We start from the raw sequence: 41,216 nt of genomic DNA, 5'->3' as shown, positions 1-41,216 counted from the left end.
TCGGTATCCGGGCATCTGCTGCCGCCATCCCAATAAGCAGGAGTGCATTAGTGTAGGGAACCTCTAAAAACCTGTGGATAACCATGTTAAGTTATTGATTATTCGTTGTCGAATTTGACAATAATGTGGGTTTTTAGAGGTTCCCTGTAATCTCCATTCTGGTAAGCAGTATAGGCTTCCGGTATCAGCATAATATCAGGCAGCATGAAATCAGCTATTGCCTGATAGTCATCCATTTTCCCTGTGATATTGTTGTCGTTATAGCCATCGCCCCATTCGCCAATCAGGTTCTGGCGGTTGAGGGTGGCGGCACGCTCAGGGCTAATGCCGACGGCATCAGCATAAAACCCTGCATTCTGGCTGACAACTTCGCGGTTGATCCCGCTGTCAAAGTAGCCGGACACGGCTGTTTTTGTCCCCCACAACCAGCGCCGTTCTTCTTGAAGTTTCCCGTCCTTTGCGCCTTGGGCTTTCAGCCATTCCCGCACTTCTGCATTATCTGGCAAGACTTGCTCGTAAGTGTAGTCCGCCAACTGCACCGCTTCAGGCATCAGGAGCTTGAGCGCTTCTGCTTCCGTGATGCCTTTTTCTTTGGCAAACTGCTTGGCTTGTGCTTTGACCCAATCAATTTCGCTTTGGTGCAACTGCCGGTTGAAACGATCTGGCGTGCCTGCGATATTGGCGGCAAGTTGCGCATCCTTGCCCAGCAATGCAGCCGCTGCTGCTGATGAGAACACCGCTGCGTTTTCCGACTGAAAATATTCACCTGCAACACTACCAGCCAACCCGCCCAATGCGCCACTGATGCCATCACCATTAGCGGCTAACCCCGCCGTAAAACCCAATGCAGTATGGGCGAGTTTGTGGGTGGTGTAGTCCAGCTTGCCGTCGCTGTACCAGTCCCCAATCGTGTTTGCCCCGATCTGGCTGATGATGGTGGCAGCCGAAGCTTTAAGGCTGGACTTAAGTTGGTCGTCGAAATCCCCACCTTCGACCACCGTGCTGACCGTGGCGCGGGTCAGCCCATCCAGTGCATGTATTTGGAGTTGTTGAGCCACGCTGATGTTGGCTGCATCACTCGCCAGATTGAGGCTATTGCTGAGTTTGCCCGATAGTCCCGCGCCGATAACCGCGCTGGCAAGGGATTTGACATTGCCCTCATCCACCGCCTTGACAACATCCCGCGCGGTGATAACCGTATTGACCACAGCAGCGGCAGGCGCTAAAAGCCCATTGGGTAGTGGTTCTTGGATGGTGAGCGTGCTATTGCCTGTCGTCGCTAAAATACGTTCATTCTTGTTATGGTAGGCATCACGGTAAGGCTGTAACGCCTGATTAATTTGATCGAGACGTGCTTTTACCGCTGGTATTTGATGCTGGGGTTGCCACAGGGCGTATTCGTCGAACAATACCTGCATATCTGAGATTTTGAGCGTCTTTGTGTCGGGGGGCAGGTTGTTGCTGTGGCTGGGTTGGTATTATTGCTGTATTGAACAGCATTGCCGCTTGTTGGCTCGCTGTCGTGGATGCCTTGAGTCCGCCCGTATTGGCGGACAATGAACGGGTGGTAATGTTTTTTATCATGGCAAGTTCATTCCCTGAACACCTAATGCTGCAATCGCGTTTTAGGAGAACGTAGCCGGAATTATTACAAGCCGTGACTAAGCAGGGGATGAGCGGAAGCTTTTCCGGTGTGGGCGGTATACGCACAGAACAGTGACACCCAACAACAAAAAGGGCAGGTTTTCACCTGCCCTCCACTATAAGCTTGATGGCTTTAGTGCTTTTTCTTCGGCGGAATGAGATCGGTGATGGAACCTTCGAACATTTCCGCCGCCATCGCCACCGTTTCGGACAGCGTTGGATGCGGATGCACGGTCAAACCAATATCAGCCGCGTTCGCGCCCATTTCGATGGCCAGGGCGACTTCGGCGATCAGGTCACCGGCATTCGGGCCGACGATACCTGCACCGATCACCCGGTCGGTTTCCTCATCGAAAATCAGCTTGGTCAGACCTTCGTCACGGCCCAGCGACAGCGAACGGCCACTGGCAGCCCACGGGAACACGCCTTTGCCGATTTTGAGGCCCTGCGCCTTGGCTTCGTCTTCGGTCACGCCTACCCAGGCAATTTCCGGGTCAGTGTAAGCCACGGACGGAATCACCCGCGCATCGAAGTGGCTGGCCATGCCAGCAGCAACCTCGGCAGCCGTCTTGCCTTCGTGCACCGCCTTGTGCGCCAGCATTGGTTGGCCAATGATGTCACCGATGGCGAAGATGTGCGGCTGGGTAGTGCGCATCTGCGTATCCACCACCTGGACGAAACCGCGCTCATCCACCGCCACACCGGCCTTTTCCGCGCCGATGCGCTTGCCGTTGGGCGTGCGGCCAACCGCGACCAGGATGCGGTCATACAGTTGCGGCTCGGCGGGTGCATTTTTGCCTTCGAACGTCACTTTCATGCCCGCAGGGGTGGCTTCCACACCAGTCACGCGGGTTTCCAGCCAGATATTGGCGTAACGTTTTTTGATGCGGGTGAAATACGGTTTCACCACATCTTTGTCGGCACCGGCAATAATGTTTGGCAGCATCTCGACCACGGTGATTTTGGAACCCAGCGCAGCGTAAACCGTCGCCATTTCCAAACCGATAATGCCGCCGCCGATCACCAGCATGTGTTCCGGCACACCTTCCAGCGCCAGTGCGCCGGTGGAGTCGATCACTCGCGGATCATCTGGAATGAACGGCAGTTTGACCGCTTCGGAACCGGCGGCAATCACCGCTTTCTCGAAACGCACCACGGTTTTCTTGCCATCATTGCCGACCACTTCGACATGGTTCGGGTCGAGGAAAGTGCCCACGCCATTGACCACCTGCACCTTGCGGCCTTTGGCAAGACCGGTCAGGCCGCCGGTCAGGCGCCCAACCACCTTTTCTTTCCAGCCGCGCAGCTTGTCGATGTCGATTTTGGGCTTGCTGAACTCGATGCCGTATTCCGCCACTTCGTGCGCTTCTTCCAGCACTTTGGCCGCGTGCAACAAAGCTTTGGACGGAATACAACCCACGTTCAGGCAGACGCCGCCCAGTGTGCTCCAGCGCTCGACCAGCACGGTTTGCAGGCCGAGGTCAGCAGCGCGGAAAGCGGCGGTGTAACCACCAGGGCCCGCACCCAGCACCAGCATCTGGCAGGAAACATCCGCGCCACCCGCATGGCTGGCCGCTGCCGGAGCAGCCACCGGCGCTGTAGGGGCAGCAGCGGCAGGTGCCGCCGCCGGAGCACTGGCGGCCGCCGCGCCTGCCACTTCCATCAAACAAATCAGCGTGCCTTCGGAAGCCTTGTCGCCAGTGGCGATTTTCAGCTCCTTGATGGTCCCGGCAACTGGGGATGGAATGTCCATCGACGCCTTGTCGGATTCCAGCGTAATCAGCGCGTCTTCCACCGCCACGGTGTCGCCCGCCGCCACCAGCACGTCAATCACATCCACATCGGAAAAGTTGCCAATATCCGGCACCTTGATTTCAATAACACTCATTTTACTTCCCCCCTCACAGGATCAAATTGCGCACGTCAGACAGGACAAATGCGATATGGCTGACGAAACGCGCCGCATACGCGCCATCGATCACACGATGGTCGTAGGAAACCGCCAGCGGCTGGATCAGCCGGTCAACGATTTCGCCATTCACGCGCTTGAGGCGATCCTGCGAACGGGTCAGGCCAAGGATGCCGACTTCCGGCGCATTCACGATCGGGGTGAAGTTGGTGCCGCCGATGCCGCCGAGGCTGGAAATCGAGAAGCAGCCGCCTTGCATGTCAGCCGCCTTGAGCTTGCCGTCACGCGCTTTCTTGGACACTTCACCGAGTTCACGCGCCAGCTCGAACAAGCCTTTGCGGTCGACATCCTTGATGACCGGCACGACCAGGCCATCTGGCGTGTCGACAGCGATGCCGATGTTGTAGAACTTGCGCTGGATCAGGTTTTCCCCGGCATCGTCCATTGCGGAGTTGAATTTGGGGTATTCCTTCAGCGCGGCGACCACGGCCTTCATCATGAACACCAGCGGGGTGAAGTTGAAGCCCAATTCCTTGGCCTTGTTCTTCATGCTGCTGCGGTAGGCTTCCAGCTCGGTGATGTCGGCTTCGTCGAAGTGCGTCACCTGCGGCACATTCAGCCATGCGCGGTGCAAGTGCTTGGCTGACAGCTTGTTGATGCGCGACATCGGGATGGTTTCCACCGCGCCAAACTGGCTCCAGTCTGGTTGGGTGATGAGCGGGATGCCCATTTCGCCACCGGCTGCCGGTTTGGCAGGGGTGGCTGGGGTACTGGCCGCCGGGCTTGATGAAACCGGCGCAGCAGAAGCTGCCACCGGCTGTCCTCCAGTGCCGTGGTAATTGCGCACATCGTTTTCAGTTATGCGCCCGTCACGGCCAGTACCGGCCACTTGGCTTAAATCCACACCCAGTTCGCGGGCAATCCGGCGCACCGATGGGCTGGCATGCGCACGGCGGAATTCCGCCGCATTGACATTGCTTGCCGCCGGGGCCGCTGCTGCCGGTGCCGCCGCAGGGGCGCTGGCGGCAGGCGCTTCAGCCGGGGCTGAGGCTGCAACCGCACCGGCCACTTCCAGCACGATGATCAGGCTGCCTTCGGAAACCTTGTCGCCCACGGCCACCTTGATTTCCTTGACCTTGCCCGCTTTGGGTGAGGGTATTTCCATGGAAGCCTTGTCAGACTCCAGGGTAATCAGTGAATCTTCCGCCTGGATGTTGTCGCCGACATGCACCAGCACCTCGATGACATCCACATCCTTGAAGTTGCCGATGTCCGGCACATGGATTTCCTCCAGCCCGGTCGGTGCGGTCACTGGCCGGGCACCTGCTGCGCCGCTGGACAGTTTCGGCTGGGCGGAAGACCCCGACACGTTGAGGCTGGCTTCACCGGCGTCAACCAACAGCAGGATCAGCGAACCTTCGGATGCCTTGTCGCCGACCGCGATCTTGACCTCCTGCACCACGCCGCCGACTGGGGCGGGAATATCCATCGACGCCTTGTCGGACTCCAGGGTGATCAACGCATCGTCAATCGCTACGGTGTCACCGGCTTTCACCAACACATCAATGACATCGACATCGGAAAAATTGCCAATGTCGGGAACTCGAATTTCAATACTCATAAGGGCGACTCCAGATCAGGCGTACAGTGGGTTTGGCTTTTCAGGGTCGATGCCGTATTTCGCCATCGCTTCCAGCACAGTCTTGGCCGTCACCTTGTGTTTGGCCTTGCTGTCCTTCTGCTCATCGGCCAGCGCTTTCAGCGCGGCGACGGTGACGTAATGGCGGTCAACCTCGAAATGCGCGCGCAACGCTTCGCGGCTGTCGGAACGCCCGAACCCGTCCGTGCCCAGCACATGGAAATGCTGCGGCACATAGGCGCGGATTTGCTCGGCGAAGTTGCGGATGTAGTCGGTGGAGGCGATCACCGGCCCTTCCGCGCCTTCCAGGCACTGCGTCACCCACGGCTTGCGCGCTTCCTGATCCGGATGCAACAGGTTCCAGCGCGCACAGGCGGCGCCGTCGCGCGCCAGTTCGTTCAGGCTCGGGGTCGCCCAGATGTCGGCGGCCACGTCCCAATCGCTTTCCAGCAATTCCGCCGCTGCAATCACTTCACGCAGGATGGAGCCGCAACCCAGCAGTTGCACACGGTGCTTGGCCTTGCTTGCGGATTTGCGGAACGGGTACATGCCCTTGATGATGCCTTCCTCAGCGCCTTCCGGCATGGCGGGCATGGAGTAGTTTTCGTTCAGCGTGGTGATGTAATAGAACACGTTTTCACCATTCTGATACATGCGCTTCATACCGTCATGCACCACCACCGCCACTTCATAGGCAAAGGTCGGGTCATAAGCCATGCAGTTGGGGATGAACCCGGCAAACAACTGGCTGTGGCCGTCCTGGTGCTGCAAGCCTTCGCCGTTGAGCGTGGTGCGCCCGGAGGTGCCGCCGATCAGGAAGCCGCGCGCCAGCATGTCGCCCGCCGCCCACGCCAAGTCGCCAACCCGCTGGAAACCAAACATGGAGTAGAAAATATAAAACGGGATCATCATCTTGTGGTTGTTGGCATACGAAGTGGAAGCCGCAATCCAGGAGGACATCGCGCCGTCTTCGTTGATGCCTTCCTCCAGCAACTGCCCCTTGGCCGATTCCCTGTAAGGCATGATGTCGCTGGCGTCTTCCGGCTCGTATTTCTGCCCTTCCGGGGAATAGATGCCGACCTGGCGGAACATGCCTTCCATCCCGAACGTGCGCGCCTCATCCGGCACAATCGGCACCAGCCGCGGCCCCAACTCTTTGTGGCGCGCAATCGACACCATCACCCGCACCATCGCCATGGTGGTGGACATGGTGCGTTCGCCGGTGTCTTTCAGCAACGCTTCGAAAATGGACAGATCCGGCACATTCAGCGTTTCGAAATTGTGCGGGCGGTTGGGCAGGTAGCCACCCAGCGCCTTGCGGCGCGCATGCAGGTACTGCATTTCAGGCGAATCCGCCGCCGGTTTGTAGAACTCGGCATTTTCCACCTGCTCTTCCGTCACCGGAATCTTGAAGCGGTCGCGCAGCTTGCGCAGCTGGTCGGTGCTCAGTTTTTTCTGCTGGTGGCTGATGTTCATGCCTTCGCCAGCTTCGCCCATGCCGTAGCCCTTGACGGTGTGCATCAGGATCACGGTCGGGCGGTCGACACTGTGCGCCGCATTGTGGTACGCCGCGTACACCTTTGCCCGGTCATGGCCGCCGCGCACCAGTTCGTAGTAAATCTGGTCGTCGGTCATGTCCGCGACCATCGCCTTCAGTTCCGGGTATTTGCCGAAGAATTTTTCACGGATATAGGCGCCGCCCTTGTTCTTGAAGTTCTGGTACTCGCCGTCGATGCATTCCATCATCAGCTTGCGCAACAGGTGGCCATATTTGGGGTCTGCCAGCAGGCGGTCCCAACCGGCGCCCCACAGCACCTTGACCACGTTCCAGCCCGCGCCACGGAAGTTGCCTTCCAGCTCCTGCACAATTTTGCTGTTGCCGCGCACCGGGCCGTCCAGGCGTTGCAGGTTGCAGTTGACCACGAACACCAGGTTATCCAACTTCTCGCGGGAAGCCAGCGCAATCGCGCCCTGGGATTGCGGTTCATCCATTTCGCCGTCGCCGAGGAACGCCCAAACTTTGCGCCCTTCCGCATGGTTGTCGGCTTTTTTCGCCAGGTTCCTATGTTCCAGGTATTTCAGGAAACGGGCCTGGTAAATGGCCATGATCGGCCCTAAGCCCATGGAGACGGTGGAGAACTGCCAGAAATTCGGCATCAAATAGGGGTGCGGGTAAGAGGAAACGCCTTTGCCGCCCGCCTCAATCCGGAAGTTTTCCAGCTGGTCTTCGCTGATGCGGCCTTCCAGGAAAGCGCGTGCGTAAGTTCCTGGCGCGGTATGCCCTTGAATAAACAACAAGTCGCTGCCATTGGGGTGGTCATGGCCTTTCCAGAAGTGGTTGTAGCCGACTTCATACATGATGGCGGAAGACTGGAATGAGGCGATGTGGCCACCAGGGGAGGCCGGTTTGCGGTTGGCGCGCACCACCATGGCGGTGGCGTTCCAACGCAGGGCGCGCAGGATGCTCCGTTCCAGTTCATCATCACCAGGATAAGCAGGCTGTTGGCTGACCGGAATGGTGTTGACGTAAGGGGTGTGCATGTCGGGCGGCTCGATCCCCGATTCATAAGCCTTTTCGAGTGTTTTTTGCAACAGGTGCTGGGCGCGCTCCAGCCCCGCCCGTTCAACCACGACATCAATGGCCTCCTGCCATTCTGCCGTTTCCTGCGGGTCATAATCGACGTGATCCATACTCATGATGGTTCCTCCTAGCTATGTATTGATGGTCAAAATGCTTATGTTTTATGCTTACTATCCGAAAGGGATATTTGACAAGCCACCCTCTATCTCTTTCGGGAGCGGATACTACTATAGATTTAAGAGAAAATATCCAGAAATCACGTTTAAATTATTCAATAATTACCATATAAAAATAAAATTTTATTTATCAATATATTATAGGGTTATCTTTTTTTTATCTTGGATACCATAACCCAATTGACACGGGATGCCCTTGTCCCCCGCACGGTTTTGTCAGGCGCAGGCCGCTGTTTTCCCCGACCCAAGCGGCACCATCCCGCAACGCGCCAGCACCCCTGGCGCGTTGAAAAACAAGACAAAAAATTAAATTTTAATTTTCAGTTGGTTACTGGCAACATTTTTCCACAAGATAGGCAATTGAGCGGTATTGCCGCCCTGAATGCAGTGAAAGGCCGATTTCGCAGGTGCGGCTATTGCTGAAGCCTTCGGTGCAGTTGTCCGGCAATTGCTGCTTGAGGCGTTTGAGCGCGGCGGCATTGAGTTCAGGCCTGGTGAAGCCTTTGTCGCCTGCGAAGCCGCAGCAACCTTCCTCCTCCGGTTCGACCACCTGCCTGGCGCAGAGCTGGGCAAGCTTGCGCAAGGCACCGTCGAGGCCGAGTTTGCGCGCGCTACAGGTGATATGCAGCGCGACCATACCTTCCTGCTGGCGTAACGGCGGCAAATGGGGCAACAGATGCTCGGCGATGAAACCGGCGGGTTCATACAGTTTCAACGGTTGCTGGAATTGCTCCACCATCCGCAAGGTGCACGGGCTGGTGTCGCACAACACCGGGTATTCGCCATGCCCGCTGGCTTCCCATAACGCGGCCTCCAGTGCCTGCACCGAGGCGTTGGCCGTGTCCAGATAACCTTTGCTGGCGAACGGCATGCCGCAGCACAAACCCTCGACTTTGGGCGGGATAATGGCTTCGAACCCGGCTTTGGCGAGCAGGCTGTCCATGACTGTGCGCAAATCGCGCTGCTCGCTGTCATTTTCGCCCACGCCCATGGTGCGGCTGACACAGGCGGGGAAATACACCACCTTGCCGTGGACGCCGTTGTGGCTGGGGGTGAAGCCGCCCGCCTTGCGCGGCCAATACGGATGCCATACCGGCAGCGCCCCCTGGCTGAACGTGTGCAAACGGGCGCTGACTTTCTCCAGGCTTGCCTCGCCCATGAGCCGGCATGCCAGCTCGGCCCCTTGCAAACTGGCGCGCGCCGCAGCGGTGGCCGCGCCAATATGCCGCCCCAGTTGCGCGGCGATTTTAACGCCTTTCGCGGTGGTTTCCCGGCTGCGGCGCGCGCGCACCAGTTCGCCGGTATTGATGCCGACTGGGCAGCGGGTGGCGCACAAACCGTCCAGCGCACAAGTGTCTTCCAACGAATAATGTGCGCCAGCGGCGAATTGTGCAGCGGCTTCCGCTTCGCCTGCCGCCAGCAGCCGCGCCTGTTCGCGGGTGGCGACAATGCGCTGGCGCGGCGTGAGGGTGAGGTTGCGCGAAGGGCAGACCGGCTCGCAGAAACCGCATTCAATGCAGCGGTCGATCAGTGCGTCAGCGGCGGGCATAGGTTTGAGGTTGTGCAGGTGGACATTGGGATCTTCGTTGAGAATAACCCCTGGATTCAGCAAGTTAAAAGGGTCAAATAAACGCTTGACCGCCCACATGAGCTGGTAGGCGTCCGTGCCCCACTCCAGTTCGACAAACGGGGCCATATTGCGGCCGGTGCCGTGTTCGGCTTTCAGCGAACCACCGTATTTCACCGCCACCAGTTCGGAAACCGCCTGCATGAAACCGGCGTAGCGCTCAATCTCGGCAGGCGTGCTGAAATCCTGGGTAAAGACGAAATGCAGGTTGCCTTCCAGCGCATGCCCGAAAATGATCGCTTCGTGGTAATGGTGCTGGGCGAACAGGGCCTGCAAGTCGCGCACGCCTTGCGCCAGCACCTCAATCGGGAACGCCACATCCTCGATGATCACGGTTGTCCCCACCGGACGCACCGCGCCCACCGCCGGGAACAGGCCTTTACGCACATTCCACAGGCTGGCGTAAGTGGCTTTGTCGGTGGTGAATTCCGCCGGGCGCAGCAAGGTTTGCCCAGCCAGCGTGGCCTGCACCTGCGCGACTTTCCCCTCCAGTTCCGCAGGCGTCGCGCCGCGCACATCAATCAGCAACGCCGCCGCGTCATCGCCCAGGGCGCGCAAAAACTCAGGCATGCCCGCCTTGTCCTGCACCGAACGCATGCCTGCGCGGTCAATCAGCTCCACGGCATCCACCGGTTGCGGCTTGAGGGCGGCCACCGCCAGGCAAGCGGCCTCAATGTCGGGGAACAGCACCAGCGCGGTGGCCTTGTGGGCATGCTCCGGCACCGTGCGGTAGTCGATGGCGGCGATGAAACCCAGCGTGCCTTCCGAACCAATCAGCAGATGCTGCAAAATATCAATCGGGTCGGTGAAGTCGACCAGCGCATTCAGGCTGTAGCCCGTGGTGTTCTTCAGGCGGAATTTATGGCGGATTTTTTCGCTGAGGGCAGGGTTCGCCTGGACTTGCGCCGCCAATTGGGCCAGGCCATCCAGCAGGCCGACATGGGTATGGCGGAATGCCGCGCAACTGGTGGGGTCGCGGGTGTCCAGCACCGCCCCATCCACCAGGATCACCCGCATGCCCGCCAGGGTGTGGTAACTGTTTTGCGCCGTGCCGCAGCACATGCCGCTGGCGTTGTTCGCCGCAATGCCGCCGATCTTGCAGGTGTTGATGGAAGCCGGGTCAGGGCCGATCTTGCGCCCCAGCGGGGCCAGGTACTGGTTCGCCTGCGCGCCGATGATCCCCGGCTGCAAGCGGATTTCCGCGCCCTCTTGCAGGATTTCATAGCCGCGCCAGCTATTGCCCTCCAGCACCACCAGCGCCGAATCGGTCACCGCCTGCCCCGACAGGCTGGTGCCCGCCGCCCGGAAAGTCACCGGCGTGCGGTGGGTATTGGCCAGGTGCAGGACTTCCACCACTTCCGCCTCATTTTCCACCTTGAGCACCACCTCGGGGATCAGGCGGTAAAAACTTGCGTCCGTGCCATAGGCCAGCCGTTGCAAAGGCTCGCGGAAAATACGGTTTGCAGGCAAAGCATGGCTTAACGCCTCGCAGAAAGCGGCGTGATTGGGGCTCATGAATATTCCTCCTCAGTGAGCGGTATAAATTGGTAAAGCCAATTTTAAGAAAACTTATAGATTACTGCATGAAAACGTTGACACTTTACTCTATCCGCCCATATTATCGCAACACTCTGGTAATTTGGTATTACCAAATTACCAGTTTTAGGAGGAGCATTATTTAAAATTTTTTATCCGTAGGAGGAGATCCCCATGCAGACTTGGGCGCAAGTGTACGACCCATTAGGCAACCTGTGGCTGTCAGCCCTGATTGCGTTGATCCCCATCGCCTTTTTCTTTATTGCGCTGGCCGTATTGCGCATGAAAGGGCATGTGGCTGGCACCATCACGGTGGCGCTGGCGCTGGCGGTGGCCATCCTGTTCTACCAGATGCCAATACCCATGGCGCTGGCGTCCGCCGGTTACGGCTTCATGTATGGCCTGTGGCCCATCGCCTGGATCATTGTCGCCGCTGTTTTCTTGTACAAAATCACCGTGAAAACCGGGCAGTTCGACATTATCCGCAGCTCAGTGCTGTCGATCACCGAAGACCAGCGCCTGCAAATGCTGCTGGTGGGCTTTGCGTTCGGCGCATTCCTGGAAGGCGCGGCAGGCTTTGGCGCGCCGGTGGCGATCACCGCCGCCTTGCTGGTGGGGCTGGGCTTCAACCCGTTGTATGCGGCGGGCTTGTGCCTGATCGCCAACACCGCGCCGGTGGCGTTTGGCGCGATGGGCATCCCGATCACGGTCGCTGGGCAGGTCACCGGGCTGGACCCGTTCCATATCGGGCAGATGGCGGGCCGCCAGCTGCCGTTGCTGTCAGTGATCGTGCCGTTCTGGCTGGTGGCGATCATGGATGGCTGGCGTGGCATCCGTGAAACTTTCCCGGCGATCCTGGTGGCGGGCGTTTCGTTCGCCGTGACGCAATTCTTCACCGCCAACTTCATTGGCCCCGAACTGCCGGACATCACCTCCGCCCTGGTCAGCCTGATCTGCCTGACCCTGTTCCTGAAATCTTGGCACCCCCGCAACATTTTCCGTTTTGAAGGCCAGGAAGAACGCAGTGAACAAAAATCCCAGGGGGCAACCTACAGCGCTGGGCAAATCTTCAAAGCCTGGTCGCCGTTCATTATCCTCACCGCGATGGTGACCCTGTGGAGCCTGAAGCCGTTCAAGGCCTTGTTTGGCAAGGATGGCGCGCTGGAAAGCTGGGTGTTCAAGGTGTCCGTGCCGTTCCTGGACAAGCTCGTGACCAAAATGCCGCCGATCGTGGCGGAAGCCAAGCCGTATGAGGCGGTGTACAAGTTTGACTGGTTCTCCGCCACCGGCACCGCCATTTTCCTGGCCGCGCTGATCACCATCTTTGTCCTGCGGATGAAACCGGCGGAAGCCCTGCGCACCTTCACTGAAACCCTGAATGACCTGAAACGCCCGATCTATTCCATCGGCATGGTGCTGGCGTTCGCGTTTGTCGCCAACTATTCCGGCCTGTCCGCGACCCTGGCGCTGTTGCTGGCGGGAACTGGCGCAATGTTCACCTTCTTCTCGCCATTCCTGGGGTGGCTGGGCGTGTTCCTGACCGGCTCCGACACGTCCTCCAATGCGCTGTTTTGCAGCTTGCAGGCGAACACCGCGCATCAGATCGGCGTGCATGACACCTTGCTGGTGGCGGCCAACACCACTGGCGGCGTCACCGGCAAGATGATTTCCCCGCAATCCATCGCCGTGGCCTGCGCTGCGGTGGGGCTGGTGGGGCATGAGTCTGACCTGTTCCGTTTCACCCTCAAGCACAGCCTGCTGTTCGCCGCCATTGTGGGCGTCATCACCACGCTGCAAGCCTATGTATTCCCGTGGATGATCCCGTAACAGGTGCTCGGGAGGTTATCCCTGTGTTACACTCGGTCTTACCAAAATTGGTAAGACCAGAGTATAATATGAAGCACAGCCGACTCTCCGATCAGATTGCCGATCAACTTGAAACCATGATAATCGAACAGGGGTTGAAAGCAGGCGAACGCCTGCCTGCCGAGCGCCAATTGGCGGAACAGTTGCAGGTGTCGCGCCCCTCCCTGCGTGAAGCAATCCAGAAATTGGCCAGCAAGGGCATACTTGCCAGCAAGCGCGGCGGCGGCACTTACGTCCAGGACGCGCCGCACGCCGCTTTTGTCGACCCGATGCTGGCGTTGTTCCGCGAAAACCCCGAATACCGCTTTGATGTGCTGGAAATACGCCATGCGCTGGAAGGCAATGCCGCCTTTTACGCCGCCCTGCGCGCCACCGATGAGGACAAGGCGCACATCCTGAAAAACTTCGACCGGATGCTGGAGCTGCATGGCGACAAAGACCCGATGGCGGAAGCCCGCGCCGACGCCGCGTTTCACCTGTCCATTGTCGAGGCTTCGCACAATCTGGTGCTGCTGCACGTCATGCAGGGCTTGTTTAGCCTGTTGCAAAGCAGCATTTCCCACAACCTGGACAAGCTTTACACCCTCCCGCGCGTGTTCGAGCCACTCAGCAACCAACACGAAACCCTGCTGAGTGCAATCCTCAATGGCAACCCGGAAAGGGCCCGTGCTGCCGCCCAGGAGCACCTGACGTTTGTCGAAGAATCCCTCAAAAAAATTGATGAAGAAGAAGCCCGCAAACTGCGCTCAATGCGCCGTCTGACCACCCTTGGAGCCTATCCATGACCGCTAGACCCGATACCGTTTACTTTTTTGGCACTTGCCTGATCGACCTGATCTACCCGCAGGCGGGCGTTTCCGCCGTGCAGCTGATCCGGCGTGAAGGCGTGCAAGTCATATTCCCGCAGGCGCAAACCTGCTGTGGGCAACCTGCCTGGAACTCCGGCTACCGCGACGAAGCCCGCGCGGTTGCCCGCAGCCAGGTTGCCTTGTTCCCCAAACCCATCCCCATCGTCATTCCCTCCGGCTCCTGCGCGGGCATGATGAAACTGCATTACCCGGAACTGTTCGCCGGGCAGCCGGATGAAGCCAAGGCGCAGGAGGTGGCCGGGCGTGTCTACGAACTCACCGAATTCCTGGTCGACGTGCTGCATATCGAACTGAAGGATCTGGGCGAGCCGGTGAAGGTCGCTGTGCACACTTCCTGTTCCGCCCGCCGCGAAATGCAGGTGGCCGACAAGATCGAATCCCTGCTCGGCCAACTCGGCAATGTCACCAAGCTGGAGCAAATCCGCAAGGCCGAATGCTGCGGCTTCGGCGGCACTTTCGCCGTCAAGCAACCGGAAATTTCCGCTTCGATGGTGCTGGAAAAGGTCGACACCATCCGTGCTACCGGTGCTGACCGCCTGATCGGGCAAGATGTGGGCTGCCTGATGAATATCGGCGGGACGATGGAAAAGCAGGGCAATGCGATTCCGCACCAGCATATTGCCGAATTTTTATGGGAACGTACCGGGGGTGTCGCATGATCTCCGAATTCCGCCAACACGTCATCGAAAACCTCGCCAAGCCCAATGTCCGCGCCAACTTCCGCAAGGCAATGGATGGCCTGATGCAACGCCGCCTCGACCAGTTCCCCGACCCGCTGGAGCTGGAACGCATCCGCACCCAGGCACAAGCCATCCGCGCCAATGCCCTGAGCAAACTGCCGGAATTGCTGGAACAACTGGAAGCCAACCTTACCGCCAATGGTATACAGGTACACTGGGCCGAAACCCCGGAAGAGGCCAATAATATCGTGCTCGGCATTATGCAACAGCATGACGCGAAAATGCTGATCAAGGGCAAGTCGATGGTGTCAGAGGAAATGGGCATGAACCACTTCCTCGAACAATACGGCATCGATTGCCTCGAATCCGATCTGGGCGAATTCATTATCCAGTTGGCGCACGAACCGCCTTCGCACATCGTTGCCCCCGCGATCCATAAAAGCCGTCAGGATGTGGCGAAACTGTTCAACGAAAAGTTTCCCGACATCCCCTACACCGAAAACATTGACGACATGACCCAGTCGGCGCGGCGTATCCTGCGCGACAAGTTCTATGCTGCCCCGGTCGGCATTTCCGGCGTCAATTTCGCGGTGGCCGAAACCGGCACGCTGTGTCTGGTGGAAAACGAAGGCAATGGGCGTATGTCCACCACCGTGCCGAAGGTGCACATCGCCGTCACTGGCATTGAGAAAGTGGTGGAAAAGTTCAGCGACATTCCGCCGCTGTTGAGCATCCTCACCCGTTCCGCCACCGGCCAGCCGATCACCACTTATTTCAATATGATCAGCAGCCCACGCAAACCGGGCGAAAAAGACGGGCCGGAAGAAGTGCATCTGGTGCTGCTGGATAACGGGCGTTCCAATATCTACAGCGACCCGGAATTGCTGGCGACCTTGCGCTGCATCCGTTGCGGCGCGTGCATGAACCACTGCCCGGTTTACACCCGCATCGGCGGGCACAGCTACGGCACGGTTTACCCCGGCCCGATCGGCACCATCCTGGAGCCGCAGAAAGCCGGGTTGGATGTGCACGGCGAACTCACCCAGGCCTCCACCCTGTGCGGTGCGTGCGGGGAAGTCTGCCCGGTGCGCATCCCGATTCCCTCCCTGATCAACCGCCTGCGTTACGAAGGTGTGCGCAAGGACGCGAGCACCACCCCTGGCACCGGCAGCCGTCGCAAAACCAGCGAAGCCGCCGCCTGGAAAAGCTGGTCGTGGTCAGCCTCGCACCCGGCTGTCTACAATTTCGGCGCGAAAGCCGCTTCCCGCCTACGCGGGGTGCTGCCGATGAACATGAATGCATGGACGACCGTGCGTTCCGCCCCCCAAATCGCCGAGAAAACCCTGCATGAACGTATGCAGGAACTGGGAGTCAACGATGAGTAATTCCGCCACCGCCCGCAATAATATCCTGCAACGTTTGCGCAGTGTTAAAGAAACCCCTCCCGGCCTCCCCTTATCAGGGGAGGGGAGTTCTTACACAGTAGGGGCAGATGCGTCTTGTTCCTCCCCTGATAAGGGGAGGTTAGGAGGGGTTTCTTCCTTCGACTGGGACAAATCCGAACGGATACGCCGTTTCACCGAACGCATGACCGCTGTACGCGCTGAAATCCATCACGCTGACCGTGCTTCCTGGCTGGAAAAGCTGGTGGAAATCTGCCACGAAAAGAGGCTCAACAACCTGCTGCTTTCCCCCCATACCGAATGGGGGAAGGCGATTGGCGCGCAAGCTGGGAGTTTCCCGGAACTGCGCCATTATGATCAGCCCATTGATGGCTGGAAGCAGGAAATGTTCTACGGCATCGACGCCGGTTTCACCAGCACGTTGGGCGGCATTGCCGAAACCGGCACGCTGATCCTGTGGCCGGATGCGGAAGAGCCACGCCAGATGTCGCTGGTGCCACCCGTACACATTGCGGTGCTGGATACCGACAAGCTGTACACCACCTTCGCCGAAGCCGTGCAGGAACAAGCCTGGGTGGAAAAGGGTTTGCCGACCAATGCGCTGCTGGTTTCCGGCCCGTCGAAGTCGGCGGATATTGAGCAGACGCTGGCGTATGGGGTGCACGGGCCGAAGGAACTGGTGGTGATTCTCATCTAAATACCCGTTGAAATTATGGATATTCTTCTGCACACCGGGACTATTGACGGAAGTGGCCAACCGATGGGGGCGCATATGCCACTTTACAGGTGGCTTGCTGCCTGACTTGTCCGGAAATTCCATGCAATCCAACCTAGGGTGGATTTTTAGAGGTTCCCTACCGTAATAGAGACGGTTTATTCTATTACGGTGTGATCCGGCGGCATGTGTGATATCCAACAATGCGAGCATTTCTTTTCATTTTTGTTTGCGGTTTGCTGTTTTTCCAGACAGTCAATGCGGCGTTTGCTGGGCCAGCCTCCCGCCTCCCAGGCATACAGGACGGCCCCCGCCCCCAGGATCCCGCCATCATTCCCCTGACAGGGGAGGAGCAAGCTTGGTTGGCGGGGCGGGGAGGGCAGGCGTTGCGCTATTGTTTCAGCCCCATCTGGCAACCGTATGATTTTTTGGACAAAGGCCAGCACAAGGGAATCTTTGCTGACTACCTGCAACTTATGTCCAGGCGTTTGGGCATCCCCCTGGAGCCTGTCATCAGCCATAGCTGGGGCGAGACCCTGCAATTTGCCCGCGAAAGGAAATGTGACCTGATCGCCGCTGCGGTCAAAACGCCCGAGCGGGAAAAATATTTGGCCTTTACCTCGCCCTATTTTCATGCGACCCATGTCTTGCTGGCCAAGTCTGACCAAGCTTTCATCCAGTCGATTGACGACATTGCCGATAAAAAAATAGCTGTGCCAAAGGATGGCGCCATCGCCGACATGTTGCGGCGCGATTACCCGGAGACCCAGTTTGTCGATGTCGCATCCCCGGACGAATTGTTCAAGGCGGTTGAAAATGGCGATGCCTATGCCGGGGTTGCGGCATTTGCACACGGCCTGCAAATCATCCAGCAGGGGCTGTACAATCTGAAGATTATTGGCAAGCTGGATTACGACTACCCTATTTCCATCGCTGTCCGCAATGACGCCCCGGAATTGCTCTCCATCATGCAACGGGCGGTCGATTCCCTGACGCAAGCCGACCACAACACCATCAACCGCAACTGGAACTCCGTCAGGGTCGTTGAAAGCGTCGACCATTCCCTGGTGTGGAAACTTGCGTTGGCGGCCGCCCTCATCCTGTTGGGCAGCGGTTACTGGAACCGCAAGCTTTCCCGTCTCAATACGGCGTTGCAACGGGCGAAGGAAGAAGCCGTGCGGGCTGACCAAGCCAAAAGCCTGTTTCTGGCCAATATGAGCCATGAAATCCGCACCCCGCTGAACGCCGTGATGGGGTTTGGGTATCTGTTGCAGCAGACGGAATTGACGCCGCAACAGGCGGATTACCTCCATAAAATGCAGTCATCGTCCCAGGCGCTGCTGGGGATCATCGACGATATTCTGGATATGTCGAAAATCGAAGCCGGTAAATTGGCGCTGCATGCCACCGCTTTCCGGCTCAGTGACGTTTTGCAGCAGGTCACTTCCTTGTTTGAAGGGCAAGCCCGGCAAAAAGGCCTGGGTTTTCACCTCTCAGTTGCGGCTGAAACCCCCGCCTGCCTGATCGGCGATCCGCAACGCCTTGCCCAGGTGCTGCTGAACCTCGTCAGCAATGCCGTCAAATTCACCAACCAAGGGGAAATCCGCATCGGCATCACGCTGTCAGCGCAAGTGGCGGACAAAGTCCGGCTGCAATTCCGGGTCGCCGACACCGGCATTGGCGTCAGCGCCGAGCAGGAACAAAAGCTGTTCAAGCCTTTTTCCCAAGTGGACAGCTCTTTCACCCGGCGGCATGGCGGCAGTGGCTTGGGCTTGGCGATTAGCCAGACCCTGGCGCGCCTCATGAATGGCAATATCCAGTTGGATAGCCAGCCGGAGCAGGGCAGCACGTTTATCTTCAGCGCCGAATTTGCCATCTGCCAAGAGCATACGCCCGCCCACAGCGCCCCAGCCGCCTCGCTGGTCAAGTTACCGGACAGCCCCCATATTTTGTTGGTTGAGGATGACCTCCTCAACCAACTGTTCGCCTGTGAATTGCTGCAACAGGCGGGGGTCGATGTGACGGTGGCGCACAATGGGCTGGAGGCGCTGGAGGCGCTGGGGAAAGCCCCTTTCCAACTGGTGTTCATGGATATTCAAATGCCACAGATGGATGGCTATGAAACCGTCCGCCAGATCCGTTCCCATGAGGAATGGCGGCACCTGCCGATTGTCGCCATGACAGCGCACACCATTTCTACCGAGCGGGAGAAATGCCTGGCCGCTGGGATGGATGATTATCTGACCAAACCGATTGAACCCGCCCGCATCACCGACATGTTGCTGAAATGGACGTTAGTTCCCCAGCACGCAGCGTAACCGCATACTGAACCCACGCGGCACAGCCTGCCATCCGTCACCGTCAGCTTTTGCCGCCAAACTTGCCGAATGCGTCCATCCATTGCCGGAACACATCCATATTGCCAACCACGCCATGCCGGAAGAACCCCATCGGGTCGAAGCCTTCCGCGCCTTCCTGCATTTTTTTCAGCATGTAGGACATCACTTCCTTGTTGAACTCCTGTACATCCGGCAAGCCCATCAGGCGGCGCATTTCCTCCGGCGTGATCTCTACATCAATCCTCACATTCATATCGCTACTCTCTTGTTGCTTGTTGTCGTGTCTTCATTTTGCCACAGAACAGGCGGCCTGGATGCAATCAATCCAATAATACCGTCCATAACACTTATCTTGCCTATAATCATCCTGAGGCTTGCAAAGGAAACCATGACATGAGTGAAGAGCAACCATCACCACAGCCCCCTTCCCCCATGACACGGCTGGAACGTCTCGGCGCGCTGCTGAGACGCGGGCGGAACATCTTAGTACAGAATTTCAGCATCAGCGCCTTGACGGAAAAGCTGATGGCGCTGCTGCGCCTGTTCGCCAGCCTGGGCCTGCTGCTGATTGTCACCTTCGTCATCTATCGGGCGATCCAAAGCGCCCAATTGGTGCTGGTCAAGCCCTTCGCCATTCCCCAAAGCATGGCGGGCATCCACGCCGATGTGGGCAGGGTCATCGCCAACAACCTCAAGCAAGAGTTGCTGGATGCGGAAAACGGCATCTACACCACGGTCAAGCGCAGCAGCAATGGCAACGGCAAGGTCAATATCGAAGCCGTCACCGGCGTGTCGGAAGATTATTTGCTGGGCTCCAACATCAAGCTGCCGGAAACCGGCATTTCCATCAACGATGTGGTGGAATTCATCGGCAGCATTTTCGGGCGGCGCAACATCACCGGCTCGGTCTACTACGACCAGGGCAAGCTGTTCCTGCAAGTGGAGCTGGAAGGCCGCACCTTCATTTTCCAGCGCGACCTGCAAGGCCGTGACCCCCAAGCCCTGAACCTCGACCTGATCACCGACATGCTGCATGAAGGCCGCACCAAATTGCTGAGTGTGGCTTCGGAAAGCCATAACCTGTATTACTACTGCACTGGCGAGGTCGACACCATCGAGCACCCGGATGGCAAGCTCGGCCAATGGTTCGACTATTGCACCCAGTTGAACAACAGCCAGATCACGCCGGAAGACCTCGACAAACTGCTGCATGCATTGCGTTCCCCTGACTTGCGGCACACAGCCGATGACAACGACACCCTGCGGCATATCCTGGGGCAAACCATCGGCAACGCCATCGACAAAACCCACCTGATCTGCCCGGATTACCCCAAAACCAAGGTATGCAAGACGCCAGACAGCATCCCCCAACCCACCATCGCCATCCGCATCCCCCAGCCGCCTGCCGCGTTGCCGCCTGCGCCCGTCACCCCTTACCCCGTCTTGCCGGACGCCAGCGCTTTCCGCGCCAACGCCATCAGCACGCGCAGCATGGTCAGCATGGCCGGGGCTGAAAACGCCGGTGTTGGCGCAGACAGCGCCCCCCTGATTGAACTGCCGTCAGTGCAGGAGTTGCAGGCCGGTTGCGTCGGCAAGCCGCTGGCCAGCCCGCAAGACCGGATGGCCTCCAACCAGACGGAAGGCGACGCCACCCTGCTATTCAACAACAGCCGCAATGAACAGGCGCTGCAAAAATACGCCCAGGCTATCGACCAAAACTGCAACAATGCCTTCGCTTGGGCGAACATGGGCGTCCTGCTGCTGGCGGATGGGGCATTGCAAAGCCCGGAACAGGCGCAGATGGCGCTGGAATATGCCGTCCAGATCAACGGCCGCATTGACTGGATACAAAACAGCCTGTGCATTGCCCGCGCTTACGCGGGTGCGTCTGCGCCACTGGAAAGCCTGCTGAATGACCCCGCCTGTTTGGCCGCGCGCGCCATCAACCCCGCCAACAAGGTGGTGCTGGACAAACAATTCGGCCTCGCCATCGCTGACCACTATTTCGCCCAGCAACAATACCCGGAGGCTTTCAACGCCTATCAGCAAGCCATGAGTGTGGACCGCAAGCGCGACTGCAACACCAGCAAGGCGATCAGCAAACTCTACTTGCTGGAAAATGAACATCAGATCAAAGGGGCTTGGCAAGCGGCCTGTGACATCCTGAATGACGCCACGCCGCTGCCTGACAACCGGGTCAGCGCGTGCGAAGACACGCTGGCGGCGTTCAAATGCCCGTAAATTCTACCTCACTGAACCGTTGTTCGAATTAGTGCGGAAGCGGCGGGTCAGGCGGGTGTCCTCCCAATGGAAGCCACGCCCTTTGAGGCATTGGAACAGGTTTTCGATCTCCCAGCGCAGGGCATAGGTGCCGAACGGCTCACGGAAACGCTGGTTGGCCGCCAGGATCAGCAGCCCCCCCCCGTTTTCCAGCCGCATCCCGCTGAGCCAAACCCGCGCTTGGCCTACCCAACAGGCTTTACGCAAGCGGCGGCTCTGGTTTGCCTTGAATTCACGGTCGCCGAGTATCCCCTGAACCCGTCACGCCCAAACTGGCTGATGAAACGCTTCAGCAGGGCAACCCGTTCTGCTTGGTTGGAGTTGCCGCGCTTGTCCAGCACCAGCCAATACACCGGGATGGCCGCGCTTTTGTACACAATCCCCAGCGTCAGGATATTGATGTCGGCCTTGCCCCATTGCCAGTGGGTGCGGTCAAGCGCCAGGTGATAGGGTTGCCCATTGAAACCGAACATCTGCATGACCAGCCGGGCACCCGCATCGTAATCAAACGCCACGCTGGCGAAAAACCGTTGCAGGCGGCGGTAACGCGATTTCGGCTCGGCTTCACTGGCAAACGCCAATGCCAGTTGCGTCAGGTTGACCTGTTTCAGCCGCAACAAACCCAGCAACATGCCAACAAAACAATCCAGGCGGCTCTTGCCCCAGCCCAGATGCACTTTTAGACTGTCCCTTAGCCCGTCGCTCAGTTCCATGGTCTCTCCTTCTTGGTCGCTGGGGAGAGTGGCACAGATCAGCGGCGGGCTTTCAATTCCAATAACTCAACATATCAATCACTTAGATTTTTTTCGCGTACAGAGAATGACGCATTAACCACCTTGCTCGCTGATAATTTTGGGGTGGCTAAAATATGAAAACCGAATTTTCAATTGCCGACGGTATAAACTGAAACTTTACTTCATTTCTTTCGCAAAGAAGGCACTGGCCTTTTTTTAAGATTTCTTTCCCCCATGCGCAGGCGTTTCACTTCTTTGCGTAAACTCAACAGTTCCGTTTTCTCTTCCGTATTCAGCAGGCTATCCGCTTTCGATTCCTCCCGTTTTTTCTTCCAGCCGTAAAGCTGGTTGGTACGGCCCCCAAGGAAGCTGCTGCTTCCGGGACGCTGTAGCCTTGCTCCGTTTATCCTATTTCGATGTGTCAGGTTCTATTAGACCAGTACAACGGGTTGTGGCTGTCTTCATGGTTCACCTCGGTTGTGGAGTTTACTCACTTAACCGGGTGGCCGGAATTGCTGGAGCAGCCAGTTGGCGTAAGGAAGGAAACCACGGCAAACACATTGGCTGCTGAACACCCGTTCATACTGCCGGGCAGGCCGCTTGGCTGCGGTTGTGCTATGCTTGACCATCCCAAGTTTCCGCCTTACCAAGGATGAATAACAATAATGACTCGCCGTGTTTGGCTCGCCGTGCTGCTGTGGTGGTGTTGCAGTTTCCCCGCGCTGGCTGGCGCAATAACGCCCATGATGCCCACCGTCAACCTGGAGGAATGGCAATCGCTCAGTCTGTTGCCTTCCAGCCAGTATCTGCTGGATACACACAACAACCTGAACCTGGATAACGCCAGGGCCGCCCCCGGCTGGTCACCGTTGGGCCGTGAACAATTGCGTTTCGGCATGGAAAAGAACCCTGTGTGGCTGGCCATGCAATTCCGCACTGAGGGCATTGCGGGCAAAACGGCGATCTTGGAATTCAACCGGGTGATTGATCAGGTGAGCCTGCGCGCCTACCAGGATGGTGCTTTGCTGGGCGAATGGCGGCAAGGGGCGTTCCTGGGCAAACCGGCGGGCATGACCGGCACCAACAAAAACGTGTTTTCCTTGCCGTTGCAGCCGGGGAAAAACTACCAGTTGCTGGTGCGCGTGCAGGGGCATAACGCGGTGACGGGTTCGGTGACACTGTGGGATGAGGCAGCCTACCGCGCCGAAGATGAGCAAACCCTGTTCTTTTTCATCGCCTACGCGGTGGCGGTGCTGGCGATTGCGTTGTACAACGTGAGCGTTTATCTGGCGACCGGGTTGAAGGCGTTTGTCTACCATGCCCTTTATGGCGTCGGCATTTTGCTGATGCAGGCGGCGCAATACGGCTATTTGGACTCCTTGCTGCAAAACCGGGGCGGGGCGGACAGCAAGGGCGTGATTGTCCTGTTCGCCTGTTGCGCGGCTTACAGCGCGGTGTTGGGGTTGTTTGACGCAGTGGTCGCCCACGAACGGGAGCCGCTGTTCAACCGTGGCCTGCAATTGATTTTCCTGGGCAATTTGCTGATTGTGCTGCTGGCCCCATTCATCGACCTGCATACCGGGCTGGGTTTGTTTGTGGTCAGCATCAGCCTGGGGGTGTTGCTGGGCGTCACGCATGGCGCGTATCTGGCGCACCGGCGCGACCCACGGGTCTGGCCACAACTGTTCATGCTGCTGCTGTTTTCGCCTTCCAGCGGTTTGCTGATCCTGAGCCGGTTGGGGCTGATTGACGACACTTTTTGGGCGGAACATTGGATCGTGGTGACGGTCATCGCCGAAATGCTGTTGCTTTCCGCCCTGCTGTTCAGCCGCATCCGCCAGATGCGCCTGATGTCTTGGCAGGCGCGGTTCCAAGACCCGCGCAACAACCTGCCCAATATCTTGGCTTTGCAGGAAGCGTTGCGGCAGGCCGCCGCCAAGGGGCGACCGCATGCCCTGACGTATTGCTGGGTCGCCGGGCTGGAGAAAATGGAAATCGCCCGTGGTTCGGAATTCCGCAACCAGTACCTGGGCAGCCTGGCCACCCTGCTGGAACGGCGTTTGCAGCAGGAAGGCTTCAGCCTGCCGCCGTGGCGGCGCAAACAGGCGGTGGCGGCGGTGTTTTATTGCGAAAACAATACGCTGGGCATTCTGAGCCTGCCGCTGGACACGGAGGAGCACGCCCGTTTGCAGGTTTTGCTGCGGCAATCGTTCGAGCAGATGAAGCGGCAGGACGGCTGCAACATGGATGTCACCCCGGTCATCGCCAGCAGCAATGCGCCGCCGTTGGCGCGGGACATTGAAAGCGTGATCCAGAACGCCAATATGGCGCTGGCGCAGTGCATCCAGACTGGCAACACCCTGCTGCTGTACAACGATGACGTGGGCTACAACGAACGCCGCCAGATCACCTTGCTGAATGATTTCGAAACGGCACTGGCGCAGGATCAGTTTTACCTGCAATGGCAGCCGCAACTTGACCCGCTGCAACAGTCGCTGTCCGGGCTGGAGGCGTTGGTGCGCTGGCGGCATCCCGTTTATGGGGAACTGTCGCCTGTCCAGTTCATTCCGCTGCTGGAGCAGAACGCGGTGATCACCCGGCTGTCATTATGGGTCGTCAGGCAGGTGTTCGCCGTTTCGCCGCTGTTTTTCCACAAGTTCCCGCATCTGGACATTTCCATCAACCTGTCGGTTTATGACCTGATGTGTGAGGCGTTTTTGCCATCGCTGGATCAGATGCTGGGCAATATGCCCGCCGAGGTGGTGGCGCGCATCACCCTGGAGGTGACCGAATCGGTGTATATGGAGGACAACCAGCGCGTCCGGTTGGCGGTGGAAGGCTTGCAGGCGCGTGGCTTCCGCATTTCCATCGACGATTTCGGGGCGGGTTACGCCTCGTTCGGCTATTTGCAGACCCTGCCCGCCAATGAGCTGAAAATCGACCGCCGCTATACCGAAAGCTGCCATGAGGCCAATTCGCAAGCCATCATCCGCAGCATCATCGACCTCGCCAACCGCTTGCACATGCAGATCGTGGTGGAAGGCATTGAAGAGCAGCACCAGTTGGAGCTGTTCGCCGCTTGGGGTGTGCACCGCCTGCAAGGCTGGCGGCTGGGCAAACCGGCCTTGCAGGAGGAAATCCTCGCCACTTACTGACACCGGGGCGATGGCCTGCGGACGGTTTGCCCTACGTCGATAAATATTTTCAATAGTTTAAGGAATATGGTTTTCCCGCGCGCTTGCCGGTAGTTTCCATCCAAGCCCCTTTCCTCCTCACGCTACTAAAGAGTTACCCGGCATGAACATGGAACAATCGCTAGGTCTGGGTGAGGCGCGCCCAGACGCTGAAGCGGAACGCCGCCGTCTGCAACTGTACATCAACCTCAAGCTGTCTTCTTCCGGCCAGCCCGCCGCCCGCGCTGGCGACAATGAATTCCTCACAATCGCGCACGACCTGCTCTCCAGCTACCGCGAAAAAAACCGCTTGCTGATGAATTACCTGTGCCCGCCCGACCGGCGCATCCAGGATTTCCTCGACAGTTACCTGGAAGATTGCCCGGAGGTGGGCAAGGCGCGCCTGCCGAGCAACAGCATCGTGCTCGACCGTTACGGCGTGGCGCGGGAATTGTCCCTGCCCGCCAATGGCGACGAATTCCGCTCTGACATCGTGTCCAGTTACCGGGTGAGGCAGGGCATCCTGCACAATCCGGCCAATGACCGCCGCACCACCAAAGGTTCGTTCCACATTGCCGAAGGCGGCCTGCCGATCCCCGGTGACAAGAAGGCCGTGCCGAAAACCGCGTATGCGCGCATGCTGGCACACGCCCTGAACCCGCCGGACGAATTGCTGGCGTTGCCGTTCACCGCCAATGAGGAGCAAGCGGCGCGCCTGTTCGTCTCCCTGCTGCTGCGCCCGGTGGTGTGCCCGGAAATCCCTGGCATGGAGGCGGAAAAGAGCATGGAAATCCGTTTCTTCGCCCCCGGCAACCTGGTCAGCAACCTGGATTTCGTCGAGAGCATTTTCGGCAATGCGGGCAACCCCTACCTGCCCCGGCATGACGCGGCGCTGGATGTGGAGCACTGGACGGGCCACACCGGCTGCGTGATCCTGGCTCCGCACCTGACCCGGCTGACCAAGCAGGAGCTGGGCTTGCCGCATTACGGGCAGGCGACCGAACGCCAGCGGCGGGACGGCATGTGCTGGCGCGATGAAAGCGAGCGTTACAACGACGGCAACGCCTTCAAGGTGACGGCCCGCGACACGCGCGGCGTGATCGTCACCATCCTGGCCGACAACTATTACGGCTATTGCAAGAAAGAGGTCAAAACCCAGATCAGCTATTCCGCCAACCTGTTCGGGCTGGCGGAGGAGGAGCATGCGGGCGGCGCGCTCGCCTTCCAACGGCGTAACCATGGCGAGGAGTACGGCGCGGACAGCCGCACCCGCCAGCAACCGGAAACCTACAATTTTGCCAATATGGTGGCGCAGTTCGGGGAAATCATGCAGGTGCAGCCGGAAGGTTACGCCATCGACAAACAGTTTCCGGATGTGGTCTACCTGCCGCTGGACGTGCGCATGGACCTGCGCACCCAGACAGTCCGCTGGCGGAACGATTCCGGCGAGCATGTCATCAGGCTGCGGCCGGGCAAGGTCTACATGCAGCCGAATGGCTACAAGACCGAAATGCAGAAACATCCGGCGGCGCCCAGCTGGCGCATTATCGGCACCGACCCGGAAGGCACTTTCTGCCACAAGCCGTGCACGGTTTCCGGCGGCGGCAAGTCGGAAATCTCCAAGTCGCTGGATGACGCGGTGATTTACGGGCCGGTGTTCGTGCAGGATTTCGAGACGGACATGGATCAGGTGGAAGCCATTTTCAACCGGGATTACAGCACGCGCCTGAAGCCGGAATGCGCCCACGAAGACCGCGATCCGCGCCGCCAGCCCCTGAGCGAGGAACGCAGTCTCGGCTCTTTCATCAAACTGCTGACGCCTTCGCCAGGCAATACGGACGCCTACAACGACTGGCTGGCGAGCATCCCGCCCCGCATCCTGTCGCAGGCGTTCATCATCAAGCGCATGTACAAGCCGGAATGGCCCGATGGCTGGCGCAGCCACTTTTCGGTGGATGTGATCAATGGCATGCCGGGGCATGCGCTGAAATGCGAAGGCCGGGATCTGGTCGCCTCCTACTTGCGGGTGGGGCTGGGCAAGTCGGGCAACTGGCATACCTTCAAGGTGCGGCAAGATTTCATCGCCACCGAAAAGGTGCAGATGGAGGATGACATCACCGCGTCGGTGGTGGTCAGTGCGGCGGTGCTGCCCAACCGTTCGCCCAAGTCTTCCAACCCCAGCGTCAAGCTGGCGAAAAACTGTGAATACCGTTTGTTCCAGCGCCCGGACGAAGCCATCCATCGCGGTTTCGACAAGCAGACCGAAAGCGATATGGCGCAGCCGGGCAACTTCATCGCCAACTTCGAGCCGCTCCAAGGCGATAGTTTGTCCACAATTGTCGAGGATGTCGTCGAGTTCCAGCTCTACACCGCGCCGATGCGCAACCTGTTGCAGGCGGCGTGCGAATCTGGCGAATACGTGGTGTCTTCCGCCAACCCGCGCCTGGTGGACGGCAAGCCGAGCAAGAACCCGCGCTATTTGCAGGTGCGCCCGGATTTGCAGCAGCCGATGCGGACGTACATCGCGGAAATCGGCGCGCGTTTCAAGCGGCGCATCCCGCTGGACCAGCCGTTGGTCACGGAGGTGAACGGCGTCCTGAGCGGGCGGCGCAACAACCCGCCGGAGCCGGGCATCCGGCCACTGGCGGTGTTCAACCCGATCCATTACCAGGAATTGCCGGAACTGTTCATGGACTTCATTTGCAGCGTCACCGGCAAGTCGCCCTCCACCACTGGCGCGGGCAGTGAAGGCGCGCTGACCAAGGGGCCGTTCAACGCCTTGCGCGCCACGGCTGACCTGAACAATACGCTGGTGTCGTTCCTGATCAGCGGGTATGCAGGCTTTTCCAGCGCAGCGGGCTACATCGGCGCCAACCAGCGGGTTGATCATGACATCAGCCTGCTGATTCCGGAAATCTGGGCGCGCCTGAATGAAAGCGAACGCGACCCGGAGCACCTGATCGGGCACGGCTACCTGGAGAAGCTGGAAGATTTTGACTACGGTGGCAAGCGGGTGCTGGCCAGCCGCCTCGGCTACCGCATCACCGACCGCTTCGTCGCCGCCTTCATGGGCAAGATTTTCGACAATCCGGCGGTGGTGTTCGGCGAAGACATCCTCAGGCCGGAAACGCAGGGGCTGGACGTGTTCGCGGATGGCGTCAACAACATTGTGGAGGCGCAGCAGCAAGCCGCCCAGCGCTATCTGGACGACGGCAGCATCGACGACGCCTGCCCGCCGCTCAAGGCGCTGCTTTACATCATGGCGACCGGCAGTTTTGAGGGCAAGGACGCGCACCATCCCGCCATCCGCGCCCTGTTCACCCGTGACTACCTGCTGGCGTCGCGCTGGTATCAGCAACGCCTGGAAACCAAGCAGCAGCGCGACGTGGCGCTGTGGGAACGGCATTGCCGCTATTTGCAGCATTTCCTGGAGCTGGAAACGCACCGCGACGTGGCCGAGCGCATGGACATCGCCGGGAAACTGCGCCAGGCGCAGGCGAAGCTCGCGGACATCCGCCAGCCGGAATACTTGCGCAGCCTGCGCGGCACCATCGGTGCGGATCTGTTGGGCGCGTATTGACGCCTGAAGCAGGGGCGGACGCTGGTTCGCCCCTGCGGTTTCCCCCTTGAATCTTCCCCCGTTCTCCCCCATCCTTGACCTTATTATTCATAAATAAGGTTACGCGCCGCCATGACCGCCAAATCGCCAACCATCCCTGTGATCAAAGCCCCCCTGACTGCCCAAATTGAATCCCTGCGCCCGTATTACACGCCGGAACAGAAGGCCGCCGTCAAGGATGCCATCAAGCGGAAACTGAAGGGGCAGGATGCGGTGCTGGTCGCGCATTACTACGTCGACCGTGATTTGCAGGAGCTGGCGGAAGAGACCGGTGGCTATGTTTCCGATTCGCTCGACATGGCGCGTTTCGGCAACGAACATCCGGCCAAAACGCTGGTGGTCGCTGGGGTGCGCTTCATGGGCGAAACCGCCAAAATCCTCAACCCGGAAAAGCGCGTGCTGATGCCGACGCTGGAGGCGGAATGCTCGCTTGACCTCGAATGCCCGGCGGATGAGTTCATCGCCTTCTGTGACCAATACCCCGACCATACGGTGGTGGTGTATTCCAACACCAGCGCCGAAGTGAAGGCGCGTGCCGATTACGTGGTCACGTCCAGCATTGCGGTCGAATTGGTGAGCTGGCTGGATGAGCAAGGCAAGAAAATCATCTGGGCACCAGACCGCCACCTCGGCAACTACATCAACCGGGTGACTGGGGCGGATATGCTGCTGTGGCAAGCTGCCTGCGTGGTGCATGACGAATTCAAATGGCGCGCGCTGGGCGATCTGATTGAAAAGTATCCTGACGCCGCCGTGCTGGTGCACCCGGAATCACCGGAAGAAATCGTCAAAATGGCGGATGCGGTCGGTTCCACCACCCAGATCATCAATGCGGCAAAAACCTTGCCCAACAAGCGTTTCATCGTCGCCACCGACCACGGCATTTTCTACAAGATGCAGCAGGCCGCACCCGACAAGGAATTCATCGAAGCCCCAACCATGGGCGAAGGCGCCACATGCAAGAGCTGCGCGCATTGCCCGTGGATGGCGATGAACGGCCTGCACAACCTGCTGGAGGTGCTGGAAACTGGCAAAAATGAAATTTTTGTGGAGGAAAGCATCCGCGTGAAAGCCTTGCAGTCCACCCAGCGGATGCTGGACTTCGCCAAAATGCGCCGGGGGCAGCAAGCGGGCCGTTAACCCGCCTTTTCCACCGTAAAGATCACGCCGTCCACGCCAGTCACCCGCACCTGGGAGCCGGATGGCAGGTCAGGGCCGCGCACCCGCCACGCGGTGTCGCCGACCCGTATCGAGCCGCGCCCATTGGTGATGGCCTCGGTCAGGGCGTATTCCCGGCCAATGTGGCTGCGCAGGCGGTTGTTGAGGTCAGGGGTGTCGGAGGTGATGTTTTCCTCGCGGAAAAAGCGCGATTTGCGCCAGCCAAACACGCTGGCCAGCGACACTACCCCGAAGATGATGATCTGCCAACCGATGGAAAGCGGGGGAACCAGCCACAGCACCACGCCTGCGACAATGGCGCCGAAGCCGAACCACAGCAGCACCATGGCAGGGGCTGCGACCTCCAGCGCCAGCAGCAACAGGCCGAAAATTAGCCAGTGCCAGAATTCGATGTGCAGGTTTTCCATGGCGTTTATTTGTCCTTCTGCATCGCTTTCCACAGTTCATTGATGCTGCCGATGGAACCCATCAGGCCGCTGGTGTCCATCGGCATGAAAATGGTTTTCTGCTGGTTGGAGTCGGCAAACTTGCCCAGCGCTTCGACGTATTTCTGCGCCACGAAGTAGTTGAGCGCCTGCACGTCGCCCTGTGCCACTGCCTGCGACACCATTTGGGTGGCTTTGGCTTCCGCCATCGCTTCCCGTTCGCGGGCTTCGGCGCGCAGGAAAGCGGCGGATTTGGCACCTTCCGCTTCCAGGATTTGCGACTGCTTCTTGCCTTCGGCTTCGGTGATCTGGGCGCGTTTCTGGCGTTCGGCGGTCATTTGCAGGTTCATGGCGCGCACCAGTTCGGCAGGCGGCTCAATATCCTTGATTTCGATGCGCAGCACTTTCACCCCCCATGCGTTGGTGGCCTCATCGACAATTGCCAGCACCCGTGCGCCGATTTCATCACGTTTGCTCAACAAGTGGTCAAGCTCCATCGAGCCGCACACGGAACGCAGATTGGTCATGGTCAGGTTCAGGATGGCGTTTTGCAGGTTGGCGACTTCATATGACGCCTTGGCCGGGTCAAACACCTGGAAGAACACCACGCCATCAATGCTGACATTGGCGTTGTCGGCGGTGATCACCTGCTGCGGCAGGATGTCGAGCACCTGTTCCATCATGTTGACCTTGCGCCCGACCTGATAGATGACGGGAACCAACAGGCCGAGGCCCGGTTGCAGCGTGTAAACGTAGCGCCCGAAACGTTCGACGGTGTAGTTGTAGCCTTGCGGCACCATTTTCACGCCCATGAAAATGAGTGCGGCGATAAAGACCAGCACAGCGATGGCGAAGGATGAGAACATGATTGGCTTCCTGTTTGATGATTGTGGCTATTGGTTCAGTGGAAGTTTAACCTTGCTGGTTTGGAATTGGCATATTTCCATGATAAAAAAACCATTTATGAAACACCTCGTCATCGACATCTCCGCCCACGGCTTCGGCCATGTGGCGCAAACTTCCGCCGTCCTCAATGCGCTTGATTGCGCCGCCATCCGCCTGACCATCCGTTCGGCGGCGCAGGAACAGGTGCTGCGCCAGCGCATCCGCCATCCGTTCACCCTGATCGCCTACCAACAGGATGCGGGCATGCTGATGCATGACGCCCTGCGGGTGGACGTCGCCGCCAGCATGCGCTGGTATGCGGATTTCCACGCGGACTACGCCCGGCGCAAGGCGCAGGCGGCGCGGGAACTGGAGCAGTTGCAGCCTGACCTGCTGTTCGCCAACGTGCCCTACCTGAGCCTGGCGGCGGCGGGGGAAACCGGCGTTCCGGCGGTGGCGCTGTGTTCGCTGAACTGGGCGGATGTGTTCCACGCCTACTGCGGCGACCTGCCGGGTGCAGGCCGGATTCGTGAGGAAATCCTCGACGCCTATGCGCAGGCCGCAGTATTCCTGCAACCTGCGCCGTCGATGGATATGCATCCGGCCTTGCGTGTCCGCCCGCTCGCCCCGATCGCCGCGCTGGGGCGGCGCAACCCGGCGTTGCTGCGGAAACGTGCCCGGCAGCCGGGACACACCCGTTTCGTGTTGATGGCGCTGGGCGGGCTGGGTATGGATTACCCGCTGGCAAGCTGGCCGCATCTGCCCGGCGTGTGCTGGATATTTCCGGATGAAGCCCTCACCCGGCAGCGCCCGGATTTTCTGCCGACCTCGCTGTTTGGGTTGGATTATGTGGATTTGCTTGCTTCCTGCGATGCCATTATGACCAAAACCGGCTATGGCGCGCAGACGGAGGCGGTGGCGAACCAGGTTCCCGCCTTGTGCATTGGCCGCCCCGGCTGGCCGGAGGAGCCGAACCTGCCGCGCTGGCACCAGCAACATGGCGAAGTGGTTTTCACCCATTGGGCAGAGGTGACGGCAGGCGCATTCGGTGACAAGATCATGGCCTTGCTGGAAACCTCCTGGCGGAAGCCCGCCGTCACGCCCAATGGGGCTGCGGAAGCCGCCGCCGTTTTGCAGCGCTGCCTGCAAGCCGCCTGAGCCGTAATTTCTGCGGGGCCATCGGCAGCCATGGCTGGAGCTGCTATAGTTGGCTGCCCAGTTAATGTTTGCAGGAGAGTAGCGATGGACGGCATGATCGATGAAAACATGAAGGGCATTTCCCATATCGCCAATAACCCTTACGCGCATTTGCAGAAAGTTTCTGCACAATTGGACAGCTATGACACCCGTGCCAAGATTGATGCGGTGCTGGATGAGCTGGACTTCGTGCACGAGTTGTTCGAGCCGGAAATGCAGCCACTGGTGTCGCAGGTGCGGAATGTCCTGATGGAACGTTACCGGGCGTTGGGCTGATGCGGCGCGGCGGCTGCATGGAAAGCTACGCCAAACGTTTGCATAACCCGTTCCGTGGCCTGTTGCAGGTCATCGCCAGCCAGCAGTTGCGCGCCCTCAGCTTTGATGGCAGGCAATGGGAGCTGCAATTCTTGTGCGATATGTTGCGGGTGAAGCCTAGCCAGCCCGCCTTTGCGCCACGTTTCCAATATGCCCGCATTGGGCGTTGGGAGGCGCGCAGCGGCTTCAAGCCCTATCCATTAGACCCGGCCATTAATTGCAACATTGTGGAAAGCGCCGTTACCGAGATGCTGGAGGCGCTGGCCCAGGCGCAGGCCCCATTGCCGCAGGATGACGCCTACGAACTTTGGCTACTGGATGGACAGCAACATCTGCCGTTGGCCTTGCTGGCCAGTTGCCGTCAACCGGGCGAGATGGAAGGGGTGCAGCTGCGCCGTCCTGCTTGGAAGGCCATCAGCGCCGCCCAACTTGGGCTGGACAACACCGAAGAAGAAAGCCAGCGGGGAATGCCGCCCCTCAATTACCGGCTCGAAATGCTGGTGAAAAAGCGCGCGGGGCAGAATCCTGCCGCCAAATGGTTCCGGCGTTTGGGCAATGGTGACGGGGAGGAGGTCAGTGCAGATGGCAAGGTTGTTGGCGTGTTGCCGACGGCTGCGTTTCCGGAATGCTTGTTGCGTGAAGATTGGGACAATCCGGTTGCACAGGATTTATGCGACCGCTACTTGCAACGGCTGGCCCCACAACTGTTGGTCTTGCAAGGCCTTTCCCACGCTGGGCGGGATCGGCTGGAACAGATGGCCAGCCACCATGTCATTGAAGTGGATAGGTATTTTCACCTTTACCCGGCTGTCGCCGATCCGCAACGGATGACGGCTTTGCGTGTCGAGGCCCGTTTGCGCATGGCCTGTGATTGCCAAGCGAAAAGGGTATGAAATGTTGCCAATCCGATGCGTGAATTGAAATCATCAGAATAATGACCTATTTATTAATAAATAATATTTATTTGATAGTTGCTTATGCTTTGCTTAAAAAGCATTCCTCCCGATGAGTGTCTTTAGTTCGAGAGTAAAACCCCGATGAAACAGGTCATACCCTATCTGACCGGCGCTGTGCTGGCTTTCATGTTGCTCGCCTTAATGGCGGCGGATTCCGATAATGCTGAAGCGGCGGGCAAGAAAAAACACGCCGGAAGCGGCCAAGGTTGTCAAACCTTGAGTCCCGCCAACCTTCAAGCCAGGGCAGGCCCTTATCACGCCGCTATCCATTCGGCGGCCAACCAATATGGCGTCAACCCCAGCCTGGTCAAAGCCGTGATTACAGTGGAGAGCTGTTTCCGCGCCCAAGCGCGCGGCTCGTTGGGGGAAAAAGGGCTGATGCAGTTGATGCCAGGCACGGCCCGCCGCTTTGATATCCGTAATGGCTATAATGCAACGCAGAGCATTCATGGCGGCTCCCGCTATTTGAGTTACCTGCTGCGACGTTACGACGGCAATATGCAGCATGCGGTGGCGGCTTATAACGCCGGTGAGGGGCGCATCAAATTGGGTGGCTACATTCCTAACAAAGCGTATGTCAGCAAAGTGATGAGCGCTTACGGGAAGTTTGCGGTGGCGGGAAGCCCATCGAACCCGGCAGTCCAACCGCAGGTCACATTGGCTGCGTATCTCGCGCCTGCGGCAGATGATGGCAGTGCCGCCGGGAAACAGGCCACCACAACGGCTTCGGCAGGCAAAACGGTTCAGGCAAAAACATCCCCGGATCAAGCAGGGGTGGTGGTGCACAAGGCAGCATGGAAGGCTGCGGTGGAAAAGACGCCGCGCAAACCCATAACGGCTGCGCAGAAAAACAGCCCTGGCACCGCCCTGCCGTGGCCAGATTTGCAGGCCCATTACCAAGTGAAACCAGGCGACACGGTTTATGCTGTCATGCGCCAGACGGGAGCGCCGGTCAAAACCCTCATCCGTGCTAACCGCCTGAAAGCGCCGTATGGCATCCAGGCTGGGCAGACGCTGCGCATCAAGTAAGCGCGGCGCCTGCCCGTTGCGCCTTTAGTTGCTCAGGCTGGCGCGCCCCACGATCAGCGGGTCAATGGGGGCAAGGTTTTTCATATCCTTGCCCTTGTATGACAGCTTGTTCAGGACGTAGCGCATGGCGTTCAGGCGCGCCCGTTTCTTGCAGTCAGATTTGATGACTGTCCATGGGCTTTCCGCCGTGTCGGTGTGGAAGAACATGGCTTCCTTGGCCTTGGTGTACTCTTCCCATTTGTCGAGGGAAGCCAAGTCGATCGGGCTGAGTTTCCACTGCTTGAGTGGGTGGATTTCGCGTTCCTTGAAGCGGCGGCGCTGTTCCTTGCGGCTGACCGAGAACCAGAACTTGAAGACATGGATGCCGCTGTTGACTAGGTTGCGTTCGAAATCAGGCGTCTGGCGCAGGAACTCCAAATATTCCTCATCGGTGCAGAAGCCCATCACACGCTCAACGCCGGTGCGGTTGTACCAGGAACGGTCAAACATCACGATTTCACCTGCGGTCGGCAGGTGCTGGATGTAGCGTTGGAAATACCACTGGCCACGCTCGGCTTCGGTGGGCTTTTCCAGCGCGACGACGCGTGCGCCACGAGGGTTCAGGTGTTCCATGAAACGCTTGATGGCCCCACCCTTGCCAGCGGCGTCGCGGCCTTCGAACAGTATCACCACACGCTGGCCAGTTTCGCGCACCCATGCTTGCAGCTTCAGCAGTTCGACCTGTAGGTGGTATTTCTGCTTTTCGTAATTTTTGCGCGACATGCGGTTTTTGTAGGGGTAAACCGCTGTACGCCAATTTTCCACCAGCTCTTCATCAGGGCTGATCGGCATTTTGGCTTCGGGCTCATGCCAGCGCAGCAGGGCGGCGCGCAAGGCGTCGGCGTCATCCGGCGATGCGCCAGCGAGGATGGACTCCAGGGTCTTGATGACGGCGGCGGCGTCTGTCGGTGGCGGGTTGGTGTGGGTCAGAATGTCTTCGGCAGCGGCAATTTTGGCGTCCTGCGCTTCAGAAACGGATTGCAGGACGGCAAAGGTCTCCACGCTCATATCAGTCAGCGGGTCAGTGTGCTCATTGGGTTTGTTTGCGGTTTCATCTCTATCCATCGTTTGCTCCACATTGCTCATTGTCATTGAATCTTAACTTTCCGATTCTAATGGATAATGGGGCGCGGCATTACTGACAAATGTCAGCAGACGTCACCCCGCCAGTGGGGAAGGCACCTTGCAGTATACGCCATTCTGTTGGCACGCCCGCACATTTTAGTCACCGTGACGATTTTTGCTGTAGGCAGGGTAAACTTTTCGTTTACAGAATAGGCAGGATTCAAGAAAATGTTCGCAAGGGGCATCAGCCTGAAAGGGGCAAAACCACCAATGGCATCACTGCCCACCGTGCACCCATGGGCAAACGAGGAACCGTTTAATGCCGGACTATGCTAACGATATTTACCATCACCAAAAGCGCCACACGAAAACACTCCATTCAGCCAATATTATCCTTTCCATTTTACTCAAGAGATTACCTGAAATCCGTTCTGCGGTTGACCTTGGTTGCGGTGTTGGCACATGGCTGTCCGTATTGCAGGAAAAAGGGGCTAGCCGTATTCAGGGGGCTGACGGCGATTGGGTGAATCCGGAATTTCTGGTTATCCCCGAAGCCTCGTTCAAACAAATTGATTTTGGGGTGAAGCCAATAAAAGTGCCCGGCCATTATGACTTGGCCATATCGCTGGAGGTTGCCGAACATTTGCCGCCCGACAATGCCCAAGCATTTGTCCAGGTGTTAACGGAGTTGGCTGATTTTGTGCTGTTTTCAGCCGCAATCCCGTTTCAGGGAGGGGTTGGCCATGTGAATGAACAATGGCCCGAATACTGGATTGATTTGTTTTCCGAGCTGGATTATGAGGTGCATGATTTTATCCGCCCTGTCATCTGGAACAATAAACAAATCCCTGTTTGGTACCGGCAAAATATCCTGTTTTTTTCCCACAGCCGCCGCTCGGCAGAGGTGGACAGCTTAGGTGGCCTAAAGCTGCCAGTGAATATCGTCCATCCAACACTCTACTTGGAGCGGCTCAAAAAAGCGGGCAATCAAAAATCTTAGCCATCAGCCCCATATAAGGAAGCAAACAGTTTTTCAAGATGAGGGTCTTTAATATGGATGTCCAGGTCAATAGTGCAAATATCAGACCGTGGATATTTCCAGTCGGTGGATATTGCCAGAAAATGCCGTAGCAGGAACATAGTTTGATTTTTCATGCTATTGCCGCCTGTAATATGATGGTAATTCCATTGCGTATGGGCGGCTGACCTTGCTGGAACTACGCAATATTTGGCAGGTGTAATTTTGCTTTTTGCCAAAAGGTACAAAAAATCCTGGTGGGCGGGCAGGCGGAATCCATCTGTATATTTGACTGCGGTTGCCTGGGTTACGAATTCTCCACCCACCAAGATGGAGTCAACATCACTTTGTTCTGTGAACGCGTGAATGGAAGGCCATTCTGCTTGTGTTGGCACGATAAGCTCATCAATGTCAACGACAATGACGGATTTTGCCTTGCGGAGAAACCTTTTTCTGGCTGACTCCAACGCCCCCAGTTGACAAAATCTTGAGTCCCATTTGGAAATGATCTGCCCATCCTTTCTAAAGGCTCCAGGGCCATAAGGATATTCCCACTTGACAATAATAACGGTTTTTAAACCTTGGATTTTGGTAAGTTCCTGATAGAGTGTTTCCAACGGATAGGCGTCAGAACCATTGTCGTAAATTAGGATGGCATCCGTTTTATGGACGTTGACGTAAAACCTTGCCCAAGAAATAATCCACTCAATAGGGTTGTTTTTTTGCAAGGTGAACAAAACCCTTTTGCCATCCAGCAAGCCTTCATTGTTGTTTATGGTTATACGACCATTGTCAACCATTGGCTGGTAGTGCGGGCGCACTTGCAAACATCCGTCTTCTGGCAGTTCAAGGGATGATGGGCATGGAATGTGTATTGAATAAATGCCACTGAAATTCAAATATTGATAATCATGGGGCGGGGCGAACTCAAACACATCTACAGGAAATATAATGTCCTTTAAATTGAATAAGGATGGCCCAACTATAACCAATTCATCCCCGGAGAGGAAGCAATCGTATATTAAAGTATGGTAATCATAGGTTTCCTCATATTCCGGCTGTTTAAGGTGCGGGGGGCGTGCCTCAGCCCTGGTGATGTCTCCAGATTGTTGCAGGCGTAAACCGCTGGATGCATATATTTTCATGAATTTCTCTTTCTACATCGTGAACTTTTTCCAACTTATGGAAAACATAATCCATGGGGTGGCCATTAAGTGTCAAGCCCCAGCAAGATTGGCCTTTCATAATGCTAGCGCGGCAGTTTCAGCCCATATTGTTTGGCAAGCGCGAGCAGCGCCTCGGCGTTGCCTTTGGCGTCATTGACCGGGTGATGGTCATGCCGGGTGGTGCGCAGGTGTTTGAAGTTCTGGAACAGGTCGCGCACCACGCCTTTGTAGAGCGAGCCAAGGTTGGTGGAGCTGTAGCCAAATGGGTTCGTTCCCAGGAAGTGATGGAAATACCAGTTGATGAAAGACCAGTCGAAACCGTTGTTGTCGGCGATGAAATGCGGGCGGCCTTTCACTTCCCGTTCCAGCCAGTCGGCAAAGCCTTGCATGACGGCGGCGGGTTCCTCAAAACCCAGCGTTTCCTCACGGCTATGGCCACTGACGGCCAAAGCCTCGGGAATCCAGCGCCCGGAAATCGGTTTGAGTTGCCCGTAGAAGGTACGTTGCAAGCCGGGTTCGACAATAACCGCGCCGAAACTGACCATCGAATAGTCGCCGGGAATCGGGCCATCCGCTTCAATGTCCACCATGACGAATGGCATGAGGAATCTCCTTAAGGAAGGGGCGAAACATGTTCCGCCCCTGTACGTTATGCGGCCTTGGTCTTGTCCGTCAGCTTGACCAGGTCGTTCATCACGCCATCCAGCCCGCCGTAGACGTTCAGGGTGCTGATGCGGGCGGTGATCTTTTCCAGCACCTCCAGCTCTTTCAGGCGCAGCAGCACCGGGTTGCCTTCCATGACCTTGGCGGTGTTGTGCAGGGAACGGGTTTCCTGCGTTTCTTCCCGCCGCCGGATCAGGCTGGCTTCGGCCTGTTTTTCGGCGGCGACCACTTGCGCCAGGATCGCCTTCATGTCGCCGGGCAGCACGATGTCGCGCGCGCCGACGGCTTTCAGGACGATACCATAAGCAGCCGCTTTTTCCGCCACCAACTGTTGGATGGTCTGGTTGAGCAGGTTTTTGTCCGCCAGCAGTTCGTCCAGCGTCTGGGTGGAAACCACCGTCCGCAGCGCCAGTTGCAGTTCACGGTACAGGTAGTCCTGGTGGTCGGCCAGCGCGGTTTTCACCTGCTGCGGATCCACAATCTGCCACATGGCGGACAGGTTGATGCGCAACCCGACCCGATCCTTGGTGAGGATTTCCTGGCCATTGACCTCCATGTTTTGCAGGCGGCAATCCAGTTGCGTAACCTTGATGCTATGGTTGAACTGCCACCAGGCGTGGGTTCCGGCAGCCAGCACTTCGCGTTGTTCGCCATCCACCTCCAGGAAGCCGGTGTGGCCTTCCGGGATGGCCGCGATGGCCAGCGCGTTCAGGGTGGCGGCGCGTAATGCCGGTTCTTTGACCGCCAACAATTGGTTGGCCAGCGCTTTCGGGACTTTGAAATCCGTGCTGATGTCGAGCTTGCGCACTTCGATGCACCGTTGGCCTTGCCAACAGGCACCGCGCTGTGCAGGCGGCTTGATGTCTTTCAGGACATTGCCCTGATACAGCAGGCCGACTTCCTGCTCGCCGGTTTCCCAGCAATGAAGGTGAGCGGCAAATTTGTCAGGGTGCAGCTCGGCCAGGGTCAGCACGTCTTCTGGCACAGTGGTTTGTGCTTGGCCGGTGACGGCGATTTGTTGTACCCGGTACTGAGTTTTCCAGTCCCAAAACGTGTGCACGCCAGCGTCCAGGACGGCCACGAACTGCTCGTCTTTGAACAACAGCCCGCGATGTGTTTCAGGGATAATGACTTTGTTTTGGAATAACATGGCGTTGTCCTTGCAATAAAATAAGTGGCGTTCCCCCGCACCCTTGCTGGCTTGGCGGTTTGTGTGCGGCGGGAAATCCGTGCGGGCCGGGGCCGTTGCGGTTTCGCACTGCACAAACCCGCCGTCAAGGCGGTACGGGTGCTGGCCGCCGCCATCCGGCAAGCCGCGCCGAAACGTGTCTTGCCATCCGGCCTTGGCCTGGGGGTCTGCCGTTGTTGCCCTTGCGGGCTATCACTAGCTACCGTAAAAGGGTAGGTTCACTAGCCGGAGTCGAACCGGCGACAGCTTGATACCAAATCAAGTGCTCTACCAAACTGAGCTATAGCGATGGGGCAGCCAGCTGGATTCGAACCAGCGACATTCCGAATTTATCGGGTGCTCTACCAGACTGAGTTATGGCCGCATTATCTGGCCCGCTGCAGAACCGATACGCCTGCACGCCAGTGGCGGCGGCGTCAGGCAGGGTTTTGAACCTGCTCCGCAAGTTATGCAGTTGATTCAGACAGGAGTGTTATTGCAACGGTTGTGCCAGCTTGCAGTTTTTATGGCTAACTCATTGTAAATAGTAATATATGTATGTTTATAAATGAGATTTTCCAAAAGTGTTTGGCTTGGGTTTCATATCTTAAAAGATAGGGATATATCCAATCATAAAATCCAGCCAATTGTTTCAAGGCGGCGGCTGAGGAAGTCGGCATGGCAAGGTTCGGCGGCAGTTGGATGCCAGTTTCTTCCTGGGGGGAATAAGTGCCGGAACCCTCCCAATCATTGTCAGGGTGCTATAGTTGTTGCAATGCAATATTGCTGATGACACTGGAGTATCCCTATGGCGCGTAAGTCCATCCCTACCATGACAGCTGAAATGGCGCTCGCCGTGCCGCAAGTTGTTGCCCACCGCTTGACCCGCATGGCGTTGGCAGGCACCACGCCTTCCGCGCGTGACCAGAAAGAGTTCCAGCGCATGGGGACGGAAAAGGTCTGGGCGTTTTATGAATCCTGGGGCGCGATGTACATGCAGGCCGCCAAGCAGCAACAGCAGTGGATGACATCCATGATGTTCCCTTGGGCGGGCATGCCTGCGGGGAAAAAGGCGGGCAAGCAGCTGGGCAATGCCGCCGCCGCGATTCTGGAAAGCGGCATGAAGCCGGTGCACGGCAAGGCGGTTGCCAACGCCAAGCGTTTGTCGCGCACCAAGTTGAAATAATGTCACCGTGCCGCTTGCGTTTGCCCGTAGGGGCAAGCGTGGATGGCAAAACCCTTTATGTCATGAACCTGAACACCCTGGCGGTGGTTCCGGTTGATATTGACAGCAAAACGGTGGGGACGCCTGTCCCGGTGG

At 58.0% G+C, this 41,216-nt stretch carries 32 protein-coding genes, 2 tRNA genes and 1 pseudogene; 17 read left to right on the top strand and 18 right to left on the bottom strand.

All coding sequences use genetic code 11. From position 1 onward, the window contains the following. Window positions 1–98 precede the first annotated feature (98 nt). The 5 genes from VSS37_RS19350 to VSS37_RS19330 all read right to left on the bottom strand — a co-directional run bounded on the left by VSS37_RS19350 (window position 99) and on the right by VSS37_RS19330 (window position 11,091). Window positions 99–1,418 carry a DUF637 domain-containing protein gene (locus VSS37_RS19350; RefSeq protein WP_324697880.1) on the bottom strand — a complete coding sequence of 440 codons (1,320 nt, stop codon included), beginning with the start codon at window positions 1,416–1,418 and terminating at the stop codon, window positions 99–101. 359 nt (window positions 1,419–1,777) lie between these two features. Next, complete coding sequence (lpdA, locus tag VSS37_RS19345) at window positions 1,778–3,532, bottom strand: dihydrolipoyl dehydrogenase (protein ID WP_324697878.1); 1,755 nt, start codon at window positions 3,530–3,532, stop codon at window positions 1,778–1,780. Window positions 3,533–3,545: 13 nt separating this feature from the next. Continuing rightward, window positions 3,546–5,174 (bottom strand): dihydrolipoyllysine-residue acetyltransferase, encoded by a 1,629-nt coding sequence (locus VSS37_RS19340; protein ID WP_324697876.1) that lies wholly within the window; start codon window positions 5,172–5,174, stop codon window positions 3,546–3,548. A gap of 15 nt (window positions 5,175–5,189) precedes the next feature. Then, window positions 5,190–7,889 (bottom strand): pyruvate dehydrogenase (acetyl-transferring), homodimeric type, encoded by a 2,700-nt coding sequence (gene aceE / locus VSS37_RS19335; protein WP_324697875.1) that lies wholly within the window; start codon window positions 7,887–7,889, stop codon window positions 5,190–5,192. Window positions 7,890–8,277: 388 nt separating this feature from the next. Continuing rightward, window positions 8,278–11,091 (bottom strand): FAD-binding and (Fe-S)-binding domain-containing protein, encoded by a 2,814-nt coding sequence (locus tag VSS37_RS19330; RefSeq protein WP_324697873.1) that lies wholly within the window; start codon window positions 11,089–11,091, stop codon window positions 8,278–8,280. Between the two features lie 195 nt (window positions 11,092–11,286). Between VSS37_RS19330 and lldP the strand changes: the two genes are divergently transcribed. The 6 genes from lldP (at window position 11,287) to VSS37_RS19300 (ending at window position 18,963) form a co-directional block, all read left to right on the top strand. Next, the gene (lldP, locus tag VSS37_RS19325) at window positions 11,287–12,939 is read left to right on the top strand and encodes an L-lactate permease (RefSeq protein ID WP_324697871.1); all 1,653 of its coding nucleotides are present in this window, start codon (window positions 11,287–11,289) and stop codon (window positions 12,937–12,939) included. Window positions 12,940–13,007: 68 nt separating this feature from the next. Continuing rightward, window positions 13,008–13,763 (top strand): FCD domain-containing protein, encoded by a 756-nt coding sequence (locus VSS37_RS19320; RefSeq protein WP_324697870.1) that lies wholly within the window; start codon window positions 13,008–13,010, stop codon window positions 13,761–13,763. Then, a complete protein-coding gene (locus VSS37_RS19315) occupies window positions 13,760–14,506 on the top strand; it encodes a (Fe-S)-binding protein (protein WP_324697869.1) in 747 nt (248 codons plus the stop codon). Before VSS37_RS19320 ends, VSS37_RS19315 begins: the two co-directional genes overlap by 4 nt. Next, the gene (locus tag VSS37_RS19310; protein WP_324697868.1) at window positions 14,503–15,912 is read left to right on the top strand and encodes a LutB/LldF family L-lactate oxidation iron-sulfur protein; all 1,410 of its coding nucleotides are present in this window, start codon (window positions 14,503–14,505) and stop codon (window positions 15,910–15,912) included. Before VSS37_RS19315 ends, VSS37_RS19310 begins: the two co-directional genes overlap by 4 nt. Further along, entirely contained in the window at window positions 15,905–16,627 is a 723-nt protein-coding gene (locus VSS37_RS19305) for a LutC/YkgG family protein (protein ID WP_324697867.1), read from the top strand. The genes VSS37_RS19310 and VSS37_RS19305 overlap by 8 nt, the downstream gene beginning before the upstream one ends. A 221-nt stretch (window positions 16,628–16,848) precedes the next feature. Continuing rightward, window positions 16,849–18,963: an ATP-binding protein gene (locus VSS37_RS19300; protein WP_324697866.1), complete on the top strand. Its 2,115-nt coding sequence runs from the start codon at window positions 16,849–16,851 to the stop codon at window positions 18,961–18,963. 43 nt (window positions 18,964–19,006) lie between these two features. Here the strand turns inward: VSS37_RS19300 and VSS37_RS19295 are convergent, their stop codons facing one another. Further along, complete coding sequence (locus VSS37_RS19295) at window positions 19,007–19,237, bottom strand: DUF6489 family protein (RefSeq protein ID WP_324697864.1); 231 nt, start codon at window positions 19,235–19,237, stop codon at window positions 19,007–19,009. 140 nt (window positions 19,238–19,377) lie between these two features. On the opposite strand from VSS37_RS19295, the gene VSS37_RS19290 reads away from it, so the two are divergent. After that, window positions 19,378–21,225 carry a hypothetical protein gene (locus VSS37_RS19290; protein WP_324697863.1) on the top strand — a complete coding sequence of 616 codons (1,848 nt, stop codon included), beginning with the start codon at window positions 19,378–19,380 and terminating at the stop codon, window positions 21,223–21,225. 3 nt (window positions 21,226–21,228) lie between these two features. Here VSS37_RS19290 and VSS37_RS19285 read toward each other — a convergent pair whose 3' ends face one another. The 4 genes and pseudogenes from VSS37_RS19285 to VSS37_RS19270 all read right to left on the bottom strand — a co-directional run bounded on the left by VSS37_RS19285 (window position 21,229) and on the right by VSS37_RS19270 (window position 22,627). Beyond that, window positions 21,229–21,471: a hypothetical protein gene (locus tag VSS37_RS19285; protein ID WP_324697862.1), complete on the bottom strand. Its 243-nt coding sequence runs from the start codon at window positions 21,469–21,471 to the stop codon at window positions 21,229–21,231. Beyond that, window positions 21,450–21,977: a hypothetical protein gene (locus VSS37_RS19280; protein ID WP_324697860.1), complete on the bottom strand. Its 528-nt coding sequence runs from the start codon at window positions 21,975–21,977 to the stop codon at window positions 21,450–21,452. Before VSS37_RS19280 ends, VSS37_RS19285 begins: the two co-directional genes overlap by 22 nt. 184 nt (window positions 21,978–22,161) lie before the next feature. Beyond that, window positions 22,162–22,398, bottom strand: a pseudogene (locus VSS37_RS19275) (transposase); the annotation flags it as partial. Window positions 22,399–22,492: 94 nt separating this feature from the next. Beyond that, a complete protein-coding gene (locus VSS37_RS19270; RefSeq protein WP_324697858.1) occupies window positions 22,493–22,627 on the bottom strand; it encodes a hypothetical protein in 135 nt (44 codons plus the stop codon). Between the two features lie 36 nt (window positions 22,628–22,663). Here VSS37_RS19270 and VSS37_RS19265 point away from each other — a divergent pair, with 36 nt between their 5' ends. The 3 genes from VSS37_RS19265 to nadA all read left to right on the top strand — a co-directional run bounded on the left by VSS37_RS19265 (window position 22,664) and on the right by nadA (window position 29,930). Continuing rightward, window positions 22,664–25,153 carry an EAL domain-containing protein gene (locus tag VSS37_RS19265; protein ID WP_324697857.1) on the top strand — a complete coding sequence of 830 codons (2,490 nt, stop codon included), beginning with the start codon at window positions 22,664–22,666 and terminating at the stop codon, window positions 25,151–25,153. A gap of 142 nt (window positions 25,154–25,295) precedes the next feature. Further along, the gene (locus tag VSS37_RS19260) at window positions 25,296–28,751 is read left to right on the top strand and encodes a PPi-type phosphoenolpyruvate carboxykinase family protein (RefSeq protein WP_324697855.1); all 3,456 of its coding nucleotides are present in this window, start codon (window positions 25,296–25,298) and stop codon (window positions 28,749–28,751) included. Window positions 28,752–28,862: 111 nt separating this feature from the next. Beyond that, the gene (gene nadA / locus VSS37_RS19255) at window positions 28,863–29,930 is read left to right on the top strand and encodes a quinolinate synthase NadA (protein WP_324697853.1); all 1,068 of its coding nucleotides are present in this window, start codon (window positions 28,863–28,865) and stop codon (window positions 29,928–29,930) included. Here nadA and VSS37_RS19250 read toward each other — a convergent pair. Further along, the gene (locus tag VSS37_RS19250; RefSeq protein WP_324697851.1) at window positions 29,927–30,376 is read right to left on the bottom strand and encodes an NfeD family protein; all 450 of its coding nucleotides are present in this window, start codon (window positions 30,374–30,376) and stop codon (window positions 29,927–29,929) included. The two genes, nadA and VSS37_RS19250, sit on opposite strands and share 4 nt — an antisense overlap. A gap of 5 nt (window positions 30,377–30,381) precedes the next feature. Beyond that, window positions 30,382–31,260, bottom strand: coding sequence for an SPFH domain-containing protein (locus tag VSS37_RS19245; RefSeq protein ID WP_324697849.1), 879 nt, complete (start codon window positions 31,258–31,260; stop codon window positions 30,382–30,384). Window positions 31,261–31,357: 97 nt separating this feature from the next. On the opposite strand from VSS37_RS19245, the gene VSS37_RS19240 reads away from it, so the two are divergent. The 4 genes from VSS37_RS19240 to VSS37_RS19225 all read left to right on the top strand — a co-directional run bounded on the left by VSS37_RS19240 (window position 31,358) and on the right by VSS37_RS19225 (window position 34,776). After that, complete coding sequence (locus tag VSS37_RS19240) at window positions 31,358–32,437, top strand: hypothetical protein (RefSeq protein ID WP_324697847.1); 1,080 nt, start codon at window positions 31,358–31,360, stop codon at window positions 32,435–32,437. A gap of 84 nt (window positions 32,438–32,521) precedes the next feature. Further along, window positions 32,522–32,752 (top strand): hypothetical protein, encoded by a 231-nt coding sequence (locus VSS37_RS19235; RefSeq protein WP_324697845.1) that lies wholly within the window; start codon window positions 32,522–32,524, stop codon window positions 32,750–32,752. A 17-nt stretch (window positions 32,753–32,769) separates the two neighbouring features. Next, window positions 32,770–33,684, top strand: a complete 915-nt coding sequence (locus VSS37_RS19230) for a hypothetical protein (protein WP_324697843.1) — start codon at window positions 32,770–32,772, stop codon at window positions 33,682–33,684. Window positions 33,685–33,828: 144 nt separating this feature from the next. Further along, a complete protein-coding gene (locus VSS37_RS19225; protein WP_324697841.1) occupies window positions 33,829–34,776 on the top strand; it encodes a transglycosylase SLT domain-containing protein in 948 nt (315 codons plus the stop codon). A 24-nt stretch (window positions 34,777–34,800) separates the two neighbouring features. Here VSS37_RS19225 and ppk2 read toward each other — a convergent pair whose 3' ends face one another. Continuing rightward, complete coding sequence (gene ppk2 / locus VSS37_RS19220; RefSeq protein ID WP_324697882.1) at window positions 34,801–35,607, bottom strand: polyphosphate kinase 2; 807 nt, start codon at window positions 35,605–35,607, stop codon at window positions 34,801–34,803. A 592-nt stretch (window positions 35,608–36,199) separates the two neighbouring features. Between ppk2 and VSS37_RS19215 the strand changes: the two genes are divergently transcribed. Then, window positions 36,200–36,880, top strand: coding sequence for a methyltransferase domain-containing protein (locus VSS37_RS19215; protein WP_324697839.1), 681 nt, complete (start codon window positions 36,200–36,202; stop codon window positions 36,878–36,880). On the opposite strand, the gene VSS37_RS19210 is transcribed toward VSS37_RS19215, so the two are convergent. From VSS37_RS19210 to VSS37_RS19200, 3 genes are all read right to left on the bottom strand, one after another. Next, window positions 36,877–38,043: a hypothetical protein gene (locus tag VSS37_RS19210; RefSeq protein ID WP_324697838.1), complete on the bottom strand. Its 1,167-nt coding sequence runs from the start codon at window positions 38,041–38,043 to the stop codon at window positions 36,877–36,879. The genes VSS37_RS19215 and VSS37_RS19210 overlap by 4 nt on opposite strands. A 104-nt stretch (window positions 38,044–38,147) precedes the next feature. Further along, window positions 38,148–38,666, bottom strand: coding sequence for a 3'-5' exonuclease (locus VSS37_RS19205; RefSeq protein WP_324697836.1), 519 nt, complete (start codon window positions 38,664–38,666; stop codon window positions 38,148–38,150). Window positions 38,667–38,713: 47 nt separating this feature from the next. Next, window positions 38,714–39,877 (bottom strand): slipin family protein, encoded by a 1,164-nt coding sequence (locus VSS37_RS19200; protein WP_324697834.1) that lies wholly within the window; start codon window positions 39,875–39,877, stop codon window positions 38,714–38,716. Window positions 39,878–39,901: 24 nt separating this feature from the next. Here VSS37_RS19200 and VSS37_RS19195 point away from each other — a divergent pair, with 24 nt between their 5' ends. Continuing rightward, the gene (locus VSS37_RS19195; RefSeq protein WP_324697833.1) at window positions 39,902–40,132 is read left to right on the top strand and encodes a hypothetical protein; all 231 of its coding nucleotides are present in this window, start codon (window positions 39,902–39,904) and stop codon (window positions 40,130–40,132) included. A gap of 3 nt (window positions 40,133–40,135) precedes the next feature. Here the strand turns inward: VSS37_RS19195 and VSS37_RS19190 are convergent. Then, window positions 40,136–40,206 (bottom strand) — tRNA-Pro (locus VSS37_RS19190). After that, window positions 40,206–40,280: transfer RNA gene (locus VSS37_RS19185), tRNA-Phe, on the bottom strand. The genes VSS37_RS19190 and VSS37_RS19185 overlap by 1 nt, the downstream gene beginning before the upstream one ends. A gap of 423 nt (window positions 40,281–40,703) precedes the next feature. Between VSS37_RS19185 and VSS37_RS19180 the strand changes: the two genes are divergently transcribed. Continuing rightward, on the top strand, window positions 40,704–41,081 hold the full coding sequence (locus tag VSS37_RS19180; protein WP_324697832.1) for a polyhydroxyalkanoate granule-associated phasin: 378 nt from the start codon (window positions 40,704–40,706) through the stop codon (window positions 41,079–41,081). Window positions 41,082–41,216 lie beyond the last annotated feature (135 nt).

The sequence above is a fragment of the Candidatus Thiothrix phosphatis genome, assembly GCF_035668035.1.
GTDB classification, from domain to species: domain Bacteria; phylum Pseudomonadota; class Gammaproteobacteria; order Thiotrichales; family Thiotrichaceae; genus Thiothrix; species Thiothrix phosphatis.
Note: the sequence above shows the minus strand (reverse complement) of the source record. Positions and strands in the feature narration are given on the sequence as shown.

What these genes read in the sequence shown, in the direction of transcription:
- VSS37_RS19260 (WP_324697855.1), top strand. Translation starts at nt 25,296, where the DNA reads ATGAACATGGAACAATCGCTAGGTCTGGGTGAGGCGCGCCCAGACGCT.
- VSS37_RS19350 (WP_324697880.1), bottom strand. Translation starts at nt 1,418, where the DNA reads ATGCAGGTATTGTTCGACGAATACGCCCTGTGGCAACCCCAGCATCAA.
- VSS37_RS19340 (WP_324697876.1), bottom strand. Translation starts at nt 5,174, where the DNA reads ATGAGTATTGAAATTCGAGTTCCCGACATTGGCAATTTTTCCGATGTC.
- VSS37_RS19180 (WP_324697832.1), top strand. Translation starts at nt 40,704, where the DNA reads ATGGCGCGTAAGTCCATCCCTACCATGACAGCTGAAATGGCGCTCGCC.
- VSS37_RS19200 (WP_324697834.1), bottom strand. Translation starts at nt 39,877, where the DNA reads ATGTTATTCCAAAACAAAGTCATTATCCCTGAAACACATCGCGGGCTG.
- VSS37_RS19315 (WP_324697869.1), top strand. Translation starts at nt 13,760, where the DNA reads ATGACCGCTAGACCCGATACCGTTTACTTTTTTGGCACTTGCCTGATC.
- VSS37_RS19230 (WP_324697843.1), top strand. Translation starts at nt 32,770, where the DNA reads ATGGAAAGCTACGCCAAACGTTTGCATAACCCGTTCCGTGGCCTGTTG.
- VSS37_RS19300 (WP_324697866.1), top strand. Translation starts at nt 16,849, where the DNA reads ATGCGAGCATTTCTTTTCATTTTTGTTTGCGGTTTGCTGTTTTTCCAG.
- VSS37_RS19245 (WP_324697849.1), bottom strand. Translation starts at nt 31,260, where the DNA reads ATGTTCTCATCCTTCGCCATCGCTGTGCTGGTCTTTATCGCCGCACTC.
- VSS37_RS19310 (WP_324697868.1), top strand. Translation starts at nt 14,503, where the DNA reads ATGATCTCCGAATTCCGCCAACACGTCATCGAAAACCTCGCCAAGCCC.
- VSS37_RS19280 (WP_324697860.1), bottom strand. Translation starts at nt 21,977, where the DNA reads ATGGAACTGAGCGACGGGCTAAGGGACAGTCTAAAAGTGCATCTGGGC.
- VSS37_RS19295 (WP_324697864.1), bottom strand. Translation starts at nt 19,237, where the DNA reads ATGAATGTGAGGATTGATGTAGAGATCACGCCGGAGGAAATGCGCCGC.
- VSS37_RS19305 (WP_324697867.1), top strand. Translation starts at nt 15,905, where the DNA reads ATGAGTAATTCCGCCACCGCCCGCAATAATATCCTGCAACGTTTGCGC.
- ppk2 (WP_324697882.1), bottom strand. Translation starts at nt 35,607, where the DNA reads ATGCCGATCAGCCCTGATGAAGAGCTGGTGGAAAATTGGCGTACAGCG.
- VSS37_RS19240 (WP_324697847.1), top strand. Translation starts at nt 31,358, where the DNA reads ATGAAACACCTCGTCATCGACATCTCCGCCCACGGCTTCGGCCATGTG.
- lpdA (WP_324697878.1), bottom strand. Translation starts at nt 3,532, where the DNA reads ATGAGTGTTATTGAAATCAAGGTGCCGGATATTGGCAACTTTTCCGAT.
- VSS37_RS19270 (WP_324697858.1), bottom strand. Translation starts at nt 22,627, where the DNA reads ATGGTCAAGCATAGCACAACCGCAGCCAAGCGGCCTGCCCGGCAGTAT.
- VSS37_RS19215 (WP_324697839.1), top strand. Translation starts at nt 36,200, where the DNA reads ATGCCGGACTATGCTAACGATATTTACCATCACCAAAAGCGCCACACG.
- VSS37_RS19290 (WP_324697863.1), top strand. Translation starts at nt 19,378, where the DNA reads ATGAGTGAAGAGCAACCATCACCACAGCCCCCTTCCCCCATGACACGG.
- VSS37_RS19225 (WP_324697841.1), top strand. Translation starts at nt 33,829, where the DNA reads ATGAAACAGGTCATACCCTATCTGACCGGCGCTGTGCTGGCTTTCATG.
- VSS37_RS19265 (WP_324697857.1), top strand. Translation starts at nt 22,664, where the DNA reads ATGACTCGCCGTGTTTGGCTCGCCGTGCTGCTGTGGTGGTGTTGCAGT.
- nadA (WP_324697853.1), top strand. Translation starts at nt 28,863, where the DNA reads ATGACCGCCAAATCGCCAACCATCCCTGTGATCAAAGCCCCCCTGACT.
- VSS37_RS19205 (WP_324697836.1), bottom strand. Translation starts at nt 38,666, where the DNA reads ATGCCATTCGTCATGGTGGACATTGAAGCGGATGGCCCGATTCCCGGC.
- VSS37_RS19210 (WP_324697838.1), bottom strand. Translation starts at nt 38,043, where the DNA reads ATGAAAATATATGCATCCAGCGGTTTACGCCTGCAACAATCTGGAGAC.
- VSS37_RS19330 (WP_324697873.1), bottom strand. Translation starts at nt 11,091, where the DNA reads ATGAGCCCCAATCACGCCGCTTTCTGCGAGGCGTTAAGCCATGCTTTG.
- VSS37_RS19320 (WP_324697870.1), top strand. Translation starts at nt 13,008, where the DNA reads ATGAAGCACAGCCGACTCTCCGATCAGATTGCCGATCAACTTGAAACC.
- VSS37_RS19250 (WP_324697851.1), bottom strand. Translation starts at nt 30,376, where the DNA reads ATGGAAAACCTGCACATCGAATTCTGGCACTGGCTAATTTTCGGCCTG.
- lldP (WP_324697871.1), top strand. Translation starts at nt 11,287, where the DNA reads ATGCAGACTTGGGCGCAAGTGTACGACCCATTAGGCAACCTGTGGCTG.
- aceE (WP_324697875.1), bottom strand. Translation starts at nt 7,889, where the DNA reads ATGAGTATGGATCACGTCGATTATGACCCGCAGGAAACGGCAGAATGG.
- VSS37_RS19235 (WP_324697845.1), top strand. Translation starts at nt 32,522, where the DNA reads ATGGACGGCATGATCGATGAAAACATGAAGGGCATTTCCCATATCGCC.